This window comes from Sandaracinus amylolyticus (genome assembly GCF_000737325.1).
Lineage (GTDB): Bacteria > Myxococcota_A > Polyangia > Polyangiales > Sandaracinaceae > Sandaracinus > Sandaracinus amylolyticus.
The window spans coordinates 7,055,541-7,112,204 of record NZ_CP011125.1 but is presented as its reverse complement, the minus strand read 5'-3'; the positions used below and the strand labels follow the sequence as shown (position 1 = coordinate 7,112,204).

The 56,664-nt window shown below is 72.2% G+C and carries 51 protein-coding genes and 1 pseudogene (2 of these 52 running past the window's edge); 32 read left to right on the top strand and 20 right to left on the bottom strand.

Annotated elements, in window-relative coordinates; all coding sequences use genetic code 11:
- Window positions 1-517 carry the 3' portion of an alpha/beta fold hydrolase gene (locus DB32_RS30175; RefSeq protein ID WP_053236111.1) on the top strand. 287 nt of this gene lie to the left of the window's left edge, so 517 of the gene's 804 nt are visible here — the last part of the coding sequence; its start codon lies beyond the left edge, outside the window; it ends in the stop codon at window positions 515-517.
- On the opposite strand, the gene DB32_RS30170 is transcribed toward DB32_RS30175, so the two are convergent.
- Window positions 504-746, bottom strand: a complete 243-nt coding sequence (locus DB32_RS30170; protein ID WP_053236110.1) for a hypothetical protein — start codon at window positions 744-746, stop codon at window positions 504-506. The genes DB32_RS30175 and DB32_RS30170 overlap by 14 nt on opposite strands.
- A 125-nt stretch (window positions 747-871) precedes the next feature.
- Between DB32_RS30170 and DB32_RS30165 the strand changes: the two genes are divergently transcribed.
- Window positions 872-3,265 (top strand): serine/threonine-protein kinase, encoded by a 2,394-nt coding sequence (locus DB32_RS30165; RefSeq protein ID WP_157069561.1) that lies wholly within the window; start codon window positions 872-874, stop codon window positions 3,263-3,265.
- Window positions 3,266-3,397: 132 nt separating this feature from the next.
- Window positions 3,398-4,468 carry a fatty acid desaturase family protein gene (locus DB32_RS30160; protein WP_053236108.1) on the top strand — a complete coding sequence of 357 codons (1,071 nt, stop codon included), beginning with the start codon at window positions 3,398-3,400 and terminating at the stop codon, window positions 4,466-4,468.
- Window positions 4,469-4,558: 90 nt separating this feature from the next.
- Here the strand turns inward: DB32_RS30160 and DB32_RS30155 are convergent, their stop codons facing one another.
- Window positions 4,559-5,059 carry a hypothetical protein gene (locus DB32_RS30155; RefSeq protein WP_053236107.1) on the bottom strand — a complete coding sequence of 167 codons (501 nt, stop codon included), beginning with the start codon at window positions 5,057-5,059 and terminating at the stop codon, window positions 4,559-4,561.
- A 39-nt stretch (window positions 5,060-5,098) separates the two neighbouring features.
- Between DB32_RS30155 and DB32_RS30150 the strand changes: the two genes are divergently transcribed.
- Window positions 5,099-6,037 (top strand): MBL fold metallo-hydrolase, encoded by a 939-nt coding sequence (locus DB32_RS30150; protein ID WP_053236106.1) that lies wholly within the window; start codon window positions 5,099-5,101, stop codon window positions 6,035-6,037.
- A 3-nt stretch (window positions 6,038-6,040) separates the two neighbouring features.
- On the opposite strand, the gene pip is transcribed toward DB32_RS30150, so the two are convergent.
- Window positions 6,041-7,000, bottom strand: a complete 960-nt coding sequence (pip, locus tag DB32_RS30145; protein ID WP_053236105.1) for a prolyl aminopeptidase — start codon at window positions 6,998-7,000, stop codon at window positions 6,041-6,043.
- Window positions 7,001-7,064: 64 nt separating this feature from the next.
- On the opposite strand from pip, the gene DB32_RS30140 reads away from it, so the two are divergent.
- Both DB32_RS30140 and DB32_RS30135 read left to right on the top strand, forming a co-directional pair.
- Window positions 7,065-8,627: an alanine/glycine:cation symporter family protein gene (locus DB32_RS30140; RefSeq protein WP_157069560.1), complete on the top strand. Its 1,563-nt coding sequence runs from the start codon at window positions 7,065-7,067 to the stop codon at window positions 8,625-8,627.
- Window positions 8,628-8,724: 97 nt separating this feature from the next.
- The gene (locus tag DB32_RS30135) at window positions 8,725-9,003 is read left to right on the top strand and encodes an Rdx family protein (protein ID WP_053236104.1); all 279 of its coding nucleotides are present in this window, start codon (window positions 8,725-8,727) and stop codon (window positions 9,001-9,003) included.
- Here DB32_RS30135 and DB32_RS30130 read toward each other — a convergent pair whose 3' ends face one another.
- Entirely contained in the window at window positions 9,004-10,155 is a 1,152-nt protein-coding gene (locus DB32_RS30130) for a two-component system sensor histidine kinase NtrB (protein WP_169791607.1), read from the bottom strand.
- A 123-nt stretch (window positions 10,156-10,278) separates the two neighbouring features.
- Between DB32_RS30130 and DB32_RS48650 the strand changes: the two genes are divergently transcribed.
- From DB32_RS48650 to DB32_RS30115, 4 genes are all read left to right on the top strand, one after another.
- On the top strand, window positions 10,279-11,229 hold the full coding sequence (locus tag DB32_RS48650; protein ID WP_075097664.1) for an AEC family transporter: 951 nt from the start codon (window positions 10,279-10,281) through the stop codon (window positions 11,227-11,229).
- A 50-nt stretch (window positions 11,230-11,279) separates the two neighbouring features.
- Entirely contained in the window at window positions 11,280-12,488 is a 1,209-nt protein-coding gene (locus DB32_RS30125; protein WP_053236102.1) for an FHA domain-containing protein, read from the top strand.
- A gap of 36 nt (window positions 12,489-12,524) precedes the next feature.
- Window positions 12,525-12,974, top strand: coding sequence for an outer membrane protein assembly factor BamB family protein (locus tag DB32_RS30120; RefSeq protein ID WP_053236101.1), 450 nt, complete (start codon window positions 12,525-12,527; stop codon window positions 12,972-12,974).
- A 79-nt stretch (window positions 12,975-13,053) separates the two neighbouring features.
- Entirely contained in the window at window positions 13,054-13,824 is a 771-nt protein-coding gene (locus DB32_RS30115) for a hypothetical protein (protein WP_053236100.1), read from the top strand.
- 33 nt (window positions 13,825-13,857) lie between these two features.
- Here DB32_RS30115 and DB32_RS30110 read toward each other — a convergent pair whose 3' ends face one another.
- Window positions 13,858-14,427, bottom strand: coding sequence for a TlpA family protein disulfide reductase (locus DB32_RS30110; protein WP_157069557.1), 570 nt, complete (start codon window positions 14,425-14,427; stop codon window positions 13,858-13,860).
- 182 nt (window positions 14,428-14,609) lie between these two features.
- On the opposite strand from DB32_RS30110, the gene DB32_RS30105 reads away from it, so the two are divergent.
- Genes DB32_RS30105 through DB32_RS30095 form a run of 3 tightly spaced genes read left to right on the top strand, consistent with a single transcriptional unit; the run spans window position 14,610 to window position 16,954 of the window.
- Window positions 14,610-15,221, top strand: coding sequence for a hypothetical protein (locus DB32_RS30105; protein ID WP_157069556.1), 612 nt, complete (start codon window positions 14,610-14,612; stop codon window positions 15,219-15,221).
- Window positions 15,222-15,244: 23 nt separating this feature from the next.
- Window positions 15,245-15,820 (top strand): HD domain-containing protein, encoded by a 576-nt coding sequence (locus tag DB32_RS30100; RefSeq protein ID WP_053236097.1) that lies wholly within the window; start codon window positions 15,245-15,247, stop codon window positions 15,818-15,820.
- A 48-nt stretch (window positions 15,821-15,868) separates the two neighbouring features.
- Entirely contained in the window at window positions 15,869-16,954 is a 1,086-nt protein-coding gene (locus tag DB32_RS30095; RefSeq protein WP_053236096.1) for a hypothetical protein, read from the top strand.
- Here DB32_RS30095 and DB32_RS30090 read toward each other — a convergent pair whose 3' ends face one another.
- Window positions 16,955-18,223, bottom strand: coding sequence for an NADase-type glycan-binding domain-containing protein (locus tag DB32_RS30090; protein WP_157069555.1), 1,269 nt, complete (start codon window positions 18,221-18,223; stop codon window positions 16,955-16,957).
- 187 nt (window positions 18,224-18,410) lie between these two features.
- Entirely contained in the window at window positions 18,411-19,082 is a 672-nt protein-coding gene (locus tag DB32_RS30085) for a class I SAM-dependent methyltransferase (protein ID WP_205627089.1), read from the bottom strand.
- A gap of 138 nt (window positions 19,083-19,220) precedes the next feature.
- Between DB32_RS30085 and DB32_RS30080 the strand changes: the two genes are divergently transcribed.
- The 3 genes from DB32_RS30080 (at window position 19,221) to DB32_RS30070 (ending at window position 21,629) form a co-directional block, all read left to right on the top strand.
- Window positions 19,221-20,102: a TolB-like translocation protein gene (locus tag DB32_RS30080; RefSeq protein WP_053236094.1), complete on the top strand. Its 882-nt coding sequence runs from the start codon at window positions 19,221-19,223 to the stop codon at window positions 20,100-20,102.
- A gap of 76 nt (window positions 20,103-20,178) precedes the next feature.
- Window positions 20,179-20,391, top strand: coding sequence for a hypothetical protein (locus tag DB32_RS30075; RefSeq protein ID WP_053236093.1), 213 nt, complete (start codon window positions 20,179-20,181; stop codon window positions 20,389-20,391).
- Window positions 20,388-21,629, top strand: coding sequence for a radical SAM/SPASM domain-containing protein (locus tag DB32_RS30070; RefSeq protein ID WP_053236092.1), 1,242 nt, complete (start codon window positions 20,388-20,390; stop codon window positions 21,627-21,629). Before DB32_RS30075 ends, DB32_RS30070 begins: the two co-directional genes overlap by 4 nt.
- Window positions 21,630-21,639: 10 nt before the next feature.
- Here DB32_RS30070 and DB32_RS30065 read toward each other — a convergent pair whose 3' ends face one another.
- Both DB32_RS30065 and DB32_RS30060 read right to left on the bottom strand, forming a co-directional pair.
- Window positions 21,640-23,631, bottom strand: coding sequence for a hypothetical protein (locus DB32_RS30065; protein WP_053236091.1), 1,992 nt, complete (start codon window positions 23,629-23,631; stop codon window positions 21,640-21,642).
- Window positions 23,632-23,814: 183 nt separating this feature from the next.
- Window positions 23,815-24,246 carry a hypothetical protein gene (locus DB32_RS30060; RefSeq protein ID WP_157069554.1) on the bottom strand — a complete coding sequence of 144 codons (432 nt, stop codon included), beginning with the start codon at window positions 24,244-24,246 and terminating at the stop codon, window positions 23,815-23,817.
- On the opposite strand from DB32_RS30060, the gene DB32_RS30055 reads away from it, so the two are divergent.
- The 4 genes from DB32_RS30055 (at window position 24,217) to DB32_RS30040 (ending at window position 31,661) form a co-directional block, all read left to right on the top strand.
- A complete protein-coding gene (locus DB32_RS30055; protein WP_053236089.1) occupies window positions 24,217-27,798 on the top strand; it encodes a tumor necrosis factor receptor family protein in 3,582 nt (1,193 codons plus the stop codon). The two genes, DB32_RS30060 and DB32_RS30055, sit on opposite strands and share 30 nt — an antisense overlap.
- Entirely contained in the window at window positions 27,795-28,481 is a 687-nt protein-coding gene (locus DB32_RS30050) for a hypothetical protein (RefSeq protein ID WP_053236088.1), read from the top strand. The genes DB32_RS30055 and DB32_RS30050 overlap by 4 nt, the downstream gene beginning before the upstream one ends.
- Window positions 28,482-28,691: 210 nt before the next feature.
- Window positions 28,692-30,704: a hypothetical protein gene (locus DB32_RS30045; RefSeq protein ID WP_157069553.1), complete on the top strand. Its 2,013-nt coding sequence runs from the start codon at window positions 28,692-28,694 to the stop codon at window positions 30,702-30,704.
- 48 nt (window positions 30,705-30,752) lie between these two features.
- Window positions 30,753-31,661, top strand: a complete 909-nt coding sequence (locus DB32_RS30040) for a hypothetical protein (protein ID WP_053236086.1) — start codon at window positions 30,753-30,755, stop codon at window positions 31,659-31,661.
- Window positions 31,662-31,669: 8 nt separating this feature from the next.
- On the opposite strand, the gene DB32_RS30035 is transcribed toward DB32_RS30040, so the two are convergent.
- Window positions 31,670-32,902 carry a hypothetical protein gene (locus DB32_RS30035; protein WP_053236085.1) on the bottom strand — a complete coding sequence of 411 codons (1,233 nt, stop codon included), beginning with the start codon at window positions 32,900-32,902 and terminating at the stop codon, window positions 31,670-31,672.
- A gap of 99 nt (window positions 32,903-33,001) precedes the next feature.
- On the opposite strand from DB32_RS30035, the gene DB32_RS30030 reads away from it, so the two are divergent.
- The 5 genes from DB32_RS30030 to DB32_RS30010 are packed head-to-tail and all read left to right on the top strand — an operon-like array spanning window position 33,002 to window position 39,445.
- Window positions 33,002-33,508 (top strand): hypothetical protein, encoded by a 507-nt coding sequence (locus DB32_RS30030; protein WP_053236084.1) that lies wholly within the window; start codon window positions 33,002-33,004, stop codon window positions 33,506-33,508.
- Between the two features lie 51 nt (window positions 33,509-33,559).
- Entirely contained in the window at window positions 33,560-36,193 is a 2,634-nt protein-coding gene (locus DB32_RS30025; protein WP_053236083.1) for an ATP-binding protein, read from the top strand.
- Between the two features lie 37 nt (window positions 36,194-36,230).
- A complete protein-coding gene (locus DB32_RS30020; RefSeq protein WP_053236082.1) occupies window positions 36,231-37,469 on the top strand; it encodes a hypothetical protein in 1,239 nt (412 codons plus the stop codon).
- A 51-nt stretch (window positions 37,470-37,520) separates the two neighbouring features.
- The gene (locus DB32_RS30015; RefSeq protein WP_053236081.1) at window positions 37,521-38,882 is read left to right on the top strand and encodes a Gfo/Idh/MocA family protein; all 1,362 of its coding nucleotides are present in this window, start codon (window positions 37,521-37,523) and stop codon (window positions 38,880-38,882) included.
- 50 nt (window positions 38,883-38,932) lie between these two features.
- On the top strand, window positions 38,933-39,445 hold the full coding sequence (locus DB32_RS30010; RefSeq protein WP_053236080.1) for a DUF2505 domain-containing protein: 513 nt from the start codon (window positions 38,933-38,935) through the stop codon (window positions 39,443-39,445).
- A gap of 32 nt (window positions 39,446-39,477) precedes the next feature.
- On the opposite strand, the gene DB32_RS30005 is transcribed toward DB32_RS30010, so the two are convergent.
- Both DB32_RS30005 and DB32_RS48645 read right to left on the bottom strand, forming a co-directional pair.
- Window positions 39,478-40,764 (bottom strand): right-handed parallel beta-helix repeat-containing protein, encoded by a 1,287-nt coding sequence (locus DB32_RS30005; RefSeq protein ID WP_169791606.1) that lies wholly within the window; start codon window positions 40,762-40,764, stop codon window positions 39,478-39,480.
- A 77-nt stretch (window positions 40,765-40,841) separates the two neighbouring features.
- The gene (locus tag DB32_RS48645) at window positions 40,842-42,524 is read right to left on the bottom strand and encodes a helix-turn-helix transcriptional regulator (RefSeq protein ID WP_169791605.1); all 1,683 of its coding nucleotides are present in this window, start codon (window positions 42,522-42,524) and stop codon (window positions 40,842-40,844) included.
- A gap of 52 nt (window positions 42,525-42,576) precedes the next feature.
- Here DB32_RS48645 and DB32_RS29995 point away from each other — a divergent pair, with 52 nt between their 5' ends.
- The 3 genes from DB32_RS29995 (at window position 42,577) to DB32_RS29985 (ending at window position 46,173) form a co-directional block, all read left to right on the top strand.
- The gene (locus DB32_RS29995) at window positions 42,577-44,088 is read left to right on the top strand and encodes a serine/threonine-protein kinase (protein ID WP_053236077.1); all 1,512 of its coding nucleotides are present in this window, start codon (window positions 42,577-42,579) and stop codon (window positions 44,086-44,088) included.
- A 295-nt stretch (window positions 44,089-44,383) separates the two neighbouring features.
- Window positions 44,384-45,157: a tetratricopeptide repeat protein gene (locus DB32_RS29990; protein ID WP_157069552.1), complete on the top strand. Its 774-nt coding sequence runs from the start codon at window positions 44,384-44,386 to the stop codon at window positions 45,155-45,157.
- Window positions 45,157-46,173 carry a TolB-like translocation protein gene (locus tag DB32_RS29985; RefSeq protein ID WP_053236075.1) on the top strand — a complete coding sequence of 339 codons (1,017 nt, stop codon included), beginning with the start codon at window positions 45,157-45,159 and terminating at the stop codon, window positions 46,171-46,173. Before DB32_RS29990 ends, DB32_RS29985 begins: the two co-directional genes overlap by 1 nt.
- Window positions 46,174-46,183: 10 nt before the next feature.
- Here the strand turns inward: DB32_RS29985 and DB32_RS29980 are convergent, their stop codons facing one another.
- The gene (locus tag DB32_RS29980; protein WP_157069551.1) at window positions 46,184-46,711 is read right to left on the bottom strand and encodes an FKBP-type peptidyl-prolyl cis-trans isomerase; all 528 of its coding nucleotides are present in this window, start codon (window positions 46,709-46,711) and stop codon (window positions 46,184-46,186) included.
- A gap of 174 nt (window positions 46,712-46,885) precedes the next feature.
- On the opposite strand from DB32_RS29980, the gene DB32_RS29975 reads away from it, so the two are divergent.
- On the top strand, window positions 46,886-47,467 hold the full coding sequence (locus DB32_RS29975) for a dihydrofolate reductase family protein (protein WP_075097663.1): 582 nt from the start codon (window positions 46,886-46,888) through the stop codon (window positions 47,465-47,467).
- Between the two features lie 59 nt (window positions 47,468-47,526).
- On the opposite strand, the pseudogene DB32_RS49715 reads toward DB32_RS29975, so the two are convergent.
- Both DB32_RS49715 and DB32_RS29965 read right to left on the bottom strand, forming a co-directional pair.
- Window positions 47,527-47,619: pseudogene (locus DB32_RS49715) on the bottom strand (FKBP-type peptidyl-prolyl cis-trans isomerase); the annotation flags it as partial.
- Between the two features lie 219 nt (window positions 47,620-47,838).
- Window positions 47,839-48,612, bottom strand: coding sequence for a hypothetical protein (locus tag DB32_RS29965; protein ID WP_053236071.1), 774 nt, complete (start codon window positions 48,610-48,612; stop codon window positions 47,839-47,841).
- A 580-nt stretch (window positions 48,613-49,192) separates the two neighbouring features.
- Here DB32_RS29965 and DB32_RS29960 point away from each other — a divergent pair.
- Complete coding sequence (locus DB32_RS29960; protein WP_053236070.1) at window positions 49,193-49,543, top strand: hypothetical protein; 351 nt, start codon at window positions 49,193-49,195, stop codon at window positions 49,541-49,543.
- A gap of 203 nt (window positions 49,544-49,746) precedes the next feature.
- On the opposite strand, the gene DB32_RS29955 is transcribed toward DB32_RS29960, so the two are convergent.
- From DB32_RS29955 to DB32_RS29940, 4 genes are all read right to left on the bottom strand, one after another.
- Window positions 49,747-51,327 (bottom strand): hypothetical protein, encoded by a 1,581-nt coding sequence (locus tag DB32_RS29955; RefSeq protein ID WP_053236069.1) that lies wholly within the window; start codon window positions 51,325-51,327, stop codon window positions 49,747-49,749.
- Window positions 51,320-51,790 carry a hypothetical protein gene (locus tag DB32_RS29950; RefSeq protein ID WP_053236068.1) on the bottom strand — a complete coding sequence of 157 codons (471 nt, stop codon included), beginning with the start codon at window positions 51,788-51,790 and terminating at the stop codon, window positions 51,320-51,322. The genes DB32_RS29955 and DB32_RS29950 overlap by 8 nt, the downstream gene beginning before the upstream one ends.
- A 4-nt stretch (window positions 51,791-51,794) precedes the next feature.
- Window positions 51,795-53,243 (bottom strand): ATP-dependent nuclease, encoded by a 1,449-nt coding sequence (locus tag DB32_RS29945; RefSeq protein ID WP_157069550.1) that lies wholly within the window; start codon window positions 53,241-53,243, stop codon window positions 51,795-51,797.
- Window positions 53,244-53,313: 70 nt separating this feature from the next.
- On the bottom strand, window positions 53,314-53,970 hold the full coding sequence (locus DB32_RS29940; RefSeq protein ID WP_083457934.1) for a type I restriction-modification enzyme R subunit C-terminal domain-containing protein: 657 nt from the start codon (window positions 53,968-53,970) through the stop codon (window positions 53,314-53,316).
- Between the two features lie 50 nt (window positions 53,971-54,020).
- Between DB32_RS29940 and DB32_RS47285 the strand changes: the two genes are divergently transcribed.
- Entirely contained in the window at window positions 54,021-54,725 is a 705-nt protein-coding gene (locus DB32_RS47285; protein WP_157069549.1) for a hypothetical protein, read from the top strand.
- Window positions 54,726-54,929: 204 nt separating this feature from the next.
- Window positions 54,930-55,526, top strand: coding sequence for a hypothetical protein (locus DB32_RS29925; protein WP_053236064.1), 597 nt, complete (start codon window positions 54,930-54,932; stop codon window positions 55,524-55,526).
- A 148-nt stretch (window positions 55,527-55,674) separates the two neighbouring features.
- Here the strand turns inward: DB32_RS29925 and DB32_RS29920 are convergent, their stop codons facing one another.
- Window positions 55,675-56,664: the 3' portion of a c-type cytochrome gene (locus DB32_RS29920; protein WP_083458584.1), read on the bottom strand. 162 nt of this gene lie beyond the right edge of the window; 990 of the gene's 1,152 nt are visible here — the last part of the coding sequence; its start codon lies beyond the right edge, outside the window — the gene reads right to left on this strand; it ends in the stop codon at window positions 55,675-55,677.

Sequence of the window (56,664 nt, the reverse complement as noted above, 5' to 3'; positions counted from 1 at the left end):
CGGCGGGATGATCGCGCAGCAGCTCGTGCTGCGACATCCCGGGCGCGTCGAGCGGCTGGTGCTCGGCGCGACGACGATGGGCGGCCCCGGCGCGCATCGCACGCCGCCCGACGCGATCCTCGGCTTCCTGCGCACGGCGAACGTCACCGTCGCCGATCAGATCCGCGTCACGATGCAGTGGGCGATCGATCCCGACGCGCTCGCGCGCCGCCCGCAGATCGTCGACGAGTGGATCGCGATCGCGGAGAGCGAGCCGCGCAACCGCCTGGCGCTCGCTGGTCAGCTCCTCGCGGCAGGGATGCACGACACGAGCGCGCACCTTCACCGCGTGCGCGCGCCCACGCTCGTCGTCACCGGCGATCGTGATCGTCTGATCCCGCCGATGAACAGCCATCGCATCGCGCGCACGATCCCGCGCGCGCGCCTCGAGGTGCTGCCGGGCGCGGGGCACGACTTCACGACCGAGCGCCCCGCGGAGGTCGCGTCGCTCGTCTCCGGGTTCTTCAGCGCGGCGTGACGCCGGCGTCCGCGCCGTAGCGGCTGCGCCACTCGTCCTCGACGTGCTCGACCACGCGCTCGGTCGCGTCGCGCGCCTCCGAGCCCAGCTCCTGCGCGGGCTCGGTCGCGGCGATGCGCAACGCGTGCTCGTGCAGCGTGCGCTGCCCGAGCGGCACGAAGAACCACACGTACGCGACCACCGCGAGCCCGACGAGCGAGAGCGCGGCGCTGATCAAGCGGCGCAGCACACCTTTTCGTACCACCGACGACGCGCGGGTGCGAAGTTTCGTGAACCTCTCGCGCCCGGGCTCGACGCTCGCCGGGCTGCGACTCACACACGATCGGCGTGGGGGGCTCTGGTAGAGTGGCCGGCGTGGGTGAGCGCGACGATCGCGACGCGACGCTCGACGCGTCGTTGGTCGACGACGAGTCGGGGCCGCGCGAGAAGCAGCACGTCGCCGCGAGCGCGGATCTCGTGCCGGGTCAGCTCTTCGCGGGTCGTTACCTCGTCGAGGGCCTGCTGGGCCGCGGCGGCATGGGCTCGGTGTGGCGCGTGCGCGACCAGATGGTCGGCGAGACCGTCGCGCTGAAGACGCTCTCGCTGCACGACGGCTCGGACCGCGCGATCGAGCGCTTCCGCCGCGAGGTGCGCCTCGCGCGCCGCATCACGAGCCCGCACGTCGCGCGCACCCACGACCTCGGGAGCCAGGGCGGCGTCCACTTCCTCACGATGGAGCTCATCGAGGGGCCGAGCCTCTCGCGCCTGCTCGAGAAGGAGCGCCGCCTCGCGCACGATCGCGCGGCGCGCATCGCGGCGCAGATCGCGGACGGGCTCGCGGCCGCGCACGCGGCCGGCGTGGTGCATCGCGATCTCAAGCCCGACAACGTGCTGATCGAGGCGCGTACGTCGCGCGTCGTCGTGACCGACTTCGGCATCGCGCGCGCGCTCGACGCCGACGCCGCGCAGCGCACCGGCGGCATCGTCGGCACGCCGCTCTACATGGCGCCCGAGCAGATCGCGGGGCGCACCGTGGACGCGCGCGCGGACCTCTACGCGCTCGGCCTCGTGCTCTTCGAGCTGCTCACGGGCGAGGCCGCGTTCGCGGCGGACACGCCGATCGCGGCCGCGGTGAAGCGCCTGCAGCAGCCCGCGCCCGATCCGCGCTCGCTCGTCGGTCTGCCCGATGCGCTCGCGGACATCGTGATGCGCTGCCTCGAGCGCGATCCGTCGCGCCGTCATCCCGACGCGGCGAGCCTCGCGCGCGCGCTCGTCGAGGTCGCGGGCACCGGCGCGATCGTCAGCCTCTCCAACGTGTCGATCGCGTCGCCGACCGCCACGCCCACCGCGAACCGCTCCCCGGTCGCTCCGCTGCTCCGTGGTGATCGCGCGCTCGCGGTCGTGCCGTTCGCGTACCGCGGACCGAGCGATCAGGACTGGCTCGCGCCGGGCATCGGCGACGAGCTGATCGACGTGCTCTCGCGCACGCGCGGGCTGCGCGTGCTCGGTCGCGGTGCGGTGCAGCACCTCGACGGCTCGCGCGACGCGCGCGACATCGGGCGATCGCTCTCGGTCGACTACGTGATCGACGGCACCGTGCAGGTCGCGGGCCCTCGGCTGCGCGTGACGGTGCGCTTGCTCGACGTCGCGACCGGCGTGCAGCAGTGGAGCGAGCGCTTCGACAGCGAGGTCGAGGATCTCTTCGCCATCCAGGAGCAGGTCGCGCAGCGCATCGCGGAGTCGCTGCGCCTCTCGCTGCACGGAGTCGGCGCGGCGGGCGCGATCTCGCCCGAGGCGCTCGAGCTCTACGTGCGGGCGCGTCATCGGCTGCGCACCGCGAACGCGGTGAGCCCGGTCGAGACCGCGGAGGCGCTCGAGCGCGTGATCGAGCTCGCGCCCGACTTCGCACCGGCCTACGCGAGCTACGCGACGGCGTGCGTGCGCGCGTGGTTCCTCCCGAGCCCGAGCTCCACGCGCGACTGGGGCGCCGAGGCCGCGCGTGCGATCGAGCGCGCGGTCGAGCACGCGCCCGACCTCGCGGAGACGCACTACGCGCGCGCCCAGATCGCATCGCAGCACGGCCGCTACCGCGAGGCGGTCGGCGCGGTGCGCACCGCGCTCTCGATCGCGCCCACGCTGCCCGAGGCGCACCAGTTCCTCGGCATGCTCCAGGTCGAGGCGGGACGCGCGAAGGAAGGCCTGCAGCGCATCGACCTCGCGCTGCAGCTCGATCCCAACCTGCTCTTCGCGTCGCTCGAGAAGATGCGGTGGAACGGGCAGTACGGCGACCTCGTCGTGTTCGACGCGATCGCCGAGAAGTGGTCCGACGATCCGACGAAGCAGCCCTTCCTCGCGCAGCAGCTCGTGCGCGTGGGCGCGTTCCGCCGCGACGAGGCGCGCATCCGCCGCGGCATCGTGCTGCTCGAGGATCTCGACATCCCGTCCGCGCCGTTCATGAAGCTCTACGCGCGCGTGATGCTCGGCGAGCGCGAGGTGCAGGGTGGCCTCGCGGCGCTGCGCACCGTGCTCGACGGCAAGGTGAGCGACCGCTTCCGCTCGCTCGTGCACCAGCTCTGCGCCGAGGCGTACGGACGCCTCGGCGACGTGCCGAGCATGATGGAGCACGTACGCGGCGGCGCGGAGAGCGTGCTCGTCGACCTCGAATGGATGGATCGCTGCCCCCTGATCGAGCAGGCGCGAGCCCAGCCGGAATTTGCCGAGCTGCGCCGCAAGGTGCGCGCGCGCTGCGAGCAGATCTGGGCCGCGTAGTCCGTTACGCGGTGAGCGTCGTCATCGCGTGACGTGCGCAGGGGAGTGCGCGTTTGCCCGATCCAGCGTCGTCCGGCATCCTCCGCCGCGCGCTGCGTTTCCAGAGACGCAGCGCGAACGGGAAGAACGAGAATGGCCGTCCGAACGCTCGAGCTCACCGATCCCACGTTCACGCCCAAGGCGCAGCGGAACGCTCTCGAGAAGCTCGCGCTGCGCTTCATCCGCGACGAGCGAGACCTGCCCTTCGTGTGGCTCTCGCTGCAGATGACGTTCGTGCTGATCCCGCTCGCGATCGTCCTCTACTGGCCGGGCGTGTTCCGCTGGTGGATGGCGCCGCTCTACTGGGCCGTGCTCTTCGGCGCGTTCTTCGATCGCTACATCCTCATGCTGCACAACACCAGCCACAAGCCGCTGTTCAAGCGCGAGCATGGCTGGGCGAAGTTCTACATCCCGTGGGTGCTCGGTCCGTTCTGCGGCGAGACCCCGGAGACCTACTACATCCACCACATCACGATGCATCACGCGGAGGGCAACCTCCCGCGCGACCTGTCGTCGACGATGAAGTACCAGCGCGACTCGCTGGTCGACTTCCTCCGCTACTGGAGCGACTTCTTCTTCCTGTCGATCTTCAAGCTGGCCGCGTACCAGCTCGGCAAGAAGCGCCCGCGCCTCTTCGCGTGGATGATCGCCGGTGAGCTCTCGTTCTACGCGCTGGTCGCGCTCGGGCTCGCGCTCGCGCCCGGTCCGACGCTCACGATCTTCGTCGTGCCGTTCCTGCTCTGCCGCTTCCTGATGATGTGCGGCAACTGGGGCCAGCACGCGTTCATCGATCAGAACGATCCGGGCAACAGCTACAAGTCGTCGATCACCTGCATCAACGTCCGCTACAACCAGCGCGCGTTCAACGACGGCTACCACATCTCGCATCACCTCGTGGCGAACCGCCACTGGACCGAGCACCCCGGCGAGCTGCTCGCGAACCGCGCGAAGTACGCGGCGAACGGCGCGATCATCTTCCAGGGGATCGACTTCTTCCAGGTGTGGTTCTTCCTGATGCTCAAGCGCTACGACGTGCTCGCGAAGCACTTCGTCGATCTCGCGGAGCAGCCGCGCAGCGACGAGGAGATCATCGCGCTGCTCAAGTCGCGCGTGCAGCGCTTCGACGTGTCGCGCCCCGAAGTGCTCGCGGCCGTCCCGGCCTGACGAACATCGGCTCGCCCGCTCCGGACCCTTCCGTCCGCGTGCTCCGCCCGCTCCGTGCGGGCCCGGCGCAGGCGAGCACTCCCGCTCAGATCACCGGAGCGCGCGGCGGATCGCGCCGAGCGTCGCGACCCTGCCCGGGCCGAGCGTGTCGCGCTCGATGTCGACGAGCGCGTCGAGGATCGCGCCCTCGTTGCCGGGCTCGACGCCGAGCCACGCGAGCGCGTCGCCGATGTGGCCCGGCACGAACACCGCGAAGCGCGGGTTGAACAGCGTGAACGCGCGCGCGACCGTGCGCACGACCGTCGACACCGTGACGAGCGCGACGTTCGGGTACGTGCGTCCCTGCGCGATCAGCGCGTTCACCGGCGCGCGCTGCGTCATGTCGGGCGCGCCCCCGTCGGTGATCGCGAGGTTCCCGATGCGCTCGAGGTCCCAGTCGACGGCGCGTGAGCGCTCCTCGAGCAGCGCGACCCACGCGTTCCACTCCTCTTCGGAGGGCGGCAGCGTGGTGTGCATGGCGACGACGAGCTCCCGCCCGCCGGGGAGGCCGGTGATCCGCCCCATCGCCATGTTGCGCGAGCTGGGCTCCATCCGTGGTGATCATCGTCCCGCAGCGGTAAGTTGCGCGCCATGAATCCGCGCCTCGTCACCGTCGACTGCGACTACGTCATGCCCGGCCTCGCGTGCGCGTACCTGCGCGTGCAGGGTGACGAGGCCGCGTTCGTCGAGACGAACACCGCGCACGCCGCGCCGAAGCTGATGGACGCGCTCGCGCGTGAGGGGCTCGCTGCGGAGCAGGTGCGCTGGATCGTGGTCACGCACGTGCACCTCGATCACGCGGGCGGCACGTCGGCGCTCGCGAAGCTGTGCCCGAACGCGACCGTGCTCGCGCACCCGCGCGCCGCGAAGCACCTGATCGATCCGGCGAAGCTCGTCGCGAGCGCGACGCAGGTCTACGGCGCAGACACGTTCGCGAAGCTCTACGGCACCATCGAGCCCATCGACGCGCCGCGGGTGCGCGCGCTCGACGACGGGGCGACGTTCGAGCTCGGCCGCTCGGGCGACGCTGCCACGCTGCGCGTGCTGCACACGCGCGGTCACGCGAACCACCACTTCGTCGTGCACGACCCTGCCCGCGACACCGTCTACACGGGCGACACGTTCGGCCTCGTGTACCCGCACCTGCAGCGCGCCGGTCGCTTCGCGTTCCCGTCGACGAGCCCCACCGAGTTCGACGCCGCCGCAGCGCGCGAGAGCATCGATCGCATCGTCGCGCTCGGCACGCGCACGGTGTGCCCGACGCACTTCGGCGAGGTCGACCGCATCGAGGAGATCGCGGATCAGCTGCGCTGGTGGATCGACGTCTCCGAGCGCGCGATGCGCGAGAGCGCGACGCTCGACGACGGCGCGCTCGAGCCCGCGATCCTCGCCGCGCTCGAGGCCGCGATGGAACAAGCGCTCGCGCGCCGCGGCCTCGTCGCGGACGAGGACGACCGCAAGCTGCTTCCGTTCGATCTCGCGCTCAACGCGCAGGGCCTCGCGCACGTCGTGCGCAAGGCCCGCGCTTGATCGTCACTTCCCCGCGAAGCGATCCGTCGCCGTCACGAGCTCGTGCATGATGCCCGGCTCGTACGCCGAGTGACCCGCGTCCTCGACGATCTTCAGCTCCGCCTCGGGCCAGCGCTGGTGCAGGTCCCACGCGTTGCGCGCCGGGCACACCACGTCGTAGCGGCCGTGCACGATCACTGCGGGGATGTGGCGGATGCGATCGACGTCCGCGAGCAGCTGATCCTCGCGCGCGAGGAAGCCGTCGTTCACGAAGTAGTGGCACTCGATGCGCGCGAACGCGAGGCTGAACGCGTCGGCCGCCGCGCGCGCCACGTGATCCTCGCGCGCGAGCAAGAAGCTCGTCCGCGCCTCCCACACGCTCCACGCGCGCGCCGCTTCCTGGCGCACGTGCGCATCGTCGCTCGTGAGGCGCTTGTGGTACGCGCCCATCAGGTCGCCGCGCTCGCTCTCCGGGATCGGCGCGAGGAAGTGCTGCCACGCGTCGGGGAACATCTCGCTCGTGCCGTGCTGGTAGAACCAGAGCAGCTCCGCGCGGCGCAGCAGGAAGATCCCGCGCAGCACCAGCTCGGTCACGCGCTCCGGGTGCTTCTGTGCGTACGCGAGCGCGAGCGTCGAGCCCCAGCTCCCGCCGAACACCTGCCACCGCTCGACGCCGAGGTGCTCGCGCAGCCGCTCGATGTCCGACACGAGGTGCCACGTCGTGTTGTCGACGAGCGACGCGTGCGGCGTGCTCCGACCACATCCGCGCTGATCGAAGAGAACGATGCGATAGCGCTCGGGATCGAAGAAGCGTCGCTGCTTCGGATCGGTGCCTCCACCCGGCCCGCCGTGCAGGAACACGACCGGCTTTCCCTTGGGGTTGCCCGACTCCTCCCAGTACACGCGATGCCCGGAGCCCACGTCGAGCACACCCTGCGCGTGCGGCTCGATCGGCGGGTACGACGTACGACGGCTCTCACTCATCGGCGCGAGCCTGACGGACCGATCGCGCGGACACAAGCGCGAGGACGCCCGCTACGATCCGCGCGTGCAACGCCTCCGCTCCGCGATCGTCGTGACGACGCTCGTCGTGATCGCGCTCGCGCTCGTCGTCGCGCTGGCGGGCGCGCAGACGATCGCGCCGACACCCGCGCCGTCGACGCTCAGCGACGCGCTCGACGCGGGCTTCCGCGCGTGGGTCGTCGATCCGCTCTCCGCGTTCATCTTCTTCGACGCCGTCTTCTGGGACGACACGACCCGCGTGCCGCTCGTCGTGCTCTGGCTCGCGTGCAGCGCGCTCTTCTTCACGCTGCGCCTTCGCTTCGTGAACGTGCGCGCGTTCCGTCACGCGCTCGCGGTCACCGCGGGGCACTGGGACGTGCCGCACGAGAAGGGCGAGGTCACGCACTTCCAAGCGCTCGCCTCGGCGCTCTCGGGGACGATCGGCCTCGGCAACATCGCGGGCGTGGCGATCGCGATGTCGCTCGGCGGTCCGGGCGCGATGGTGTGGATGACCGTCGCGGGCTTCCTCGGCATGACGTCGAAGCTGGTCGAGTGCACGCTCGGCATGCTCTACCGCGAGATCGACGCGCAGGGACGCGTCTCCGGCGGGCCGATGCACTACCTCGAGGCCGGTCTGCGCGAGCGCGCGATGCCGCGCCTCGGCAAGGCGCTCGCGATCACGTTCGCAATGCTCTGCATCGGCGGCAGCCTCGGCGGCGGCAACATGTTCCAGGCGAACCAGGCGTTCGCGCAGGTCGCGTCGACCGTGCCGCTCTTCGCGGGGCGCGGCTGGCTCTTCGGGCTCGCGCTCGCGGCGCTCGTCGGCGTCGTGATCCTCGGCGGCATCAAGCGCATCGGGCGCGTCGCGGAGGCGCTCGTGCCCGCGATGTGCGTGCTCTACACGATCGGCGCGATCGCCGTGCTCGTCGTGAACGCGGCGCGCGTGCCCGACGCGATCGTCACCATCGTGCGCGAGGCGTTCTCGCCGCGCGCGGGCATCGGCGGGCTCGTCGGCGTGCTCGTCGTCGGGTTCCAGCGCGCGGGCTTCTCGAACGAAGCCGGCATCGGCTCGGCCTCGATCGCGCACTCGGCCGCGACCACCGGCGAGCCGGTGCGCGAAGGGATCGTCGCGCTGCTCGAGCCGTTCATCGACACGATCGTGATCTGCAACACCACCGCGCTCGTCGTCGTCGTCAGCGGCGTGCTCGGCGAGCCGGGCGCGACGGGCGACGGAGTGCTGCTCACGTCGCGCGCGTTCGCGACGGTGATGCCGTGGTTCCCGTGGGTGCTCTCGATCGCGGTGCTGCTCTTCGCGTACGCGACGATGCTCTCGTGGAGCTACTACGGCGAGCGCTGCGCGACGTGGCTGCTCGGCGCGCGCATCGGTCGCGAGCGCGCGTCGCTCGCGTACAAGATCCTGTTCCTCGCGTGCACGGTGCTCGGCGCGACGCTCCACCTCGGGAGCGTCCTCGACTTCTCCGATCTCATGATCCTCGGCATGGCGTTCCCGAACGTCGTCGGGCTCGTCCTGCTCCTGCCGCGCGTCACCCGCGCGCTCGACGACTACTGGGCGCGGTATCGTGCCGGCACGATGACGAGGCCACGATGAGCATGCTGCGCCCGCGCCTCACGCGTCAGGACGTGATGCTGCACGTGCTCTTCCTCGGCCTCTTCACGCTCTACGAGCGCGAGCGGAGGAAGCTGCGATGAGCGACGCGCGTCCGACGGTGCGCATCCACTACTGCACGCAGTGTCGCTGGCTCGCGCGCGCGGCGTGGATCGCGCAGGAGCTGCTCACGACGTTCCCCACGCAGATCGACGTGCTGCTCGCGCCGGGCACCGGCGGCGTCTTCGAGGTCTCGATGAGCGGCGAGCTGCTCTTCTCGCGCAAGGACGCGGGCCGCTTCCCCGAGCCGAAGGAGCTCAAGCAGGCGATCCGCGATCGCATCGATCCCGATCGCGACCTCGGCCACTCCGATCGTTGATCACCCGTCGGCGGGCGCGCGCGGCACGCGGATCTCGAAGCGCGCGCCGTTGCCGTCGCCCGCGCTCGACACGCGGATCGTCCCGCTCTGGTTCTCGATGAGCGCCTTCGCGGTCGCGAGACCGAGGCCGAGGCCGAGCGGCTTGCTCGTGACCAGCGGCTCGAAGAGGTACGTGAGCGATCCGCGCGTGAGCCCGGGGCCCGTGTCCTCGACCGCGATCAGCACTTCTTCGCCCTCCGCGGCCGCCTCGATCGTCAGGCGCCCGCCGTCGGGCATCGCCTCGACCGCGTTGCGGATCACGTTGCCGAGCGCATCGCGCATCTGACGCTCGTCGATCCACGCGGACAGGCTCGCGTCGATGTGCTGCTCCACCTTCAGCCCGTCCTGAGGTCGCGCCAGCGCGAGCGCCGACTCGATGAGCGGACCGACCGCGACCGGCGCGAGCGAGGGCGGACGGATGCGCGCGTAGTCGAGCAGATCCGTGATGATCCGGTTCGCCTCCCAGACCTCTTCGCGGATCACCGCGAGCGCGGCCTGCACGTCGGCGTCGGCGGCGTCGCCGAGCCGTCGCTTGAGCACGCTCGCCGCGTTCGTGATCGCCGCGAGCGGGTTGCGGATCTGGTGCGCGAGCCCGCCCGCGAGCTGACCGAGCACCGCGAGCCGCTCCTTGCGCAGCAGCGCCTGCTGCGCGCCGCGCAGCGCGTCGGTGCGCTCCTCCACGCGACGCTCGAGCTCCTCGTTCGCGACGCGCAGCGCCTCCTCGGCGCTCTTCGCGCGCGAGAGGTCGTGCACGATCCCGAGCACGTACGCGATCTCGCCCGTCTCGTCGCGCAGCGGCACCTTCGTCGTCGCGAGGTAATGGGCCACACCTTCGCCGTCGACGTAGCGCTCGTCCTCGACCTGCACCGCCTCGCCGCGCTCGAGCACGATCGCATCGCTGCCCGCGTACCGCTCGGCGAGCCCGGAGTCGAGGATCTGCACGTCGAGCGCGCCGAGGATCTCCTCCGCCGGCCTGCCCGCGAGCGCGACGAACGAGTCGTTCACCAGCACGTACCGTCGCTCGCGATCCTTCACGAAGATCGCATCGGGCACGCCCCCGAGCACCGCCTGCAGGAGGCGCGCGGTCGGCTCGAAGCTCGATGCGAATCGCAAGCGCGATGCACTCGTCACGCTCGGGCATCCTTCCGTGTCCGCGCGCCGTTCGCAAGCACGTACGCGCGCTGCTCGCGTGCTCGCGCTGGCGCCCGCGGGAACGACGACGTAGACACCGCGCCGGTGTCGCTCGCCGTCTCGCTCGCGTCGCTCCTGCTGCCGGTCGCGCTCGGCGCGATCGCAGGTCGGGCGCGCATCTTCGACGATCCGGCGCGCGCGATCGACGCGCTGAACCGCTTCGCGCTCCACCTCGCGTTCCCGGCGCTGGTCGCGGTCTCGCTGTCCGATCCGCACACCTCGATCGCGCACCGACCGGCGTTCCTCGCGATCGTCCCGCTCTCGCTCGTCGTGACGCTCGCGATCGTGCGCGCGATCGGCCGCGCTCTCGGCGGGCCTGCGCAGAACGAGACCGGCACCGTCGCGCTCGTCGTCGCGTTCGGCAACACCGCGTACCTCGGCCTGCCCTACGTCGACGCGGTGCTCGGCCGCGCGGTGCTCGGCACGGCGGCGGTCGCGGTCGCGATCCACGTCGCGTGCGCGATGACGCTCGGCCCGCTGCTGCTCGCGCGCTGGAGCGGCGGCGGCGAAGGGCAGGGCCGCGCCGCGATGAAGCGCGTCGCCAAGCAGCCCCTGCTCTGGTCGCCGCTGATCGGGCTCGCGCTGCGCGCGCTGCCGAGCGCGGTGCTCGAGCCGCTGCGCGCGACGTTCGATCCGATCGGCGACACCGCGGCGCCGGTCTCGATGGTCCTGCTCGGCCTCTATCTCTTCACGAACCGCGCGAGCCTCCGCGCCGACGCGAGCGTCGCGGCGCACGTGGGCGCGCGCATCGTGCTGGTCCCGCTGGTGACGCTCGCGATGGCGCTCCCCGCGCTCTCGCTCCACTGGATCGACGCCGAGGAGGCGCGCGTGCTGCTGCTCCTCGCCGCGATGCCGGCCGCGATCACCACGTTCTCGATGGCGTTCGAGCAGGGGATCGGCAGCGAGCGCGTCGCCGCCGCGATCGTCGCCTCGACCCTGGCCTCCGCGCTCACCCTGCCGCTCTTCACCGCGCTCGCGCTGGCCTTCGTCGGCTGAGCGTTCTGCACGGCGACGATCGGGCTCCGGCGTGGCACCATGTCGCTCCGATGAGCGAGGCCCGCGGTTCGGTCGTGGTGGTCGGTCGCGCCGCCGACTGCGACGTTCGCCTCGACGAGCCGACCGTCTCGTCGCGCCACGCGCGCTTGCACTGGGACGGCGCGCACGTCCTGGTGGAGGATCTCGAGAGCCAGAACGGCACGTGGGTCGCGGGACAGCGCGTCTCGCGCGCGAAGGTGCGCCCCGGCGACGAGGTCGTCCTCGGCGGCGCCGCGCTCCCCTGGTCGCACCCCGCGCTCGCGACGCTCCTGCGTCGTGGCCGCACCGACACCATCACCGCCACGCTCACCGGGCGCCTCTACGAGTGCGGTCGCTGCGGCACGCGCGGGTTCCTCCCACGGACGATCCGCCGCGCCGAGATCCAGTGCAGCGCGTGCGGCGCGACCCTCGAGCTCGGCCAGGCGAAGCAGCAGACGAGCCTCGGCGTCCGCGTGCTCAACGCGGCGCTCCTCACCGCGATCGTCGGCGTCGTGATCGGCGTCGTGGTGTTCGGTCGCGAGCGCATCGCGGGCGCGGTGCGCCAGGTCGGCAAGGAGACCGGCGTCGCGGCCGCCGTCGCGAGCGGCGGCGAGGACGAGACCTACGAGGCGCCGGTGGGCAGCCCGCAGGAGGGCGCGGTGCGCGCCGGCCCGCGCGCCAACGTCGTCTCCGCGATCGACCCGACCGACGCGACGACCCGCAACTTCGCCGCGCGTGTCGCGGCGCGGTCGCAGGGCCCGTTCAACGTCGGTCAGGTCGCCGCGATCTGGTCCGACGTGCGCGCGCGCTGGAGCTACGTGAACGACCCGCGCGGCAACGAGTACTTCGCGCGCGCGAGCGAGACGATCACGAACGAGATGGTCGGCGACTGCGACGACTTCGCGATCCTGCTGACGTCGACGGTCGAGGCGATCGGCGGCGACGCGCGCGTCGTGATGAGCGACGGCGATCGCGGCGGTCACGCGTACGCCGAGGTCTGCGTGCCCGGCGAGCCCGAGCAGGTCGTGCGCGATCTGCAGGCGCACTATCGCCGCGAGCGCTCGCGCACCCGCGTGCGGCGCGTGCACTACCGGAGCGACGCGACGTGCGCGGTGTGGCTCAACCTCGACTGGAGCGCCGAGGTCCCCGGCGGGCCCTACGGCCGCGAGGTGTGGGCGGTCGCGATCCACCCCGACGGCAAGACCGAGACGCTCGCGCCCGCCGCCGGCGAGACGGAGTAGTCGCGCTCTCGCGCGCGCTGCGCGATCCTCTCGCGCATGCACCGAGAGAACGCGGACGAGCGCTCGATCCTGGTCGTCGCGGGCAACGCCGAGATCTGCGGGTACGAGCGCGCGACCGGCAGGCTCCTGTGGAAGCACGAGCTCACCACGAAGATCCTCGGCATGACCGCGAAGCTCGGCGGCGCCGTCGATCTCGAGATCCGCGCCGGCCGCGTGTACGTCACGAGCCGTCAGGCGATCCTCTGCCTCGACTACCGCACCGGCACGAAGATCGGCGAGGTGAAGCTCGCGTCGTCGTCGCTGCGCCCGACCTTGCTCGTCGACGGCGATCACCTCTACGTCGCGTCGAGCACGACGATCGAGTGCTTCACGATGAACGGCGAGCGCGTGTGGGGCGTGCAGCGCGACGGCATGTTCGGCAGCGACGGCTTCGCGCTCGGCTTCCCCGGCAACATCCGCCAGGGCGACGAGCGCGGCGACGGCTGACGTGTACACGGGATGTACGTGTGCGTACATCCGATGTACACGCGCGAGCACGACAGCCGCGGAGCTCCAAGGGTTTCGCGTGGCACGTGGCTCGCTCTCGCGCCTCGTCATGCGTGCGTTCTGGCGGTGGGCGTTCGTGCTCGTGATCCTCGGCGGCATCGGGCTCGCCGCTGCGCTCGGGTGGATCCCGCCGGCGGTCGCGCTCGATGCGGGGATGGGCGCGGTCGCGCTGGTCGGTCTCTTCGCGCTGGTGCGCTTGCCCTGGGATCTCTACTTCCAGGCGCGCGCGCTCGTCGTCGAGCAGGCGGAGAGCGTCGCGCGCGGGATCGCGGTGAGCGACGCCGATCGCGCGTCGGCATCGCGCGTCGCGTCGCGCCTGCTCGCGCTCTGCATCTCGCTGCACGCGATGGCGGCCGCGCTCCTCGCGCTCGCGAGCGCGGTCACCGGCGGGCGCGTGGGCTACGCGTTCGCAGCGTTCTATCTGCTCTCGATCGTGCTGCGCCCGATCGAGGCCGCGTACCGACACGTCGCGGAGCGCCTGGCCGGCATGCGCGAGCGCGCGCGTTATCCGCGCGAGGACGTGATGCGCTGGGTCGACGTGGTGCGCGGGCTCGAGCTCGCGCGCGACGAGCACGTGAAGCGCTTCGAGGCGATCGACGCGCGCATCGAGACGACCCACGACGCGATCCGCGAGTGCGACGAGCGCGCGCGCGGACAGGCGAGGGCGCTCGATGCGAAGCTCGACCGCGTGCTCGCCGAGCTGGAGCGGACGATCGCGCGGGTGAGCGAGGACCGCGAGCTCGTCGCCGGCCTGCGCGCGCTCTCGCGACTGCTGCGCAGCGCCGGCTGACGCGGTGCGGGTCGATCGCGACCCTCGGAACGCTCAGCGCAACGCGCCGCGCAGCGCGCGGTAGAACTCGCGCCGCTGCGCCTCCTCCATCCGCCCGGCGTGCCGGTACACGATGCGCCCCTCGCGATCGACGATCGCCGTGTTCGCCGCGTTGGTGCGGAACGAGAACGGCGCCCGCCGCATCACGCCCTCCCAGTCGAGCAGGATGTCGATGCCCCAGCGATCGACGAGCGGCTGGATCATCGAGCGCACCAGCGTCTGCGGCACCGCGCCGACGTCACCGAGGTTCGCGACGCCGTACGGGACGACGCGCTCGCCGAGGTGGTTGTCGCTGACGAAGCGCAGCAGCTCGCCCTTGAACGCGTCGTTGAGCTCGACGTGCGGGCGATCTTCGTAGAAGAGCACGATGACGCGACGACCGCGCTCGGCGCTCAGCGAGCGTCGCCCGCCTCGCATCGAGTCGAGCGTCGCGTCGACGACGGGCGACGGCGTGGACGCCGAAGGCGTGGCGTCCTGGGCACGAGAAGCAAGGGGCGGAAGGCTCGCGGCGGCGATCACCATCACGCCGGACAGAAGACCGGAGACGAGAGGGCGCGTGAGCATGAGAAGAGCGTAGCAGGCGTGAGCTCGCGGGCGCCCGCGCACGAGCACGCGCATGTGCGGGCACCGCGTACGCACCGGGCCCGCGCGACACGCGGCGAGCGATCGTGTCGCGCATCGCCACGCGTCCCCGCGAGCGACGCGCGCGTGACGATCGCGAGCCGGCCGCTGCTACGATCGTGATCGTGTCGACCGAAGAGGCGATCGTGCCGCTCCTGGCGTCGCGCGACGCGATCCCCCTCGCGACGCACGTCCGCGGTGCGCTGGTCGCGCCTTCGCTCCAGCTCGTCCGCTCGTTCCACCTCGAGCCCGAGTACTTCGCGTCGCTCCCCATCGAGCTCCACGACGCGCTTCGCGCGCTCACCGCGTCGTCGTGGCTCGCGATGGACGTCGCCACGGCGCACTACGCCGCGATCGACACGCTCGGGCTCGCGCCGACCGCGATCGTCGAGATGGGCCGCCAGTCCGCGACGCGCGTCCACGGCTCCTACGTGCGCACGATCATCGATCAGCTGCGCACGACCGGCGGCGCCGACCCGGTGTCGCTCCTCTCGCGGCTGCCGTCGATCCTCGATCGCATCGTGCTCGGCGGCACCGCGGCCGTGTTCCGCGTCGGCGAGCGCGACGTGCGCGTGGAGCTGCTCGGCATGCCGGTGCTCCGCTACGACTACCTGCGCCACGGATGGGCGGGCGCGTTCCAGGCGAGCCTCGAGCTCGTCACGCGCAAGGTCCACGTCGCGGAGATCACCGCGCTGCGCACCGCCACCAGCGTCGCCTATCAGATCGTGTGGATCTGACGGCGCGTGGTAGCTCTCGGCGCATGCAGCAGGTCGTCGACTTCATCCTCGAGATCGACAAGCTCAAGGGCGTCACCCGCAAGGTCCGCCCGCTCGGGCTCGATCGCTACGAGAACCCCGCCGAGCACAGCTGGCACATCGCGATGCTCGCGTCGTCGCTCGCGCCCTACGCCGATCCCGGCGTCGACCTCTCGCGCGTGATCGCGATGCTGCTCGTGCACGACCTCGGCGAGATCGACGCCGGCGACACGTTCTTCTTCGCCGAGTCCGCGGGCACGAAGGCGAAGGAGCGCGCGTGCGTCGAGCGCATCGTCTCGCTGCTGCCCGACCCGCAGCGCTCGTCGTTCCTCGCGCTGTGGATCGAGCTCGACGAGGGCGAGACGCCCGAGGCGCGCTTCGCGAACGCGGTCGATCGCGCGATGCCGGTGCTCCTCAACCTCGCGAACGACGGCCAGAGCTGGCGCGAGAACGGCGTGAGCCACGAGCAGGTCGTGCGGCGCGTCGGTCCGCCGATCCACGCGGGATGCCCGGCGCTCTGGGCGTACCTCGAGGCGCGGCTCGACGACGCGAACGCGCGCGGCTGGTTCGGCGCGCGCTGACGTTCTCCGGTTGCGCGCGCCGAGCGAAAGCAACGAAGCTCGGACGTCGTGAAGTCGTCGCAGTACCTCCTTCTCTCCGTCGCGTGTCTGATCCTCGCCTGCGAGCCCGACCCACCCGCCGCGCAGCCCGACGGCGGTCGCGCCGATCTCGACGCTGCGTCCGCGCCCGATGCGGGCGCGCCGCCCGATGCGCCCGAGCCGCTGCGTGATCTCGACGGAACCCCGCGGCTCGCGCCGTGCGACGACACCTCGCGCTGCGCGAGCGATCCCGCGTGGGACGCGGGCCGCTGGCACTTCCACTTCGCGTGCCCAGCGACCTCGATCTGGCGCGTCGACGTGACGAGCGACGATGCGTCGAGCCTGCGCGTCACCGCGTCGAGCGGCGTCACGTTCGGCGAGTCTCCGTCGAGCACCTCGCACGCGCTGACGTTCACGAGCCACGAGGACGCGGGCCTCTGCACCGCGACCGTCGAGCTCCCGCGTGCGGGCCGGTTCGACATCGCCATCGTGCAGCTCGAGCCCGCGCTCGACGACGCGGGCTGCGACGAGCTCTGCCTCGCCGACTCGATCGCGGGGGTCGAGCGCGGCTGCGACTGCGACCGCACCTGCCACGACGCGTGCTCGAGCCTCGGCACCGACTGCGGCCTGCCGTGCAACCGCGACGTGCCGGGCTACGCGTGCCCGTTCCTCGAGAGCGAGATCGCCGCGAGCGACGACTGCACGTACTACGAGTCCGACGACGGCGCGTTCGAGCACTTCGGTCGCTGCTACCGATGCGGCGACGGTCAGCAGTGCTGCTACAGCGACGGGCGCGACAACGGCAGCGGCAGCTACGATCTCTGTCCGCCGCTCGATCCCGGCGACGACGATCCCGATCCGAACGGCTGCTCGGGCGTCTTCGATCACTGCGACTGCGACGTCGTCCCGCTGTGCGGCTGCATGGCCGAGTCGGGCGATCTCGCGCTGTGCGGCGAGTGCATCGGCGAGGGCAACCTCGACGTCACGAGCTGCAACGCGCCCGGCGACGACGGGACGTTCTGCCAGCGCGCGCTCGACGCCGCGATCGCGGGGTTCAGCTGGTGCGCGATCGTCGGCGACGTCGATCGCTGCCTCGATCTGCCGCCCGGCTTCTGACTACTGGCTCGGCCAGCCGCACGCCGTGCGCGCGATCGCGAGCTGCGCGAGCAGCGCGGTCCAGTCCGCTGCTGCGCGCTCGGTGGTGGGAGCGCTGCGTCGCGACAAGCGCGTCGCCACGCCGCGCGAGTTGCGTGCCCACTCCTCGGCGAGCGGCTCCAGCGCCTCGGCGTCGGCCTCGAGGCTGCGGCTCCTCCGGATCGCGTCGCGCCCCACGCTCTCTTCCATGGATTGATCGATCTCGTCGAAGTAGCTCGCGAGCCGCGCGAGGCCCGCGACCCGCACGAGCCGGATCTCCGCTTGCGCACGCGCGCTCCGGCAGCGCGCTTCGTCGGTGCCGATCCGCGCCGCCACCACGTCGAGCGCGGCACCGAGCGCGTCGAGATCGGCGAGCACCGTCGGCTCCCAGCGCCACGCGACGCCCTCGAGCCGATGCCCGCCCGCGATGCGGATCGCGTCGGCGCGCGCCGGGTCCACCGGCTCCACGAGCTCGGTGATCCGCCGCAGGATCGCGGCGCGCTGGCGCTCGGTCTCGCGGATCGTCTCGGGGTCGGGCTGAGGCTCTCCGGTGTCCTGGGCGAACGAGAAGTACGACGACTGCAGCTCGCGCCACGCGCTCACCATCCACGCGACGTCGCGCCGCTGCGAGCGCTCGAGCGCGACGGGATCGACCACCGGCGGCGCAGCGGCCGCGGGCAGGGTGCCGATCGCGACACGCGGCATGCGCGTGCCCGGCGCCATCGACGGTGCGCGCCCGAGGATCTGCAGCTCCGAGACACAGGTCTCGCGCCAGTCCGCGCGCGTGCCGGGCGTGAGCTCGACGATCTCGATGCGCCACACGCCGCCCGCGCCGCGCACCGGGATCGTGACGAGCTGCGGGCTCGCGTTCGCGACCGCGAAGCTGCCGACCTCGATGCCCTCGCGCAGCACGCGGATGCGCGCGACGCGATGGTTGCCCGTGAACAGATCCGTCGCGCCGCCCGGACGCGCGAACCCGGGCACGAGCGCGATGCCCGTGACCTCGGCGTCGGCAGGAACGCGGGCTTCGATCCACGCGCCGACGAGGTCTCCGGTGCGCGAATTCCACGCCGTGGTCGGGTCGCCGTCGACCAGACGCTCCACCTGCGCGCGTTGATCGCGATACGCCGACGACACGGCGAGCTCGGTGCCGACCGCACGGAGGAGATCGACGGAGGCCGTCTGCGCCGATGCGGTGCTCGCGACGACGAGCACCGCGAACACTCCCAGCCACCCTGCGCGCCGCAGCATCGTCGACCCCCTCTGCGCGCAGTGTACGGCGCGCGTGCGGCGTTCTCTCTCGCGGCGCATATCGAGCGTCGGATGACCAAGGTCCCTCCGACTTTCGCGCCGGTGCCGAGTGGTGGGGCACGTTCCTCTTCACGTTCCAGCCCACCGGCGCGCCCCGCATCGTCGCGATGACCGCATCGTCCACGGACTAACGACGCGACAGCTCGTACACCGCGATCGTTCGCGTCCCGCTCTCGACCGCGATCGACCACTTCGCGAGCCCCGCGCGCCACCCCTCCGCGTCCATCGCCTCCAGCACCGGCAGGCTCTGCGCGCGGAACGGATCGGAGAACAGCACGACGCCGCCGGGCGCGAGGTGCGCCTCGCAGATCGCGCGCAGTCGATCGTGCATCGTCGTCGCGTAGAGCACGTCGCTGCCGAGGATCACGTCGAACGGCTCGTCGCTCGTGAACGTCTCCCAGTCCGCGCTGCGCACCTCGATGCCCGACACGCGGTTGCGCTCCGCGTTCATCCCGCAGACGTGCAGCGCGACGTCGTTGCGATCCGTCTGCAGCACCCGCGCTCCGAGCGACGCCGCGACGATCCCCGGCACGCCCGTGCCCGCGCCGAGCTCGAGCACGCGCTTGCCGCGCAGCTCGCCCGCGCGCGTGAGCACGTCGTGCGCGAGCGCGATCGACGCCGGCCACAGCATCACGCCGTAGGGCAGCCGATCTCGCTCCCGCTCGAGGAAGCGCTGCTCGTCCTCGAGCGTGACGACCGCGCCGGTGTGGAGGAACGACCAGGTGCGATCACCGAGCGTCAGGCGGTACTCGTGGAGCGGGATCTCGCCGATGGACGTGCGCAGCGGGGGCAGGGTCACGCGCGCGTCATACCAGGACTGATCGCCGGCCGCCTTCATGCCGGCCTCGGACATCGCGCGAGCGCCGCGCGCGGGGTCGAGTAGTATCGCGCTCGGATGGTCCGAGCGCCGTCGTTTCGCGTATCCCGCTGCGCCATCGTGACCGCCGTCGTGCTCGCAGTCGGCTGCGGCAAGCTCGGGTACGAGCCGCAGGAAGACGAGCGCTGCACGGCCGAGCTCGCGCTCGTGGGTCCAGTGCCGGGGGTCAACGTCGTCGGCACCGACGACTGGGCACCCTTCGTGACGAACGACGGGCTCGCGCTCTACTTCGCGTCGTGGCGCGCAGGCGGCGCGGGCAGCTCGGATCTCTGGGTCGCGCGACGATCGGACGTGCGCTCGGCGTTCGGCGCGGCCGAGCTCGTCGCGGGCGTGAACGACGCGGACTTCCAGTCCGCGCCCGCGCTCGGGCCCGATGGAACGCTCTACTTCCTCGCGCACTCGCCGCACGTCACGAGCGAGTTCGACGTGTGGAGCGCGACGCCCGGTGGAGGCACGACGTTCGTCGCGCCCGACTCGCTCGGTGATCTGAGCGCGAACGGCAGCGAGACCGACGTCGAGCTCTCGCGCGATGGGCTCACCGCGTTCGTCGCGAGCTGGCGCGGTGGTGGCGAGAGCTCGAACCTCTGGATCGCCACGAGGCCCGCGCTCGACGAGCCGTTCGAGCCCCTCGAGCGCATCGACGAGCTGAACACGACCTACGCGGAGAGCTCGATGACGATCTCGCCCGACGGGCTGGAGCTCGTGTTCGCGTCGGATCGCCCCGGTGGCGCGGGAGGGCTCGACCTCTGGATCGCGCGGCGTCCGAGCGTCCACGCGCCCTTCGGCGAGCCGTTGAACCTGACCGCGCTCAACTCGACGAGCGACGACTCGAAGCCGTCGTTCTCGCCCGACGGCGCGACGCTCTACTTCAACCACGCGGCCGACGAGGACGGCGGCGACGACGCCGACATCTGGCTCGCGACGCGCTGCGCACCGCGTTGAGGTTGACAGCGCCGACGCGCTCGGATGTGCTCGCGGCATGACGCTACGCCTCTGTGGAGCTTGTCGACGGCACGTCGTGGGTGACGACGCGCGCTGCCCGTTCTGTGGGAACGACATCGAAGGAAGGGCCCCACGCACCGGCGCGGTCGTCGCCGCTGCGGTTGCCGTCGCGGCGGGAGTCGCCGTCACCGCGACCACGCTCGGCTGCGTGTACGGCGCGCCCGATCCCGGGCGGCCGGACGCGGCGCAGGACGGCGCGACCGACGACGCCGGCGATCCGAGCCCGTGACGCACGGCTCGATCCGTGATCCCCGCGTCACGCCGATCGGCGAGACCGGGCTGCGCTACGTCGTCTGGGAGCTGACGCTGCGCTGCGATCTCGCGTGCCGCCACTGCGGCTCACGCGCAGGCAAGGCGCGCGAGGACGAGCTCTCGACCGACGAGGCGCTCGACGTGGTGCGACAGCTCGCGTCGATGGGCGCGCGCGAGGTCGTGCTCATCGGAGGTGAGGCCTATCTGCGCGACGACTGGACGATCGTCGCGCGCGCGATCGCCGACGCGGGGATGCGCTGCGCGATGGTCTCCGGCGGGCGCGGCCTCGATGCGACGCGAGCGCGCGCCGCGCGCGAGGCGGGCGTCGCGTCGGTGTCGATCTCGATCGACGGGATCGGCGCCACGCACGACGTGCAGCGCGGGCTCGACGGCGCGTTCGAGTCGGCGCGCGTCGCGATGCGCAACCTGCGTGACGCCGGGGTCACGCTGCAGGCGAACACGCAGGTGAACCGCCTCTCGTACCCCGAGCTCGACGCGATCCTCGATCTGCTGGTCGAAGAGCGCGCGACCGGGTGGCAGCTCGCGATGACGGTGCCGATGGGGCGCGCGGCCGATCGGCCCGACTGGTTGCTCCAGCCGCACGAGCTGCTCGAGGTGTACCCGAAGCTCGCGGCGCTCGCCGAGCGCGGCGCGCGCCACGGCGTGCTCTTCTTCCCGGGGAACAACATCGGCTACTTCGGGCCCCACGAAGCGACGCTGCGCGGGCGCGGCATCACCGACGACGTCGCGTGGGGCGGGTGCATCGCGGGCAAACACGCGATGGGCATCGAGTCCGACGGATCGATCAAGGGATGCCCGTCGCTCCCGAGCGCCGACTGGGTCGGCGGCACGGCGCGCGAGGCGAGCCTTCGCGAGATCTGGGAGCAGACGCGCGAGCTGCGGTACGTGCGAGATCGCGAGCTCCCGGGCGCGCTCTGGGGCGAGTGCGCGCGCTGCTACTACGCGAGCGTGTGCGGCGGTGGCTGCACCTGGACCGCGCACACGTTCTTCGGGCGCCCGGGCAACAACCCGTACTGCCACCACCGCGCGCTCGAGATGCGCGCGCGAGGCGAGCGAGAGCGCTTGGTGCGCGTGGAGGCGGCGCCGGGCGCGCCGTTCGATCACGGGCGCTGGGAGATCGTCGTCGAGCCGTGGGTCGAGGGCGAAGGCGTCGCGCGCGTCGAGCGTCCCTCGAAGCGCCTGCGCGTGCTCTGAGCACGCGTCATCACCGCGCGCGTCGGTGCGCGGCGGCCGCGCGCTGCGACTCCTCGGGCGTGGGCAGGAGATCTTCGATCGCGCGCTCGAGGCGCGGCAGGTCGGCGGGATCGCGGAGCTCGATCCGGATCGTGTCGCCGAGCTCGTGCACGTCCGCGACGTCCGCGAGCGCTCCACGATCGACCCGCGCCGCGAGCGCGCGCGAGAGCCACAGGCGATCGTTCCCGGGCACGCGCACCCATCGCGTGATCCACGTGCGCAGCGTCCCCACGCCGTGCGCGATGCCGCATGCGTTCTCGTATGGCGTGTGCTCGATCCCGATCGGCGCGCCGCTCCACGACATCGACGCCTGGACGCCGCGCGCTCGCATCGCGTCGTCGATCCGTGCGCTCCATCGCTCGCGCACTGCCGGCGCGATCGCGGCGTCGACCCACGCCGCGATCGTCGGCACGCGCTCCTCCTCGCGGTCCCGGAGGATGCTCGTCCCGACCGCGATCCCGAGGTCGCCGGCCCCGCCGCGTCGCGCGACCTCGTCCATCGGACGCTCGGTCGCGACGACCGTGAGCGAGACGATCTGCTCGCTCGTCATCTGCCGCACGAGCTCGTACCACCGCGGTCCGCGCAGGGTCGACGCGACCGTCCCGCTGTGGGTCTTGGGCCGCCGCTGCGCCTCCGCGAAGTGGATGGCGGTGTGCACCTCGCCGCGCGCGCCGAGCGCCTCCCGCGCGTCGTCGAGCAACCCGCCCGCGATCGCCGCGACGTCCCCGCGCGGCGCGTCGATCGCGACCAGCACGCCGTGGTGCGTCCGTCCCTGGAGCGGACGCAGGAGGTGCGAGGTCGCGCCGTGCGACGTCTCGCGCATGCGCAGCGGGCGCGGCAACGGAGCGTCGATCGCGAGCCGCGCGATCGTGCCCGCAGCCGCGCTCGCGCTCTCGAGCGGCACGAGCCCGATCCCGAGCTCTCCCTTCCCCGGCGCGACGACACGCCCCACCACGTTCACGTGGACCTTCGAGCGCTGCGCCGCCTGCAAGGCCTTCATGACGTCCATGCCGGGACGGAACCCCTCGAATGGCTGCGCGGAGCCGGCGGGGATCGCCTGCTCGCGCAGGTCGGCCACGAGGAGCTCGCTGCCGTCGTGCGCGCGCGAGAGCTCGGGCGTCACGACGACGTGCTTCGCGCCACGCAGCGGATCGCCGACGAGCACCTCGAAGCGCTCGACCACGACGAGCCCCTGCTCGATCGCGCTGCCCCAGCACCGCGCACCGAGCCCCCGGGAGGCGCGCCCCGCGCTGCGCGCGCCGAGCGAGACGCGCAGCTCGTCGCCCACCGCGAGCGGCACGTCGCCCTCGACGTACGACTCGGCGACGAGCGCGGGCGGATCGCGGCTCGCCTGCTCCCAGCTCGGACGCGCGCGCGATCGGAAGCGCAGCGCGATGGTGCCCGCGGGGAGCTCGTCGCCGTCCTTCACGGTGTAGCGGTATCCCGTCGACGCGCGCCGCACGTCGCAACCGATGAGCTCCGCGGTGCGGCGCAGCGTGCGCTCGGCGAAGAGATCCTCGGCGCGCCACGCCTCGCGCAGGGCGTCGGGATCGCCGAGCTCCTTCCACGCCGCGGGATCGCCGGTGGGCTTTGTCCCGCGCCCACCGAAGTAGCCGGGGTTCGAGTCCACGCGATCGATGCGCGCGCCGTCCCGGTAGAGCTCGAGGAAGAGCACGTCGGAGTCGTGGATCGTGACGGTGATCGCGTAGTCGCCCGCCGCGCGCGACGTCGCGACGGCGAGCGCGCCGAGGACGTTCCCGTCCTGCCCTTCCGTCGACTCGTCGTAGATCGCGATCCACCCGCCGCCGTCGGGCGGGAGGACGAGCACGGATCGATCGGGCGAGGCCGCGCTCGACGCATCGAGCTCGTCCATCCCGCGCTGCCGCGCCTCCGTCCGGATGGCGCGCGCGATCGCGTCGAGATCGCGGCTCCGGACCTGCACGTTGGTGAAGAAGGCGCCCATTGCGCAGCCTACGGCGCGAGCGCGCCGCTCACTCCTCTCGTCGTTGACCTCCGAGCACCGCTCGCGTGAGCCTGAGCCATGCACCCACACGTCTCGTCGGCGGTCCTCACGTCGTTCGTCGTCCTCGGCGGCTGTGACGCTCCACCACCCGGTCCCGCCCCGGATGAGCCCGCCTCGCGGCGCTCATCGGCTGGCGCCGACGTCGCACCCGCCAGCGACGTCGCGCCGTTCGACGTGGGCGCGATTGTCGATCGTGTTCATTTCTCCTTTCGGCCCGACGGCTCGCGCTTCACTGCAGGCGACGCGACTCGCACCGTCGTCGCCGACGCGCGCGGCATCGACATCACGCCGATCCATCCGCGCGCGGATCGCGAGCCTTCCCGGTCGGTTCGGGTCGAGCTCCGCGCCGTCGTGCGTGGCGATCGAGACGTCGAGCTGTCGCGCGCGCCGCGCGCGCGGGTCGCGCCAGACGGGCACCTCGCCATCGATCGCGGCGAGGTCGTCGAGCACTTTCATCACCGTGCCGAGGGCGTCGAGCAGAGCTGGGCGTTCGCGCGCGAGCCCGCCGGCGACGGCTCGCTTCGTGTGACGGTCGACGTTCGCGGCGCGGCGCACGTCGCGGACACGCCGAGCGGGATCCACTTCGCCGACGCGAGCTCGGGCCTCGGGCTGCGCTACGGGCACGGCCTGTGGGTCGACGCGTCCGGCCAGGAGACCCGGATCCCTGCGCGCTGGCGTGGCGACCGCATCGAGCTCGTCGTTCCGTCCGACGTCGTCGGCGCCGCGACGTATCCCGCGGTCCTCGATCCGGTGATCTCGCCCGAGGTCGGCCTGGACACGCCGGTGCTCTCGCCCACCTCGGGCACCAAGACGGACCCGGCGATCGCGTCCAACGGGAGCGGCTATCTCGTCGTGTGGACCGAGACTCGCGCGGACACGCCCGCCGTCTTCGCGACCCGCGTCGACGCCTCCGGCACGGTGCTCGACCCGCATGGAATCCTGGTGTCGGGCTCGACGAGCTCGCAGGCCATGCCGGCCGTCGCGTCCGACGGGACCGACTACTTCGTCGTGTGGCAGCACGCCAACGCGGACTTCGACGTCTACGGCGCGCGGGTCACGAGCGCGGGGGCGGTGCTCGATCCTTCGGGCATCGCCGTCCACCGCACGAGCTCTCAGGACTACTGGCCCAGCGTGGCGTGGAACGGGTCGCATTACCTGGTCGTGTGGCAGCGTGCGGCGTTCGCAGACAACAACGTCCTCGGCATCCGCGTGAGCCGGGACGGCGCGCTGCTCGGGTCCGCGTTCTCGATCTCGAGCGCGACCGGCGTGCAGAGCGAGCCGCGTGTCGCGTCGAACGGCACCGACTTCCTCGTCGTGTGGCGGGACGGGCGCACCTCGGGCGAGGGCGACGTCTACGGCGCTCGCGTGTCGGCGTCGGGCACCGTGTTCGACGCCTCGGGCATCGCGCTCTCGACCGCCGCGGGCGCTCAGCTCGAGGTGAGTGTCGCGTCAAACGGCACGGGCTATCTCGTCGTGTGGTCGGACGGCCGCGCCGGCGGCTTCCACTACGATGTCTATGCGACGCGCGTCAGCGCCGCCGGGGGCGTCAGCGACCCGGGCGGCATCGCGATCTCCGCCGGATCGGCCGCAGAGCGGAGGCCGAACGTCGCGCGCGCCGGCTCCGACTACTTCGTCGTCTGGTCCGACGAGCGCGCGGGGGGCGGCACCAGTGTCTACGGCGCGCGCGTCACGAGCGTGGGCGTCGTGCGCGACCCCGGCGGGCTCGCGATCTCCACGCGCGGAGCGACGCCGACCGTCGCGACGAACGGCACGGCGCTGTACGTCACGTGGCTCGCCTCGCGCCCGCCGCCGGAGGCGCTCGCGGCCAACGAGCTCTACGGAACCGCGGTCACGCTCGCCGGCGCGCCCGCCGACCCTTCCGGGACGCGGCTCGGCGGAGCAGCCAACGCGCAGCGCACCCCGAGCGTGGCGTACGACGGGACGAGCTGGCTGGTCGCGTGGGCGGACGCGCGCGGCGCGTCCTGGGCTGTCTGGGGCGCGCGCGTCGATCCGTCGGGCGCGGTGCTCGATCCGTCGGGGATCGCGATCTCGAGCGGCACGGTGGAGCGGCGATCGCCTCGTGTCGCGTCGGACGGGGAGGGCTGGCTCGTCGTCTGGGAGGAGGAGAGCAGCGCCGACGCGAGCGACGTCCGCGGAACACGGGTCACCGCGAGCGGCGCGGTGTCGAATCCATCGGGGATCGCGATCTCGACCGCGTCGGGCGCGCAGACCGATCCCAGCGCCGCGTGCGATCCCGCGCGGTGCCTCGTGGTGTGGACCGACGCGCGCACGTCCGGTGGGCGCGACGTGTACGGCACGTTCGTCGGTGCCTCGGGCGCGGTGTCGCATCCGAGCGGTCTCGGGATCGCGACCGGTGGGCACGCCGAGCACTCGCCACGCGCCGCGTTCGGCGCGTCCGGTTACCTCGTCGTCTACGAGGACCAGCGCACGTCGCAGGCGGACGTGTACGCGACGTTCGTGAGCACGGCCGGCGCGATCTCGGATCCGTCGGGGTTCCCGATCGCGACGCGAACCGAGTACGAAAACGCACCGGCCGTCGCGGCGAGCGCGACGAGCTACTTCGTCGTCTGGTCCTACGGGCTCGCGGACGTGCACATCCGGGGCACGGTCGTGACGAGCTCCGGCGTGTCCGGCCCGACGCCGATCACGATCCACGCCGAGGCCGGCAGTCGGGGGGCGCCCGAGGTCGCGTCGGACCGAAGCGACTACTTCGTCGTGTGGCGAGACTATCGCGGCGGCTCGCGCGCCGACGTGTATGGAGCGCGCATCGTCGGGACGAGCGTGAGGGACGCGTCCGGCCTCGCGCTCGCGACCTCGCCCTTCTCCGAGCAGAGCGCGGAGATCGCGGCGGGGCCCCCGGGCCGCTTCCTCCTCGTGTACGACCGCTTCGTCGCCGAGGTCCCCGAGCGCACGCGACGCATCCGTGCGCGTCTGATCGATGACCGGACGCCGCTCGGCTCGGTCTGCGGTTCGAGCGGTGACTGCGCGAGCGGGCACTGCGTCGACGGAGTGTGCTGCGACGACGCGTGTGGCGGCGGGGCGACGGACTGCCTGGCGTGCTCGGTTGCGACGGGGGCGCCCGGCAACGGCGCGTGCGCGGCCCTCACGGGGACGGCCTGCGACGACACGAACGCATGCACGATCTCGGATCGCTGCGCCGCAGGGAGCTGCGGGGGTGCGAACGCGTGCGACGCGGCGACGACCTGCGCCCCCGGCCCGGGGGCGACGTACGCCTGCAGCGCGTGCCCTGCGGGGACGTACTCGGCCGATGGAACCGGCGCGACGGCGTGCACGGAATGGACGACCTGCGCCCCCGGCACGCACGTGGCGTCGGCGGGCAGCGCGACCCGCGATCGAACGTGCGTGGCCTGCGCGGGCGGATATTCGAGCACGACGAACGCGCCCTCGTGCACGCCGTGGACGGACTGCGTGCCCGGCGAGCGCGAGTCGTCCGCCGGGACACCGACGAGCGATCGGGTGTGCGTCCCCTGCAGCTCGGGCTGGACGTCGGCGCCGAACGCAGCGACGTGTGTCGCGTGGACCGACTGCGCCGCGGGGCAGTACGTCGCGGCGATGGCGACGGTGGCGAGCGACCGCGTCTGCGCAGCGTGCCCGGCGGGGACGTACTCGACGTCGGTGAACGCGCCGTCGTGTGCGGCGTGCACGGCGTGTCCGCCCGGAGCGCATGAGACGAGCGCGTGCACGGCGACTCGCGATCGTGTGTGTGAGCCCGAGGCCCCGCTGGACGGCGCGCTCGCGAGCGACGCCGGAACGCTCCCGATCGACGCGGCACCGCCGGAGATCGACGCGGGTCGCACGCTCGACGGGGGCTCGCCCGAGGCGCCGGGGGACGCGGGATGCGCGTGCCGCGCCGCGCGCTCGGGCGGCAACGCGGGCCTCGCGTTCGTCGGGATGGCGATCGTGCTCGTCGCTGTCCGACGGCGACGACGCCGTCGCGGCGCGGATGACCCGTCGGGCACGCCGTCAGAGGGTGCCGCCTCGCGGTGCGCGTCGTCCGCCGTCGCTCTTCGCGACGCAGAGCGCGTCTGTCGACGCCGACCGGTCTCTGGCACGCTCGGCCGATGAGCGCCGACGATGGCACCCGCATCGCACCGGCCGCGCGGCTGCCCGATGGCACGCCGAGCGTCCAGTGGATGATCACCGACTCGATCCATACCGTGGCGAGCCGCGCGACACCGTACCTCGAGTCGGCGCGGCTCTTCGGTGATCGGTACGGCATGCTGCTCGCGCTGATCGACGCCTTCCGTGACGAGGATGGCCGCGCGCCCGAGCTACAGCGCGCGCTCGAGGTCGCCCGCGGCTTGCTCGCCCAGGGCAAGCGGCACCTTCACGACGCGTGGGACGCACGCACGGGACCGGCCGTCGACCGCAGGCTCGACGAGATCTTCCGCGAGGCGACGCCGCCACGCGGGACGGTCGCTGCGCGGCGCTCGGAAGCGCCGATCGATCCGTTCGCGACCGTCGCCGCGGTCATCCAGAAGATCGATCGCGCGCCGGATCGCGCGGAGGCGGCGACGGAGTTCGCGGTCACCTGGGCGCTGCTCCGCCGTACGCCGGTCCGGCTGCGCGAGCTCCGCGAGCAGGCGGGCGCGGACGATCGCGAGCTCCTCGATGCGGGCATCCGCTCCGCCGGCCGCTGGATGCTCGATCTCGAGGAGGCGTGGTCGGCGCGGACCTTCGACGAGCTGCTCGGGCGTCCGACCCTCGGCGAGCTGCTCCAGCTGGTGTTCCCGCCTCCATCCGAGTGAACGTTCGAGCGGCGTTCGGTCCTTCACGCAGCGCACGGAGCGGCGAACGAGCGTCGCCGATATGCCTCGCGGACGTTCGCGACGACGGCTCGCGAAATCTCGCGACTCGCAGGAATCTGCGACCTCGAATTGCGCGAGATTCACGGCAATTTCGCGGGGCACGCACGTTGCTGAACGGTCCCCTCGTCCGTTGCTCGACGAGGAGGATCGATGATGCGTGCTGGCTCGTTCGTCTTCTGGTCCGCGCTCGCTGCGCTCACCGCGTGCACGCCAGCGCCGGCCGATCCACGGCCCGATCCCGACGCAGGCGCCGACACGCCCGACGTCGGCCCCGAGGTGCCGCCCGATCCCGAGCCCGCCGATTGTGTCGAGCCCGAGGTCGGCACCGTCGACGAGGACGTGAGCGAGCCCGACGACTCCGCGCTCGTTCGTCGCGTGCACGAGCTCGCGCGCGCCGGTCAGTCGATCGCGACGAGCGCGTTCCCCCGCGAGACCGCGGTGCGCGTCGCGATCGACATCGACGAGGACGCGATCCGGACCGCCGCCGACGGCTCCACCTACGCCGAGCTCGACATCGACGGCACGACCGTCCACGTCGTCAACGCGGGCAGCCCGACCGCGCGCCCGACGTCGTCCGATCTCGCGCTCCACATCGGCTCGCGCGAGCTGGTCGGCGCGTCGATCGTCGCGTCGTTCACCGAGACCACGCGCGGGTTCGAGCTGAGCCTGTCGTCGATGGACGCGAGCGGTGCGCCGGCGCGCCCCGTCGGGCCGCCCTCGCGCACGCAGCCGCCCGGCTGCCTCACCACCGCGTTCCAGGGCCTCGCGCCGCAGATCCCGCGCGACATGCCGCCGATCCGCCTGCCCGCGCTCACCGGCTGCGAGGACCTCACGCGCTGCTCGCAGATCCGCGCGGCGTGGGCCCGCGCGCACATCGAGACGTTCTGGGCGTACCTGATGGTCGAGTGGCTCGAGACGCGCTCGTTCGCCGATCGCGAGTTCGCGTGGGGCGCGCAGGGCCGCGACGTGCACGGCGAGCTCACGGAGCGGAACGTCGCGCCGGAGTGGTGGTACGGCGAGTACGACACCGGCCGCTTCGAGCGCGTGCACGAGGGCGTCGAGGACGTGTGGCGGGTGTTCCGCACGCTGAAGCACGGCCGTCAGACGGTGCGGCTCTACTGCCCACCGGCCGGCGAGACCAACGTGTGCAACGTCGGCTCGCCGCCCTCCGCGCATCACTTCGATCGCGGCGAGCTCAACTTCTGCGCGCGCTTCTTCACGGACCACGACGCCGACAGCCGCATTCGGCTGATGATCCACGAGCCGCTGCACTGGATCTTCGTCGGCGGCGCCGCGCTCCTCGATCGCCACACGCACGGCCACGGATCGGACTGCCTCACCGCGATCGAGCACGTGGACGCGATCTACGGCCCCGAGGAGGCACACGAGCTCGCGTCGTACGTCGCGCCGAACGGCAACGAGTGCCTGCACCGCGACATGGCCTCGCGCGCCGTCGACGTCTACGCGCAGATGATCCACCACTTCGGCCGCGCGGTGCGCACGCGCGAGATGGTGCGCTGGCCGTCGAACGGCGATCCGCCGCCCGCGCCGTGCGACGCCGCCGGCGAAGAGGGCTGCATCTGCGCCCAGGTGCCGAGCACCGGCGCGCCCGACGGCGACTACCTGCCGACGCAGTTCTGCCCGGATCACGACGGCGAGATGACGTGCGTGACGACGACGTTCAGCGCGAGCACCACCGTCGGCGTGTGCACGCGCTGCCAGCCCGCGGGCGACGGCGGCAACAACCGCCCCGCCGGGTGCGAGTGCGAGAGCGACGAGCAGTGCGCCACCGGGCTCAGCTGCTACGGCGCGGACACCCAGGGCGGCGGCGGCCTCGGCCACTGCTACCGCGACGATCGCGGCCCGCCCGACTTCGCGTGCGTCGCCGACTGCCGGCGCCTCTTCAACGACCCCCAGGCGGTCTGCATCCACGACTACCCGGGCGGTGCGCGCTGCTTCGAGCTCGCGTGCGACGACCCCGGCGTGTTCGCGCCCTGCTACGAGAACGGGACCGGCGTGTGCCGCACCGCGTGCGACTCGGAGGGGAACGACTGCGAGACCGGCTGCGGGAGCGAGTGCGTGAACGACACCGACTGCGACGAGCGCGGCTACCCCGCCGGCTACTCGTGCGTCGGCGCCGTGTGCACGTTCACCGGCACCTGAGCCCACGCCGTCGAGCGCTCGGGCGCGCCACGGGATCCACGTCGATCCGTGGCGCGCGACGTCGTGCTCGGAAGGCAGATCGCGATCGCCGCGCGCGTAGTCGACCTCGTGGTCCCGCGCCGCGCGCTCACCGTCGTCGCGTTCCTCGCCGCGGTGATCGTCGCGTCGGTCGGCGCGCGAGCGCGCGCGAAGCAGGACGCTGCGTGCGTGCCGGCGCCGGAGCTCTCGTTCACGACGCGGATCACGCGCTGGCCCGCATCGGGCCGGACCCAGGTCGACCACCGGTTCGCGACGCTGCGCGCGTGGGACCTCGACGGCGACGGGCGCGCGGATGCGCTCGTGCCGCGGCCTCGCGAGCGCGCGCCCGAGGGCACGTGCCCGGGCGAGGTGCGCTGGGACGTGTACGCGACGCGCGGCACCGCGTGCGACGTGCTGCTCGGCACCGTCGAGGGCGACGCGCCTCACGCGGAGGCGGTGCGCCCGGGCCACCACGGTCTGCGCGATCTCGTGACGACGATCGCGCCCGCGACCGGCGCGGAGGGCGCGACCCGGATCCGCTACGAGCACGACGGCACGCGCTACGTCGAGGTGTCGCGCACCCGAGGTCCGGCGCGCTGCGACGTGCATCCCGACGCCTGCCGCGACGTCCCGCACGCGACGTGCGACCTGCGCGATCACCCGAGCGTTCCGGGACGCTTCGACGCCGACGGAACCGTGCTCGCGATGCTGCGCGCGTCGGAGGCCGCGCAGGTCGCGTGCCGCGCGCCCGCGGCCACGATCGAGCGCTGCGACGTGCACGTGAGCTTCGCGAACGACGGACGCGTGACCGCGGTCGACGTGCGCGACTGCCCGCGTCGCCGCGCGTGCGTCGCGCCGTTCTTCCAGGCGCTCCGCACGTCGCCGTTCGTCGGCGATCCGGCGTTTCCGTCGACGTCCTTCCAGATCCCCGCGCCCTGAGCCGCGCGTCACCGCGCCGGGCGCAGCCCGCAGTGGAACGTGAGCGTCGTCGACGGCTCGTAGGGGCTCGTCTCGGTCACCATCGCGAACGACGACTCGCCCGGGAGCCACGCGATCGCGCCGCGCCACATCTCGGGCACCTCGCGGATCTCGAGCACCTCGAGCGTGTCGAGCGACACGAACACGACAGACGAGCTCCCGTGGTGGTCGTCGATCGCGAGCGCGCCGATGCCGTCGCCGATCGCGATCGTGCCGACGACGGCGCGCATGATCCGCGCATCGACCACGCGCGTGATGCGCTCCTCGTCACGCGTGCCGAGCGCGACGATCGCGGGGCGCGCGTACGACCCGACGTCGCTCGTGACGCGCTCCTCCGCCAGGACGAGCCACACGCCGTGCGACGCATCGAAGCGCGCGGCCACGGGCGTGATCGCCTCGTGCGACCACGCGTGCTCGTGCACGACCTCGCGATCGAGCGTCGTGCGCTCGACGATGGCGGCGCCACCAGCGCGGCGGAAGACGAGCTCGCGATCGCCCTCGTGCCCGAGGATCGCGAGCTCGCGATCCGCGTCGCCGACGTCGCGGACCTCGGGCGCGCGGCCCGCGACGTCGAGGGCGTACACCAGCGTGTCGTAGGTGCCGTCCTCGAGGCGGTGCACCGCGGTGCCGCGCACGCTCGTGCCCGACGCGACCACGTCCGAGACGAGCGCCCAGTCCTCCGGCGCCGAGATGGGCTCGCCGGCCGCGAGGCCGTTCGCGTCGACGTGGTGGAACATCGGGGGCGAGCCCCCGTACGCGACGAGCCCGTCCTGGATCGGCGTGAGGTGCTCGCCGGGGATCGGCCGTGGCTCGCCGCGCGCGATGCCGGTCGAGTAGAGCCGCTGGAGCGCGAGGCTCCGGGCACCCTCGGCGTCCCTCGCGGACCACGCGACCGCGAGATAGCCGTCCGCGCGCGGAGCGAAGTACGCGACGCGCGCGGCGCGCGCGGTCACCAAGATGCGCGGCTCGCACGGCGGCTCGGAGCCTCCTGCGTCGACCTCGACGTACGCGTCGACGTCGCTCGTGCCCGCGTCGACGAGCGCGACTGGATCGCGTCCGGCGTCGATCTCGATCGCGCCACCGTCGGACGCGGTCGCTGCGTCGACCTCGTGGCGCACGTGCGTGCCCGAGCATCCGCCGAGCGCGAGCACGAGCGCGCCGGCGCGCGCGGATGGAGCCCAGGAGCGAACGAGCGAGTGCATGCTCCGAGTGTGCCCGCGAGCGCGACGGGGCCGCGCTTAAATGGCGCGTTCAAGCGCGCCGTCGTCGTGGGGCTCCTCGAACGCGATACCCTCGCTCGCATGCGCCCTGCCGAGCCCGCGCGCCGATCACGCACCTGGATCTCGGTCCTCGGCGGCATCGCCGCGCTCGTCTGCGCGCTCCCAGCGCTCGTGCTCGTCTGGCTCGAGGTCGACATGGCGCGCGCGCACGACCACCCGGTCTCGCACTGGGACTACGTCGCTCAGGGCCTGCTCGCGGCGGCGTGGGGGCTCGGCACGGCGCTCGTGCTCTTCCGGCGATCGACGAGCGTGCGCGTGCTGATCGCGCCGGGCGTGTGCGGCATCGCCGTCGCGCTGATCGGTATCGCGATCAACGCGCAGCCACTGCTGGCGCCGGTGCTGATCGGACAGGACCGCGAGGCCGCCGACTGGATCCGCGTCGCGATGATCCCCGGCTTCGGCGGGCTCGGTCACCTCGCGGCGCAGTCGACGCGCCTGCGCGGCGCGCTCGATCGTGTCTTCTACGCGCTCGCGTTCCTGCTCGCGGTGTGGATCGTCGTCCGCGTCGTCGTCGTCGCGACGAGCTGAGCCACGGTCGTCAGCGGAAATTCCCGCGAGATCTTGGTATGTAGCCGCGACATGGCGCGCGGGCGGGAGCGTGGACGGCGCAGCGATCTCGTCGGTCGCGACGTCGAGCTCGAGACGGGGCGGGCGCTCCTCGCCGACGGTGCCCGGCTGCTCACGATCGTCGGCGCGCCGGGGATCGGGAAGACGCGGCTCGCGCGGGCGCTGCTCGAGGACGCTCCGCATCGGTTCGTCGATCTCGCGGCGGCGCGCGACCTCGGCGACACCTGCGCCGCGGTCGCGGCGGCGCTCGACGTGCGCGCGCTCTCGGCGCGCTCGGCCGACGATCTCGCGGGCGCGGTGCACGAGGCGCTCCGCACGTGGTCGGGCGGCGCGCTCGTCCTCGACAACGTCGAGCAGGTCGTCGACGTCACCGCGTCGAACATCGAGCGGTGGGCGTCCGCGAGCGCCGCGCCGCTGATCGTGACGTCGCGCGAGCCGCTGCGGGTCCCGGCCGAGCGCTGCCTGCCGCTCGCGCCGCTCTCGGTCCCCGCGAGCGACGACCACGACCCCGAGCGCATCCTCGCCGCGGACGCGGTGCGCGTGCTCCTCGCGCGCGCACGGGCGCGCCGTCCGAGCTTCGCGCCGAGCGACTCCGAGGCGCGCGATCTCGCCGCGATCGCGCGCGCGGTCGATGGCATCCCGCTCGCGCTCGAGCTCTGCGCGGCGCAGCTCTGGCTGCTGGGCGTCCACGGCGTGCGCGAGCGCGTCGAGTCGGGGATCGGCGTGCTCGGCAGCGCGGTGCGCGCCGGCGTCGATCGACACGGCACGCTGGCGGCGGCGATCGCGTGGTCGTGGGATCTCCTCTCCGAGGCGGAGCGCGACGCGCTCGCGCGGCTCTCGATCGCGCGCGGCGGGCTCGATCTCGAGGCCGCGATCGCGCTCCTCGAGCGGAGCGAGGCGGACACCCTCGCGGTGCTGCACGCGCTCCACGATCGCTCGGTCCTCCTCGTCGAGGAGCGCGACGGGCGCGCCCGCTACCGCGCGTACGAGCCGGTGCGCGCGTTCGTGAGCGAGCGCGCCGAGCTCGGCGCCGCGCGCGCGCGGCACGCGACGCACTTCGCGGCCCGTGCGATCCGCGACGGTGCGCGCGCGTCATCCGTGGTGCGCCGCGCGCTGCTCGCCGACGTCGAGAACGTGCTCGCGGCCTGCGATCACCTCGTCGATCCGCGCAGCGAGACCAGCGATGCCGCGCTGGGCGCGTCCGCGCTCGCCGCGATCGCGCCGATCTACACCGAGGGCCACCACGGCCCGATCGATCGCTACCTCGAGCGGCTCGATCGCGGCGGCGAGGTGATCGGCGAGCGCGACGCCGGCGCGCGGGGCCGCGTCGAGCTCGCGCGCGGGACGGTGCGCTCGCTGCGCTGGGAGATCGCCGAGGCCGATGCGCGCCTCGAGGCCGCGCGCACCTGGGCCGAGCGCGCGCGCGATCGCTCCACGTGCGCCGAGGCGTGGCTGCGCACCGCGCGGCTCCGCTCGATCGAGCGCCGCCACGACGCCGCGGCCGACGCGCTGGCGCGGGCCCGCGGCGCGATCGAGGTCGGCGTGGATCCCGCGATCGACGCGCTCCACGCGTTCGAGCACGGCTCGTCGCTGCTCGTGCAGCGCCGGCTCGACGAGGCCCACGCGTCGCTCGCGCGCGCCTCGGCGCTCTATGGCTCGCTCGGTGACGCGGCGCGCGAGGCACGCGCGGCGGCGAACGCCGCGCTCGCGCTCATGCACGCCGGCCGCGGCGACGAGGCGGTCGAGACGGCCGACGCCGCGCTCGCCGCGGCGCGGCGCGAAGGCCTCCGGCGCGCCGAGTGCGAGGTCCTCGCGGTGCGCGCCAACGCGCTGCTCGAGGTCGGCCGCATCGCCGACGCCGAGCTCGCGATCGAAGAGTCGCTCGCGATCGCGCGCGCGATCGCGCTCCACTCGTTCCACGCGGCGGTGCGCGGGGTGCTCGCGTACGTCCGCTTGTTCCAGGGCCGCTTCGCGGACGCGCTCCCGCTGATCCACGACACCGAGGCCGCGTACCGCGCGAGCGGTGACCGCGATCGCGCCGCGATCGCCGCGGCGATCCAGGCGATCGCGGCGGGCGCGCTCGGCCGCGATGCCCTGGCGCGCGAGCGGCTCGCGGCGGTGCGCGCCGTCGACTCCGCGGCGGTCGCGGAGGTCGCCGAGATCGCCGAGGCCCACGTCGCGCTCGTGCTCGCGCGAGGGGACGACGCGATCGAGCGCGCCGCCAGCCGAGCGCGCGCCCTCGCCGCGCCGGCTTCGTCGCACACCTCCGACGCGCGTCTCCTGCGCACGCTCCTCGCCCGCGCGATCCCCGAGCTCGCCGCCGACCTCGAGGTGGGCGTCGACGCGCGCTGGTTCCGCGTCGCGGGCGGCCCCGAGGTCGAGCTCCTCCGCAAGCGCGCGGTGCGCCTGATCCTCGACGCGCTCGTCGCGGCGCGCCTCGAGTCGCCGGGCGTCGCGCTCTCCACCGACACGCTCTTCCGCGTCGGATGGCCCGGCGAGCGCGCGAGCGAGAGCTCGGCGAAGAACCGCGTGAACGTCACGCTCACGCGGCTGAAGGACCTCGGGCTCCGGCCGCTCCTCCAGAGCCGCGACGACGGCGTCCTCATCCCGCCCGGCGTGAAGGTCGCGATTTGTAACGAACGGTAAGTCGATCGACGCGCCGGCCGCTCGCATACCGCGGCGCATGTCGACTCTCTCGTGGATGGTGCTCGGGGCGCTGCTCGCCGTCGGCGCGCAGGGGTGTGGGGGCGGGCGCGGCGACGACGCGGACGGCGGGCATCGCGACGCGCGCGCGAGCGGCGGCGACGGCGGCGGCGAGGGCTCGGCGCTGCCGGTGCGCTGCCCTCCGGGCGCCGACGATCCGGTGTGCGGACAGGCGCGCGAGGACAACCCGATCGGCGCGGGCCCGCGGCCGCGCGCCCAGGTCGGCCTCACGCCGATGCTGACCGGCGGCGTGCTCGACGGCGAGACGCTGGTGATCGGCGGCTCGTGGGGCGGCGGCGACGCGCTCACCGGCGCGGTGCTCGAGATCGAGCTCGGCTCGGGCGATCGCCGCGCGCTCTCGGGCGTGGTGAACGATCCGCGCACCGGCGAGCAGACGATCGGCGCGGGCCGGGCGCTCGGTCAGGTGCAGGACGTCGGCGTGCGGAGCGACGGCGACGTCGTCGCGCTCTCGCGCGTGTCGACGACGCGCGTCGAGCTCGTGCGCATCGCGCGCGAGAGCGGGGACCGCACCGTGCTCTGGTACAACCAGCTCACCGCGGACGGACACGAGACGACCGCGGCCTGCACCGACGGCGCGGCGCGCGAGATCCCGAACGTCGACGACAGCTCGCTCGCGATCGGTCCCGACGACGAGATGTACGTCGTCGCGCGGCCCGCCGATCCGAGCGCCGCCGCGATCATCGCGATCGCGGCCGACGGGCGCTCGTGCGCCATCACGACGTTCGACGGAGAGGCGCAGCCCCCGGGCGCGAACCGCGGGAGCGGCCCGAAGATCACGGGCGGGATGCGCGGTCTGCGCTATGCGGGCGGGCGCCTCTACGGGACCGACGCGGGTGTCTCGAGCCTGATCGCGATCGACGTCGAGACCGGCGATCGCGTCGTGATCTCGCGCAGCGGCTCGAGCGGCACCGTCGGCGCGGGCGAAGCGCTCGGGCACTCGCGGCTCGACGTGGACGTGGCGGGCGGCCGCGCGCTCACGATCGACGACGAGCTCGGCGGCGCGACGCGCATCACCGAGATCGATCTCGAGAGCGGCGACCGCACGACGGTCGCGCTCGTGTCGAACACGGTGCACGCGCCGGGGGAGGGCGGCGTCTGGTTCCACCCGTCGCGCCCGCTCTACGTCGCGGTCACCTGGAGCACCGCGATCGCGCTCGTCGATCCCGTGAGCGGCGAGGGGAACCTGATCTCGAACTGAGCGCGGCGCCGCGCGCATACCCGCAGCTCACGCGTGCTAGTGCATGCGGCGATGACACGGACCACGTCGCGCCGCGCGTTCGTCGAGCTCGCCGCATGCGGCCTCGGCGCTGCTGCACTGCCGGGCTGTGGCTCGGCGCTCGCGCCGGCACCGCGCCCGTCGCACGCCCGCGCGCCGGCGCCCGAGACGCCGCTGCGCGCCGCGCCCCTCGAGCGGGTGCGCGTCGGCTTCGTGGGCGTGGGCGGCATGGGCTCGGCGCACGTGCTGAACCTGCTCACGATGGACGCGGTCGATCTCGTCGCGGTCGCCGACATCGTGCCTGCCCACGCCGAGCGCGCGCGCAGCTGGGCGACCGAGCGCGGCCGTCCGGCACCCACGCTCTACACCGACGGCGAGCGCGACTTCGAGCGCATGATCGGCGAGGAAGCGCTCGACCTCGTGATCACCGCGACGCCGTGGGAGTGGCACGTGCCGGTGATGCTCCGCGCGCTCGAGAGCGGCGTCCACGGCGCGACCGAGGTCCCCGCGGCGCTCACCGTCGACGACTGCTGGGCGCTCGTCGAGGCCTCGGAGCGCGCTTCGCGTCACTGCGTGATGCTCGAGAACTGCATCTACGATCGGCTCGAGCTGATGACGCTCGCGATGGTCCGCGCCGGCGCCCTCGGCGAGATCGTCCACGGGCAGGGCGGCTATCTGCACGACCTCCGCGCGATCAAATTCGCGCGCGACGGAGAGGGCCTGTGGCGCCGTCGCTGGGACACGCTCGTCGACGGGAACCTCTATCCGACGCACGGGCTCGGGCCCGTCGCGGCGTGCATGGACATCCATCGCGGCGATCGGCTCGAGCGGCTCGTGTCGATGAGCGGCCCGTCGCGAGGCCTCGCCGACTGGGCGCGCACCCGAGTCGACGAGGCGGACCCGCGGCGCGCCGAGCGCTACGTCGCGGGCGACGTGAACGTCACGCTGATCCAGACGGCGCGAGGGCGCACCATCACGCTCGGCCACGACACGAACCTCCCGCGCCCGTACAGCCGCGGGTTCACGATCCAGGGCACGCGCGGGATCGTCGAGGGCTCGCCGGAGCGCATCCACATCGAGGGCAGGAGCCCGGAGCATGCGTGGGAGAGCGTCGAGGCCTATCGCGACGAGCACGAGCACCCGCTGTGGCGCGCCGAGCTCGCGTCCGCGCACGAGCGCCCGGGGCACGGCGGGATGGACTACCTCGAGCTCTCGAGGCTCGTGCACTGCCTGCGCGAGGGCCTGCCGGTCGACATGAACGTCTACGACGCGGCCGCGCTGTCCTCGATCATCGAGCTGTCGGCGAGGTCGGTCGCGGCGCGCGGCGCGCCGCAGGACATCCCGGACTTCACGCGCGGCCGCTGGCAGGCGTGGACGCGCGGCGAGGTGATCTGACGGCGCGCTGCGGTTGCCTCGATCCGCACGCCGCCGTAGAGCCGCGGCGCATGCGCACCGCGACCGAGTCGTTCGATCTGGCCTGCCCGCCCGAGGGCTTCTGGCGCGTCTACCTCGATCCCGAGTACGTGCGCGCGCTCTACCTCGGCGCGCTCGGGTACCGGGCCTGCGAGGTGCTCGAGGTGACCGACACGTCGCGGAAGCTCCGCGTCGTGCCGAAGATGAACCTCCCGGGGCCGATCGAGGCGCTGCTCGGCGACGGCTTCGCGTACGAGGATCACGGCACGCTCGATCGCGCGAAGAACGAGTGGACGTGGCGGATGGTGCAGCCCGAGCAGCTCGACCCGCGCGCCAAGCCGAGGAAGGACGTCGTCACGACGCGCGGCACGATCCGCGTGACCGCGACCGGCGGAGGCCGCTGCCGCCGCACCGACGAGCTCGTGATCGAGGCGAAGCTCTTCGGCATCGGCGGCATGATCGAGGCGGTCGCGGAGAAGGAGACGCGCGCGGCGTGGGCGAAGGAGCGCGCGCTCCTCGCCACGTGGGTCGCGAAGCTCCGCTGACGCTCGCGCCAGCCGTCGCGCTCGGTGCGCGATCAGCGGTGCTCGTACGCCCCGATGTCGGGCGTCGCGTCGCGCGGATGACCGTCGAAGTCGGTCGCGGTGGCGCGCAGTGGATCGCCGGCGTCGATCGCGGGGGAGTCGCCGCGGAGGTGGTGATCCTCGGGTCCGACGAGACGGGGATCGTCGCGCACGCTGCCGGTGTCGCGCAGGCCGTTCAGGAGGCGGAAGTCGGTCCCCGCTCGGTCGACGAGGTTGTTCGTGTACGTGTTGTTCCTGCCGGTGCTGCCGCTCTCGAGGATGCCGTAGCTCGTGCAGCGGGCGACGAGGTTGTTGGTCACGTGCACGTCGTCGGCGGGCAGGCGGGGGCCGTACCAGTCGCCGGCCCCGATCACGATCCCGACGTCGCTGTCGGTCACCGTGTTGTGGGCGATCACGAGCTCGCGCGCGTCGTGCCAGAGGTGGATGCCGGCAGCGCCGATGCGGTAGACGACGTTGTTCAGGATGCTGCCGGTGGTGCTGTGGTAGATGCCCTGGACGAAGCGGCAGCCCCGCGCCCCGATGTCGTGCACGCGGTTGCCGACGATGTGGTTGTCGACGCCGTCCCAGTAGGCGTGGGTGTTGATCCCCGAGCCGCCGGCGGAGGTGCACGCCGTCGAGGTCGCGATGTCGTGGACGTGGCAGTTGCGCACCGTCACGTGGGAGCCGCCCACCGTGATGCCGTTGCGCCACGTCGGTCCGTCGCGGCCGTCGACCTGGAACCCGTCGATCACGACGTGGTCACCGCGATCGTCCCACGCGACGACGCGGGGACCGCTCCCGGGCACGAGCACCGCGCCGTGGCGCTCGTCGGAGAGGTAGACGATCGGATCGGCCGCGGTGCCGTCGGCCTCGGTGCGGATGGAGCCTGCGTACTCGCCGGGCGCGACGTGGACGAGGGTGCCGGGGGTCGCGGCGCGGGACGCGCGCTCGATCGTCGCGAAGGGCCTCTCGCGCGTGCCGGGGTTCGAGTCGGAGCCCGTCGTCGCCACGAAGAGCTCTCGCCACGGCCGGCCCGCGTCGAGCGTCCCGGCGTCGGAGGACGTGCCGGCGTCCGAGGAGGACGCGCCGGCGTCCGAGGACGTGTCGGCGTCGAGCGAAGCGCCGGCGTCGGAGGACGCGCCGGCATCCGTCATCGCGCCGTCGACCGGCGGACGCGCGGCGTCGGACGGCGGCCCACCGTCGGTCGCCGTGATCGTCCCCGGCGTGCACGCGAGCGTCAGCGCGCACACGAGCGTCGGAGTGAGCCTCGGAAGAGCGTCTCGTCGCCGTGTCGTGGTCATGTGCGCAGCCTGCAAGGCGCCCTCACCGCTGCCCATCACGCGAGTGGCGCGGGTCGCGCGCCCGGAGCGCTCCGCGCTCACTCGACCGAGAACCCGGCGGGCCCGAAGCGCTGGCTCCGAGTCGGCTCCGAGAACGTGGTGTCCTCCACGCGGTAGGCGACCTCGCGTCCCTCCTGCACGCGCGCGAGATCGCCGTCGGTCACGAGCTCGGCGAGCACGCGCTGCATGGTCCGGAGCGGGACGCCGAGCGTGGTGGCCAGCGCGCGGGCGCTCACCGCGCCGCCGCGTGCGAGCAGCCGCAAGGTCTGCTGCGCGAGCGGCTCTCCGCAGCGTGGATCCCGGAGGAGCATCGCGCGCGCGGCGACCAGCTCCAGCGCGCCGGCCTCTCGCGCGATCGTGCCCGCGTCGCCGAGCCGGCTGCGCATCCGATGCACGTGCATCCCGAGCATCGTGGCGTGCGCGCCCGGCTCGTAGTCGTACTCGTAGACCGCGCGGAAGTACGCCGGCGTCTCGAGCGCACGTCCCGCGAGCGCGAGCACGGCCAGTCCTTCGTCGGTTCGCGGCTGACCCGGCGGCGTCGCGGGGCGCGGATCGATCTCCGCGCTCGCCGACTCCATCGGCACGGCGAGCGGCGCGACCCTTCGCGCGGCCACGCCCGGTGCGACCACGACGTGCGCACAGGTGCCTGCCTCGACCCGACCGGGCGCGGGCGCGAACGCGATGCCCGCGAGCCCCACCGGCGTCTCCACGCTCGTGCCGCGATGCCATTCGTCCACGTCCGGGTCGGGCTCGGCGTAGCCGGGCACGAGCAGGGTGAGCGCTCTGCGCGCATCGTGACGAAGCGGTGCGATCGCCTGCACGGCACCGAGCAGGCGCTCCGCGCACGGGCCGACGTCGGCCGCGACGCCCGAGCCGATCGCGCGCAGGGTCGCGGCGAGGAGCGCGGCGGGCGAGCTCGATCCTGGGAGATCCAGGCGGATCAGACCCGCGGCGACCGCCTCCCAGTGGATCCAGTCGTGCCACGCGGGCGGCGCGTGCGGCAGCAGCGCGCCGAGGATCCGCAGCGAGAGATGGGGCCGGTTCTGCGCGCGCCGCACGCGGGCGAGCGCGACGTTGGCGAGCACCTCCGACTCCGGAATTCCCTCGGTGCGCGCCATGCGCGATGCGCGGCGCCCCAGCTCCGCGGCCGCCTGCAGGTCGCCCGCCGCGAGCGCGTCGAGCGCGCGCAGCGCCTGCGCCTCCACGACGAGCGCGGGCTGACCCAGCGCGCGCGCCTGCGCTGCGATCGCGCCGAGGTCGACGGCGTGCTCGTGGGGCTCCGCGCGCAGCCATCGCAGCCACGCCCGGGCGAGCGTCGCCGCGATCGCCGCCGCGTCGGATGCGCTCTCGTCGCGGAGCAAGTCGTGGAGCTCGCAGCAGCGCTCGAGGCGCGTCGCATCGAACGCGAGCAGCGCGAGCCGCGCGAGGATGGGCAGGCCTCTTCGGACGACGTCGCGCGACGTCGACGTCGAGAGCACGTGGGCCGGCACCTCGAGCGCGCCGTCGCCGGCTCGGCTGAGCGCGGCGTGCTGCGCGCGCAGCAGCCATCCCCAGGCCTGCGCCTCCGGCGTCGCGACCGCGTCCAGGCGATCGAGGAGCTCCGGCGGGTGCACGCGCGCGCCGGTGATCGTTCCGTGCTCGCATGCCTCGGCCGCGCACCGGAAGAGCTCCTCGCTCACCCGAGCGAGTCTACACGGCGTCGCCGCGCGCTCGGAGCGCACCGTGGCCGTGATGATCTCGGCTCGGAGCGCGTGGTAGCCTGACCCCGACCCGATGGTTCACGTCGACGCGCCCACGCCCGACCGCGCGGGCGCCACCACGCGTTACCAGCGCCTCTTCGATCTGGCCGAGGGCGGCATGGGGCGGGTGGAGCTGAGCGTTCGGCGCGGCCCGAGCTTCCAGCGGCTCTACGCGGTCAAGAGGCTCCGTCCCGCGGTCGCGGCGGACGCCGACGCGCGCGCGATGTTCCTCGAGGAAGGTCGTCTCGCCGGCCTGATCCACCATCCGAACGTCGTCCCGGTCCTGGACGTCGGCGAAGACGAGCGAGGGCCCTTCCTCGTCATCGAGTACGTCGGCGGCATCACCGCGCGCGACGTGATCGTCGAGGCGCAGCGCAGCGCCTTGCCGACCTCGGTCCAGATCGGCTGCCGGATCGTCGCCCAAGCCGCGCGCGGCCTGGCCGCCGCGCACGACCTGACGTCGCACGACGGTGGCGCGCTCGGGCTCGTTCATCGCGACGTCTCGCCGCACAACATCCTGATCGGGTTCGATGGCGTGGTCCGCGTGACCGACTTCGGGATCGCGAAGGTGACGGGGCGTGAGCACCGCACGAGCAGCGGGGTGCTCAAGGGCAAGCTCGGCTACATGGCGCCCGAGGTCCTGCAGTTCCGCGGCGCGGACGCGCGGACCGACCTGTTCGCGCTGGGCGTGGTCTTCTACGAGCTGCTCGCGGGCCGCCGGCTCTACGGGGGCGAGGACGACGGCGCGCGCGCGCGGCGCATCCTCGACGAGCCGCCGCCCGACATCGGAGAGCTGCGGATGGACGTCGCGCCCGACGCGCAGCAGCTCCTCGTCTCGCTCCTCGCGAAAGATCCCGCAGACCGTCCCGAGAGCGCGCGCGCGGTGGCGGATCGTCTCGATGCGATCGTCCACCAGCTCGTCGAGCTCGAGGGCGCGCATCCGCTCGAGGAGTTCGTGCGCGAGGCCTTCGGCAGCGTCCAGGCCGAGCGTCAGCGTGCGATCCAGACGGCGCTCGGCGAGCTGGCCGGCGCGGCCGAAGCCGACCCGACGACGACGAGCGAGGCGACCCGGCCCGCGCTCGCGAGGCGCTGGTCGCAGCGCGCGACGGCGCTCGCGCTGGCGCTCGTCCTCGGGGCGACGGGCGGCGTGGTCTTCGCCGTCGCGGACTCGGGCGAGCCGCCGGCGCGTGCGACCACGAGCAGCGATGCGGCGCCCCCGGAGCTCCCGGCCGCGGCGGCGCCCGCGCGCGTGACGATCGAGGTGGAGACCGTTCCGCCGGGCGCGTGGGTCGAGATCGAGGGGCTCGAGCCGGTCCGCACCCCGGCGAGCGTGGAGCTCCCGCGCTCGACCGACCGGCGGCAGCTCACGCTCACGCTCGACGGATACGCGCGTCGCATCGAGTCGGTCGTGCCCGACGAGAGCCGCCACCTGGAGCTCGTGCTGGCGGCGCTTCCGTCCCCGCCGGCGCGTGAGCGCCGCGCGGCGCGCCGCGAGTCGCCGAGCCCCCGGAGCAAGCGGGCGTCGCCGCTCGACACGTACTGGTGAGCTGGAGGAACGCCGATGAGAATCTCTTCCGTGTTCGCAAGCGGGGTAGGGGCCCCGCGCGCAGCCGCGGAGCGGCGAAGTGTTCGCTGCTTCGCGGGCTGTCGCCGCGAAGTGTTAGCTGTTTCGCGGACTGATCGCCGCGAAGTGTTAGCTGTTTCGCGGACTGATCGCCGCGAAGTGTTAGCTGTTTCGCGGACTGATCGCCGCGAAGTGTTAGCTGTTTCGCGGACTGATCGCCGCGAAGTGTCGCGGGGGAGGGGCTGGCGACAGCCCCTCCGGAGGAGCTGAGCTGAGCGTGTCGAGATGTCTGCTCATCGCGGTCTGCGCGATGCTGTCGTGGCTCCGGACGGCACCGCTCTGCGCGCAGAGCGCGCGGCCGTGCGCGTCGCCCGCGGAGTGCGAGCAGGCGGCGGCGGTCCTCGCCGAGCGCGCCGGAGAGCGATTCGCGGAAGGCGATCTCGAGGCGGCGGTGGTCCTGCTGCGCGAGGCCATCTACCTGCACGAGACGCCGGCGCTGCGCCACAACCTCGCGCGGTCTCTCGCGGAGCTCGGCAGGTGGGAGGAGGCGCGCGCCGAGTACCGGAACGCCCTCCGCCTCGCTCTCGACGACGAGGCCCGAGCACGGATGCAGGCCGAGGTCGCGCGGCTGAGCGCGCTGATCCGAGCGGGGCAGAGCGACAGCGAGGCTTCGCCTTCGACGCCCCCGGCTGCGTCGGTCTCGGCCGCGCCGGTCTCCCCCGAGGTCGAGCTCGCCCCGGGCACCCCCTTCGACCCGGCGCCGTGGGTGCTCGCCGGCGGCGGCGTCGTCGTGCTGGGCGCCGCGGTGGCGCTCGCCGTGGTGTTCGAGGACACGGTGAGCCAGGTCCGCAGCGCGCCCAGCCACGAGGCTGCGTGGCCGCTGGCCGAGCGGGCCGAGGGCCTCGCGATCGGAGCGGACGTCGCCTTCGCGGTGGGCGGGACGCTCGCGCTGGCCGGTGTGATCTGGGGGATCGTCGTGCTCGCGAGCGCATCCTCGCCGGGCGCGCAGGCGCTGCGGCCCTCGGGAGGCGGGCTAGGCGCGGTGTTCTGATGCGCGCGCGTTCGATCCTGGCAGCGCTCGCCCTGTGCGTCGGCTGCAGCGTGGGCCCCGACCTCCTCGAGGGTCTGCCGTGCCCTTGCGCCGACGGCTGGCAGTGCGACGAGGCCGCCGGGATCTGCATCCGCGGCGCGCACGACGGCGGGGTCGATCCGCCGCGTGATGGTGCGACGCCGGAGCCGCCGGCCCCGCTCGCGACGACCTGCTGGGTGAGGCCCGAGGGCTGCGACTGGTCGCGCGAAGGGTTCACCTTGGTCGATCAGTTCGGCGACGACCGATTCACCGACGGCGAAGCGCGCAACGCGACGTTCTCGCCCGACGGCTGCTCCGTCTACTACTCGCTGCGCGGAGACATCTACCGCGTCACGCGCTCCGGTCCCCGCGAGCCCTACGGCGCGCCCGAGCCGATCGCTTCCGTGAACGGCGCCACGGCGTATCTCGACGCGCCGAGCCTCTCGCCCGACGCGCTCGAGCTCTTCGTGGCCTCCGACGAAGGTGTGTCGGGCACGCGCAGCGTGCTCCGCGCGGCGCGCGGCACCGCGACGAGCGCGTGGGGGCCGCTCGAGGAAGTGACGGCGCTCTCGCCGCCCGCGCTGGTCACCTGGGAGCCGAGGCTCGCGCCCCACGGGCTGCGCCTCTACTACGCACCGGACGACGGCGTTCAGTTCATCCACGTGGGCGAGAGGGACGCGCTCGGCCGCGACTTCGCGCCCCCGACGCGCGTGGTCATCGAGGGCCTGGAGCCGGGCTACGACACGAACAGGCCCTCGGTGACGCACGACGAGCGGGTGCTCGTCGGCGTGCAGCAGCGCCACGCCGACGAGCCGACGCGCATCGGCTTCTACGTCACCCGCTCGGACTGGAACGCGGCGTGGCGCCGCGCGCAGCCGCTGCCGTCGAGCGTGAGCCTCGCGCGCGTCGGCGATCTGAGCGTCTCGCCCGACGGCTGCGAGGTCCTGGTGCGCTCGCAGCTGAGCACCGCGACGACGCTGAGCTACGTCGATCCCTGAGCGGCGCGGCTCACTCGATCGCGAGGAGCTCGATGTCGAACACCAGCATGCCCGCCGGCGCGCCGGCGCGGCCCTGGTACGCGAGCTCCTCGGGGATCCACACCCGGCGCACCTGGCCCACGGTCATCGACTCGAGCGAGTAGGTCCAGCCGCGGATCACGTCGGTCAGCGGGAACGACGCGGGCTCGCCGCGGGTGTGCGAGCTGTCGAACATGCGCCCGTCGGTGGTCCAGCCGGTGTAGTGCACGCGGACGCGATCGTCGCGCGAGGGGCGCCGCTGGCCCGAGCCCGGCCGCAGGATGCAGAAGCGCAGGCCGTCGCGGCCGCGGTTCGCGGTGGCCGGCGGCGCCGCGACGTCGAGCGGAGGCGTGGTGGGATCGGCGCTCGGATCCCAGCTCGAGCACGGCCCGTCGGTGGGTGGCGTCGGCTCGGGCGTCTCCGCGCCGTTCGTCGCTTGCTCGTCGGACGTCGAGGGCTGGGCGCGTCGCGCTCCACAGCCGGCCGCGAGCACGAGGACGAGAGCGAGGAGGGCGCGCATCGCGCGGATGTTCGTCGCGCGCTCGCGCGAGGGCAAGCGCTCTCACGCGTCGATCACGTCGCATCGAGAGCGCCGATTGCGCCACCGATGTTACTCCTCGCGCTCGTGCCCACGACGTAGATCCCCTCCGCGGCGGCGACGACGCCACCGAGAACGACGGAGGACGTGGACACCATGACTCGGAAGATGATCGCTGCGCTGCAGGTCTCGTTGGACGGCTTCACCCAGGGAGAAGACCGCGGAGAGGCCCCGTGGGTCGACTCGTGGGCCGACGCGATCGAGCTGATTCCCGAGGTCGACACCTTCGTCCAGGGCGCAGGCATGCATCCGGGCTACGGCGCCTATTGGAAGGCGATCTACGAGAATCCCCGGAGCATCCCGCCCTACCAGACGCGAGCTCCCTACGAACGTGAGGTCGCGTACGCGCAGCTTGCGGCGAAGGCGCCCCACTTCGTCGTCTCCACGACGCTCGACCGCGTCGAGTGGCCTCCCACGGCCAAGATCGTGCGGAGCGTGGCGGAGCTGCGCGGTCTCGCGCACCAGCCCGGGAAGAACATCTACGTCGTCGGCGGCGCGACGCTCGTCGCCAGCCTGCTGAACGACGGGTTGCTCGACGAGCTCCGACTGATCGTCCACCCGATCCTGCTGGGCGGCGGCAAGCCGCTCTTCGCAGGCATCGATCGACGGCGCTCGCTCGAGCTGATCGACTCGAGGTCGACGGAGTCCGGCCGAGTGATCCTGAGCTACCGAACCTGACGAAGCTCCGCGCGTCGAGCGTTCGAGCTCGCAGCCGCCGGGACGAAGGGAACGGGTGCGAACGACGCGGGCTCGCCGCGGGTGTGCGAGCTGTCGAACGTGCGCCCGTCGGTGGTCCAGCCGGTGCAGTGCACGCGGACGCGATCGTCGCGCTGGCCCGAGCCCGGCGGCAAGATGCAGAGGCGCAGCATCGGTTCGCGGTGGGCGGGGGCGCCGCGACGTCGAGCGGAGGCGTGGTGGGCCGGCCGCGAGCGCGAGGACGAGGGCGCGCATCGCGCGGATGTTCGTCGCGCGCTCGCGTCAGCGAAAGCGCTCACGAGCCCGCGTGACGCGAGGGGCCGCTCGGATCGAGCGGCCCCTCCGACGACGCATCAGCTCTCATCCGCCACCGGGTCGGGGGTCACGGGATCTATCGCCGGCGCTTCCGGCCGCGGCGGCTCGGAGTCGCGCACGGTGCGCGTCGAGCGGTACGCATCGATCGGCGCGACCGCGAGGCGGAACCGCTCGATCGACTTCGGGTCCGACTCGTCGACGTTCGCCGCGAGCTGCCGGCAGTAGAACGCCACCGCGCGCGAGAACGCGAGCAGCTTTTCCTGCACGCCGGTCGTGCTCACCGACTCACGGCGCTTCCGGCCGACGCCGATGGTTTCGCCGAGCTCGTTCGTCACGCGGGTGACTGCCTCCCGCACGTCGGCGCCGATCAGCTGATCGATCTCGCGCGCCAGGTTCTCCTCGTCGATGCGCTGCACGAGCCGGTTCCCCTGGCTCCAGATCGTCCGAGCGTCTTCGCGCAGCCAGAGCATCCCGGCCGGGAACAGCCGCGCGTGCAGTGCCGCCGCGCGCTCGCCGCGCTCGTTGGGGATGCGGGTGAGACCGAGCATCGCGTCGCTCAGGCCGCCCCATCCGTTGCAGAACGCGGTCACGACCGGGCGCACTTTCACGCCTGGGTCGCGCTCGCGTTCCTTGAGCACCTCGTCGATCTCGGAAGCGCGGTCACCGACGCGACGAAGCGCCTTCTTCTCCCGCGGATCGGCATCCGCGGGCGCGTGATTGACGAGCTCGCGCGCGCACGGCTGCGCATTGTCGGCAGTGATGCGCATCGCATCGACGTACCCACCGAAGACCGGAGTGTTGAGCTGGGACACGAGGACCTCTCCTTTCGAGCGCGACGCCCGGTCGAAGTGACCGGCCCGTTGCGCGAGAGAGGTGTCGGCGCGTGTTGCCGAGCGTTGCGTACGAAATGCGCGGCGGGTGTGGAAGTGGCGCGGAGAACGTTGCGCAAGCGATCGCGGGAGGTCGGGTGGTGGTGAGGACGCTTGCGCAAGCGTTTCAGGAGGTCGGGTGGTGGTGAGGACGCTTGCGCAAGCGTTTCAGGAGGTCGGGTGGTGGTGGGGACGCTTGCGCAAGCGGGACGGGAGGTCGGGTGGTGTTGGGGACGCTTGCGCAAGCGTTCTTGGAGGTCGGGTGGTGGTCGGGACGGCCCGGAGAGCGTCGGGAGTCATCCTCACTGATACAGAAGCGGGCGACGCCACCGATCAGCGTCGAGCGGCCTCCGCATCCGCCAGGGCTCGTCGCGCGATCGCTGCTACGAAAGGAGTCCTCCGCGTCCGGAGCGACCGGGGAGCGCGGGCCGTGCACGAGCGTGTCGCGGTGCACCGCGCCGCGCGCAACGGCCCGGCCGCTTGGCACCCGCTCGCAGCAGCGCTCGTGCGATAGAGTCGACGCATGACGAGCAGCCGACGCAGTCGCGTGCTCGCGATCGTCGTCGCGATCGCAGCGTTCGTTCCAGCCTGCGCTGCGGCTCCCTACCGCACCGCGCGCATCGAGGGCACCGCGCAGGATGGCGAGACCGGTACCGTTTACTTCGTCGAGGTCCGACGCGGCCGGCACGTCCCGAATGGGACCGGCGACGAGCTGAACACCGACGACGAGGTCACCGCGGTGATCGTCTGCAACGACCGCACGCCCGAGGTCTGTGTCCGCGTGCTTCCCGACACGCTGCGCACGGCCGAGGAGACGAGAGCGTGGGCCCAGCGGCTCAACGCGACGATTGACGCGCAGTCCCGCGTCGAGTGAGCAAGACGCGAGCAACGGTGATCAGATACGGCGAGGTCGCTTCCGCTCGATCGCGTCGACCATCGCACTCCGCACAAACGACCAGCTGTCTTGAGGAACAGGAGCCGCGTCAGCTCGGTGACGTACTGGTGGTAGGTGATGCCGTCGTCGCGCAGGACGTGGCGGACGTTCCAGAGCTTCTGGACGCTGTCGCCAGTTTGTTGTCATGCCAAGGTCAGACCTTCAACGAACTCGCGCCAGTGTCGACGGATATCATCGTCGAGCGCGAGCAGCGGACGACCCCGCTGCAGCTCCTCACGCAGCGGGAGCGTAGCAGTGACCGGGTCGAACGACGCCGCAGCGTTGCGATCCAGGACATGCGGACGTCCGCTACGTACCGGCTGCAAGCGAAATTGCCGCTTGTCTGCCTCGGACGGCTCGGTAGGTACCGCCTCAGACGCGAACGCTTGGACAATGACGTGTCGTCCGATTGCGAACCAGGCGGGCAGAACCGTGGTGAAGTCGTTGTTGAACGGGAAATCGTTGGTAGCAAATCTCACGATGAAATGGGTTGCGTCGCGGTCCGTGTGGATTCCCCAAGACCGGAGTTCGTCGATCTGAGACAGGATTTCGCGAGGCTGCACCTCGATGTCATCGGGCAGTCCGGCCATTTCCACGGCAACTGCGGCCCAGCGGAACGCGATCGCAATTCCGAAGGCTTCAGCGGAATCACGATCGGGCACGCCGCCCTCGAACGTATGCGGATGCCCCGCCACCTCCAGCGTGATCGTTCGCCTCTCCCGAAGAAAGTTCACGATCATGTTCGTCGCGTTGCGCAGATCGCGTAGCGAAAACCGGTCATCCACTCGCTCCAAGCCGAGATGCGTAACAGTCAGTGTCGTACCACTGTCGCGCACGTCCACCCGCAGCGCGGGTGCCTCGAAGCGGAGAACCTCCCGGGAAGGCGGCAAGCCCAGGGCCGAAGTGCCGGCGACGCGCGATTGACCGTTCATCATGGTCAGCGCAGTGGGCGACTGGATCGTGAGCATGGACGGTTTCGACTCGGACGGCCCGAACTTGACGCCGAAGCTCGCGGCTTTGGGAATCTCCTCAGGTGATTCGATGCCGAAGCGCGTTTCAGTGATCCCGAGTATGTCCACGGGTATCTGGTGCCCCTCTAACAGCGCTTCCACGACCTGCTCATCATCGGCACGAGAGCGCACATGCAGCCTATGCGAACCCGAGCCATACCCCGCTGTGTCTCGAATCTTCGCCTTGCGCGCGGCGTACGTCGCAGGGTCGCCGACGTGCATTCGCATCTTTCTCACAAGGCCGAGATCAAAGGGCGAATCGATTGCGTTGGCTCGCGACCACTTCTGCCGATGAGTCTTCTTGTGCAGATCGTCCGAACGCGCCGCGCGCAAGCGGCGGAGCACGTCGGGAATCTTTGCCGGTCCAACATGGGAGAGAAACGCCGCGCGAACGTTTAGCCCTTCGTCAAACTCGAGGCACAGCACGAAACACGGAAGATCGGACTTCACGAAGCGATCCCAAACGGAGAGCGCGATATCGGATCCACGGGACGCGTCTCGCGTGCCCTTGATCTGTAAATACCCCTGAATCCCTCCAGCGCGCCGGTCTAACGTAGTCGTGGCGGGCGCCATGGGCGCAGGGATTTCGAACCATCGGTCGATTCCGTACCGATCAGGCTCGAGACGACCGTAGCGAATGTGAACGCGCCGCGCCCACATTTCGAAGACGCCCTCGGCCTCGTCGCCGAGAACCTGCTCGTCGGAGTCATTCATCGTGACTTTCCAGACGTCGCGACCGCCCTCCGGCGACCGCCCCATGTCCGACTCTCACCACCGCGCAGGTAGCGTCGCGACGCTCGCTCGCGTTCTTCTCGAACAGGCGCTCGTACATCTCGCCGAGGGCATCGGTCTTCGAATACCCTTCGAGATCGTCGATCGGGCTCTTCAGCGACGTCGACGCGTTCGCGAAGTTTGGCTGCACGCGCGGTGAGCTCTGGGTTCCGAGGTGGAGCAGCACGTTCCGGGAAAACGTGAGCAGCTCGATGCCGTCCTTCTGCTCGGGGTCGGCCCAGGAACCGCATTTGAGCAGCTGCCACTCACGCTGCGTTCCCTGCGGCATCTTGAGAATCAGGAGCCACGTCAGTTCGCCGGCGTACTGGCGATATGTGATGCCGTCGTCGCGACGGACGCGGCAGAGGTTCCAGAGCTTCTGGACGATGTACGTAGCGGGGGGCACGGCTTCACGGGAGCTGCAGAGTGTCTTGGATCGCCTGCACGAGCTGGGCGCGATCCGCCGCCGGCACGCACTTCTTCAGCCAGACGCGCACCATCGCGTTCCAGAGCTCCATCTTGCCGAGGAGAACGGTGTCTCCTGCAGACTGGAGCCAGTCGTGGTGATCGGGCAGCGTCATCGCGTTCTCGAGCGCATCTACCAGCTCGCTATGCGAGCGCCCTACGGCCATCGCGACATCCGGGAAGCCGATCTGCTTCAGCCCCGCGAACACCACTCGCTCGGGCGCATCGCCCCCTGGGAGTACGATGCACCCGTCCGCCGCGCCCACGTCGCCATCGACGATTGCGGCGCAGGGTCGCGGGAAACTCTTCTTCTTGACCATGATCCCCAGCGCCTTGACGACCGACGAGGCTCCCGCCTTGACGATCTGCACGCGCCGCGCGAGGTCCTCGTCTTCGATTACGAGAGCCTCACGCACCAAGCGCTCGCCTTCGGCGTCCTCGACGAAGATCTCCCCTTCGGGATGGGCATCCTCGTCCATCTTGGTCAAAGCGAAATCGGCGCTGATGCCGCGGATGACGGAGCGGCCCGCACTGCCGCCCGCCACGTACAAGCGCGCCTCCGGCGGGAGCTCTTCGACGATATAAGGCGAATGCGTCGTGAGCAGCACCTGCACGTGCCGCAACCGTGCGACCTCGGCTAGATCTCGGATAAGGCGACGCTGAGCACGCGGGTGCAGCGAGGTCTCCACTTCGTCGATCGCAACGAGCGAGTGCTCCGGAAAGTCCAGCGTCAGAAGCTCCGCGACAGTCACCTCACCCGCGCCCTGGTGAAAGCCGGAGTACGCGGCGTTTTGATCCTGTAGGACGGACATCATCAGCTTGTGATCGACGTTCGTCCATGAGCGCTTCGCGACGGAATACGTACGCCCGAGTATGGACGAGAGGCGAGCGACGGTGGTCCCCTCGAACGCAGAGCTCCCAGCTTCCGAGACGCCGTTCTTGACGAGCTTCTGGTACCCGCGCTGAGCGACGAAAGGCTGAGTGCGGCGCAGGTCCAGGTAGCGGACGGTGCGCATGCGCCGATCACGATTGCCCAGCCATCGCGATGTCGGCTTTCTCACGCGCCCTTCGGTAACATGTGTTCCCTCGCGGACGCTGTACTTGATGCTGGCGTCCTTGATCTTCTCCCACGCCGTGTCGGGAAAGAACTGGGACGCGAAGTAAGTCTCCGCACCACTCTTGCTGCGGTACGACGAAACCGCAGCTTGCAGCACGGTGCTCTTTCCCATTCCGTTCTCGCCGCAGATTGCGGTGATCGGGAACGCAAACTCGACCCTCTGCCCGGTCCAGCCTCGAATCCCGGAGATCTCGAGCCACTCCAGCCGCTTCGGCCACTCGACGCTGTTCGTCCACGACTTGGCAAGCAACCGCATTTCCTTGCTGAGTGCGTTCACGCTCCGCTCCTCCACCTCTCGTCTGCGAGGTCGCCCAAGCTCGTTTCGAGCTTCCCCTCGAAGACCTTGTTCATTTGCGTGAAGCCGCCTCGGCGGCGAACTGGCCGCGGTCGAGCGAGTCGCGATCGACGATGACCCGGCCTTGAGCAGCTTGCCAATCCCGCTCGAGCCACTTGCGCTGAGGCTGGGTCCAGACGCGCGAGGCCAGGAGCTTGGTGAGCGCCTTCGACACACGCTCTTCGTAGGGGACGAGCGGGTCGCCGAGCGCAGCCTGGCGGATGTGGCCGATGCTCGACGCCGCGACGTGCTGGTTGGCGCGGTCGCGCCACGCGGCGCGGGGCTGGGCCTCGGAGAAGCCCGCCTCATCGAGCGCGAACGCGTTAGATTTGAGCTGCTCGCGGGGGCGCTGGGTGACGATGACGAGCGCGGGGAGGTGGTCGGCCTGCTCGCGCACGAACTTCGCGAAACCATCGAGGTAGTGCGCGGGGCGTCCGCGGCCGTCGCCGTAGCCGCGCTCCTCGCTGACGAGCTCGTCGTCGTGCTTGGAGATGAGCGTGGGCTGGGGGCGGGCGGCGCGGTGGCGATCGAGCACCTCGCCGAACCGGAGTGCTCGGTGAACCACGGCTTCGCGATCCTCGGCGCCCTTCTTGCGCAGCAGCGCGAGGAGCGCCTCGGGGGCATGCCGGCCTCGGCCTCGAAGAGCTCGCGGTCGCGCGGCTCGAGGCATCGGCGTCGGCGATCGAGCTTGGTGATGAACTGCACGAGCACCTCCTCGCGGTGCTTCGCGTCGTCGAGGGTCGCGAGCTCGTGGGTGAGCGTGGCGAAGGGGATCGAGACGTCCGTGACGATCGGCTTCATCGCCGAGTACGGCTGGAGGACCTCGTAGAGATCGACGGCGTCGAAGACGCGGAAGATCTCCTTGCCGATCTCGTCGCAGCGGCGCGTCGCACGGCCGAGCATCTGGTCGTAGAGGATGCGTCTCTTCGTGCGCCGCACGAAGACGACGCTGGTGATCGGCGGGACGTCGACGCCGGTGGTGAGGAGACCGACGGTGACCGCGACGTTTGGGAGCCGCTCGTTCTTGAAGCGGCGGATGAGCTCGAGCGGACGGTCGGAGGTGCCGGTGATCTTCACGACCGCGGCGTCCGCGACCTCGCCGTGGGCCGCGGCCTCGCGGATCGCGTGGAATGCTTGGTCGGCGTCGGTGCCGAGCGCGCCGCGATCACGCAGGCGGCGGAGCAGATCGATCTGCTGCTCCTGGCTCGATGTGTAGATGCCGACTCGGGCCGCGGCCTCGCGCGCGAGGACCTCGCCGAAGACGCGCACCTTCGTAATCGTCGCGACCGCGTCGACGGCGTAGAGCGCCTCCGCCTGCGCCGCGAGCAGGACGAGTGTCTCTTCGTGCTCCGCCAAGAAGGCGAAGTTCGGCGATGGCGATGCACCCCGAGGCATGACAGCCGGACTACGAGGCTACACGAATAGCGGCCGGACAGGGAGGACGCTGTCGCATCGTCGAGCGAGCTCGATCTCGTCGTGTGTGGCACCGCGGGCGAAGAGTCGCGTCGACATCGGGTGCTACGGACGCGCGACGCTCCGGGGAAGGCTTGATCCCACTGTCGACGCCCGCGCACGATCGATCGCATGCGGTCGTGCGTCGTCGCGCTCTCACTGCTCTGCGTCCCCTCCATGGCGCTCGCGCAAGAGGCGCCGGGCATCGGGCGAGAGGACGCTGCGCGCGCTGCGTTCGAGCATGCCGCGTCGTTCCACGACGCCGACGATCTGACGATCCGAGCGCCCGCGACGTCGAGCCTCGAGACGTACGTCGAGGCCCTCGGCGAGTCGATCGAGGACGCGGCGCGCCGCGCGGGGGTCGCGAGCGAGCGCTATCAGCGGGTCATCGAGCTCCACGTGCCGCACTGGACACTCGCTGCCTTCGTGGAGCAGGCGAGGATCTACGAGCGGCTCGCGCGTGCCCTGCGCGACTCGCTGGAAGAGCTCCGCGTCGCCGGTGTCGCTCGTGCCGCGGCCGCCTTCGAGCCGCGGCTTCGCGGAATCGAGTGCATCGCCGTCGAGCGCTACGTGATCGCGGCGCGCGCGGCGCGGGCCGGCCGGCTCGAGACGGACGCGACGCGCTACGCGCTCGCCGCGCTGCGCGCGTACGACGAGCGACACGTCCGCGCGTGTGTCGATGCGGCACGCGAGCGAGACCCGAGCTTCGCTCGGCTGAGCGCCGGCGAGCTCGGCCACGCCTCGGCGCTGCCCCGCAACGCGACGTCGCGCTGAGCGACGTCGAGGTGGCCAGCACGGGAGACGTCACCGGTGCGAGCGTCGACGCAGCACCGCCGCGCAGGCCGCGCGTGCCGTGACCCTCGCGCTGACCTCGTAGCTCGGCGTGCTCGTCGTCCGCACGCTGCACGCCGTTCCGCTCCCCTCACTGCGGTCGCCCCTGCGCGATCCAAGAGCGCACGATCTGGATCTCCTCGGGCGAGACGGCGGGGAGTCCGAGCGGCATGCCGCGGAGCTCGCTCGCGTGCCCACGCTCCTCGCTGGCGCGCGCCTCGAGCACCGCGACGAGGAGGGGCACTCCGTCGACCTCGCGGAAGATCGATCGCCGCTCCCCCGCGTCGTCGAGCGATCCCGACATCACGCCTTCGTAGTCGGAGAGATCGAGCCGGCGCGCAGCGAAGCCGAAGCCCCCGGTGTTGCCGGGACCACCCTCTCCGAGCGCGAGGCCGGCGTCGGAGTGACAGTGCCAGCACGTGCGCCGGAGCACGCGATCGCGGACCTCGGTGAACGAGACCGGCCGGTCGAGGAGCGGGAGCGGATCGGCGGGCGTCACGATCTCGATGGGATCGAGCGCCGACGAGACCAGGTACGCAGCGATCGCCACCGCGTCCTCGCGCGCGGCGACGAGGCGTGGCATCGGCGGCGAGGGGTCGAGGATCCAGTCGACGATCGCGCGGTCGGTCATGCGCTCGCGCGTCCAGCGGAGATCGGGCGCGAGGGCGAGCGCGGGATCGAGTGTGCCGATCGCGGAGGGCGCATGACAGCTCGCGCACCCGCGCGCCTCGAAGAGCGCTCGTCCTCGCGCGATCGTCTCCGCGTCGCGTGGAAGCGGGGCGCCGTCCAGTGGCTCGTCGGGCACGAGGAACGTCGCGAGATCGGCGGCGTCCCGCGCGTCGATCGGGAGCCGTGGCATCGTCGCCGCGAGCGCGGGACGCACGTCGTGGGGCTCGATCAGGAAGCGCGCGATCCAATCGCGCGAGAGGCGCGAGCGTCCGAGCGCGGGCACGTGCACGAGGCTCGTGATGCGCGCGCTCCAGCGCGCGATCGCGGCGGCGGGCGCATCGTGGGTGCCCGCGTGGATCGCGCGGTGGCAGCCGGTGCAGTCGCGCGCAGCGGGCGGAGGCTCGACGACGGG

Bases quoted from the DNA above. Each gene is read 5' to 3' on its own strand.
- DB32_RS30160 (WP_053236108.1), top strand. From the start codon at position 3,398: ATGGCCGTCCGAACGCTCGAGCTCACCGATCCCACGTTCACGCCCAAG.
- DB32_RS30155 (WP_053236107.1), bottom strand. From the start codon at position 5,059: ATGGAGCCCAGCTCGCGCAACATGGCGATGGGGCGGATCACCGGCCTC.
- DB32_RS30150 (WP_053236106.1), top strand. From the start codon at position 5,099: ATGAATCCGCGCCTCGTCACCGTCGACTGCGACTACGTCATGCCCGGC.
- pip (WP_053236105.1), bottom strand. From the start codon at position 7,000: ATGAGTGAGAGCCGTCGTACGTCGTACCCGCCGATCGAGCCGCACGCG.
- DB32_RS30135 (WP_053236104.1), top strand. From the start codon at position 8,725: ATGAGCGACGCGCGTCCGACGGTGCGCATCCACTACTGCACGCAGTGT.
- DB32_RS30125 (WP_053236102.1), top strand. From the start codon at position 11,280: ATGAGCGAGGCCCGCGGTTCGGTCGTGGTGGTCGGTCGCGCCGCCGAC.
- DB32_RS30120 (WP_053236101.1), top strand. From the start codon at position 12,525: ATGCACCGAGAGAACGCGGACGAGCGCTCGATCCTGGTCGTCGCGGGC.
- DB32_RS30110 (WP_157069557.1), bottom strand. From the start codon at position 14,427: ATGCTCACGCGCCCTCTCGTCTCCGGTCTTCTGTCCGGCGTGATGGTG.
- DB32_RS30100 (WP_053236097.1), top strand. From the start codon at position 15,245: ATGCAGCAGGTCGTCGACTTCATCCTCGAGATCGACAAGCTCAAGGGC.
- DB32_RS30090 (WP_157069555.1), bottom strand. From the start codon at position 18,223: ATGCTGCGGCGCGCAGGGTGGCTGGGAGTGTTCGCGGTGCTCGTCGTC.
- DB32_RS30065 (WP_053236091.1), bottom strand. From the start codon at position 23,631: ATGGGCGCCTTCTTCACCAACGTGCAGGTCCGGAGCCGCGATCTCGAC.
- DB32_RS30050 (WP_053236088.1), top strand. From the start codon at position 27,795: ATGAGCGCCGACGATGGCACCCGCATCGCACCGGCCGCGCGGCTGCCC.
- DB32_RS30045 (WP_157069553.1), top strand. From the start codon at position 28,692: ATGATGCGTGCTGGCTCGTTCGTCTTCTGGTCCGCGCTCGCTGCGCTC.
- DB32_RS30035 (WP_053236085.1), bottom strand. From the start codon at position 32,902: ATGCACTCGCTCGTTCGCTCCTGGGCTCCATCCGCGCGCGCCGGCGCG.
- DB32_RS30030 (WP_053236084.1), top strand. From the start codon at position 33,002: ATGCGCCCTGCCGAGCCCGCGCGCCGATCACGCACCTGGATCTCGGTC.
- DB32_RS30025 (WP_053236083.1), top strand. From the start codon at position 33,560: ATGGCGCGCGGGCGGGAGCGTGGACGGCGCAGCGATCTCGTCGGTCGC.
- DB32_RS30020 (WP_053236082.1), top strand. From the start codon at position 36,231: ATGTCGACTCTCTCGTGGATGGTGCTCGGGGCGCTGCTCGCCGTCGGC.
- DB32_RS30015 (WP_053236081.1), top strand. From the start codon at position 37,521: ATGACACGGACCACGTCGCGCCGCGCGTTCGTCGAGCTCGCCGCATGC.
- DB32_RS30010 (WP_053236080.1), top strand. From the start codon at position 38,933: ATGCGCACCGCGACCGAGTCGTTCGATCTGGCCTGCCCGCCCGAGGGC.
- DB32_RS30005 (WP_169791606.1), bottom strand. From the start codon at position 40,764: ATGACCACGACACGGCGACGAGACGCTCTTCCGAGGCTCACTCCGACG.
- DB32_RS29995 (WP_053236077.1), top strand. From the start codon at position 42,577: ATGGTTCACGTCGACGCGCCCACGCCCGACCGCGCGGGCGCCACCACG.
- DB32_RS29985 (WP_053236075.1), top strand. From the start codon at position 45,157: ATGCGCGCGCGTTCGATCCTGGCAGCGCTCGCCCTGTGCGTCGGCTGC.
- DB32_RS29980 (WP_157069551.1), bottom strand. From the start codon at position 46,711: ATGCGCGCCCTCCTCGCTCTCGTCCTCGTGCTCGCGGCCGGCTGTGGA.
- DB32_RS29975 (WP_075097663.1), top strand. From the start codon at position 46,886: ATGACTCGGAAGATGATCGCTGCGCTGCAGGTCTCGTTGGACGGCTTC.
- DB32_RS29960 (WP_053236070.1), top strand. From the start codon at position 49,193: ATGACGAGCAGCCGACGCAGTCGCGTGCTCGCGATCGTCGTCGCGATC.
- DB32_RS29955 (WP_053236069.1), bottom strand. From the start codon at position 51,327: ATGAATGACTCCGACGAGCAGGTTCTCGGCGACGAGGCCGAGGGCGTC.
- DB32_RS29940 (WP_083457934.1), bottom strand. From the start codon at position 53,970: ATGCCTCGAGCCGCGCGACCGCGAGCTCTTCGAGGCCGAGGCCGGCAT.
- DB32_RS29925 (WP_053236064.1), top strand. From the start codon at position 54,930: ATGGCGCTCGCGCAAGAGGCGCCGGGCATCGGGCGAGAGGACGCTGCG.